This is a genomic window from Weizmannia sp. FSL K6-3076 (assembly GCF_038007245.1).
Taxonomy (GTDB): Bacteria; Bacillota; Bacilli; order Bacillales; family Bacillaceae_C; genus Weizmannia; species Weizmannia faecalis.
The window spans coordinates 3,510,598-3,568,268 of the sequence record NZ_JBBOWU010000001.1; the positions used below are offsets into that span (position 1 = coordinate 3,510,598).

A 57,671-nucleotide genomic window follows, 5' to 3' on the forward strand; every position below is an offset into this window, starting at 1 on the left:
GCCGTTCCAATAGCCGTAAAGAGACGAAAGAGAGCACGAGGGAAGAAAGTCAGGAAACGGCAACAGTGCCAGAAGCATTCCGGGAGCAGTACACGGCTGCGGTTGGCAGTTACAAGAAAATGTTTCAAAGCTGGCAGTCCGGTTCCAAAGTCAGTGTAGGGGAAGTGAGGGATTTTTTTATTCCGCTTTTTGAATTGATCGAACAGGATCCCGGGAAAATCCGCATTATTCATCAATATGCAACAAAAGAGGAATACATCTATCATCATGCCGTCTCGGTCGGACTGTTAAGCGGCGCAATCGCCCAAAAACTGCAACTCGGGAAGGGAACTTGCTATCAGGCTGCATTGGCGGGCTGCCTCGCAGATGCCGGCATGGCAAAAATCCCTGCGCCTTTGCTGAGAAAATCAGCCTCCTTAACAGAAGAAGAATACGAAGAAATCAGGAACCATCCTGTATACGGGCTAAAAATGGTCCAGCACTCGCCCCTTTTGAAATCCGAAACGAAACTCGCAATTTTACAGCATCATGAACGTCTTGACAAAAGCGGCTATCCATTTGGTGAAAAACCGGACAGAATTCCGATCCTGTCAAGAATTGTTGCCGTTGCGGATGTATACCATGCCATCGTATGCGACCATATTTATAAAAAGAAGAAAATCCCGTTTCAGGCCATTGAAGAGCTGCTGGAGGATCACTTCGGAGAGTTCGATATTGCTGTGATCCATGCATTAATTAGCCTTGTTGCCCATTTAACGATTGGATCAAAGGTCTTTTTATCCAACAATGAAGAAGCAGAAGTGCTTTACATGAAACCGTCCGCTCCCATTAAACCGCTTGTAAAAATTTTAAGCAGCAATGAAATGGTGGATTTGGAAAGCCGGCCTGATTTGTTTATTACAGAATTAATCCGGTGAGGTTTGAAAAGCAGAAACCGGCCAAAATAGAAGCCTTATTATATTTTGTTTGGATAACCCTTAGACACCGATGCCGTATTTATTGTCGTACCAGCGGAAGCCTTCAGGAGAGATAAATTTATTACTTTATGTATTGCCAGAAACAATATCTATCCGGAGCATAATTGATTTTACGTAAAAACCTTAAGTTCAATTTATTTAGATTTTGTGCATTGTATAGGATTTTGTTGCGCGAACCGAAAAAAGTACTTGCAATTTACTGCATAACGAGTATAATAGAAATTGTGCTTTTTATGGTTGCTTGTTGATTTGCTTTTTTTGTTGACACAAGCTGCCGGATATGTTATGATATAAAAGTCGTCACAAGATGTGATTGTTCCTTGAAAACTGGACAAAACGAAACGTCAAATTCTTTTTGAGCTTTTATCAAACATCTTTACTGAGAGTTTGATCCTGGCTCAGGACGAACGCTGGCGGCGTGCCTAATACATGCAAGTCGTGCGGACCTTTTAAAAGCTTGCTTTTAAAAGGTTAGCGGCGGACGGGTGAGTAACACGTGGGCAACCTGCCTGTAAGATCGGGATAACGCCGGGAAACCGGGGCTAATACCGGATAGTTTTTTCCTCCGCATGGAGGAAAAAGGAAAGACGGCTTTTGCTGTCACTTACAGATGGGCCCGCGGCGCATTAGCTAGTTGGTGGGGTAACGGCTCACCAAGGCAACGATGCGTAGCCGACCTGAGAGGGTGATCGGCCACATTGGGACTGAGACACGGCCCAAACTCCTACGGGAGGCAGCAGTAGGGAATCTTCCGCAATGGACGAAAGTCTGACGGAGCAACGCCGCGTGAGTGAAGAAGGCCTTCGGGTCGTAAAACTCTGTTGCCGGGGAAGAACAAGTGCCGTTCGAACAGGGCGGCGCCTTGACGGTACCCGGCCAGAAAGCCACGGCTAACTACGTGCCAGCAGCCGCGGTAATACGTAGGTGGCAAGCGTTGTCCGGAATTATTGGGCGTAAAGCGCGCGCAGGCGGCTTCTTAAGTCTGATGTGAAATCTTGCGGCTCAACCGCAAGCGGTCATTGGAAACTGGGAGGCTTGAGTGCAGAAGAGGAGAGTGGAATTCCACGTGTAGCGGTGAAATGCGTAGAGATGTGGAGGAACACCAGTGGCGAAGGCGGCTCTCTGGTCTGTAACTGACGCTGAGGCGCGAAAGCGTGGGGAGCAAACAGGATTAGATACCCTGGTAGTCCACGCCGTAAACGATGAGTGCTAAGTGTTAGAGGGTTTCCGCCCTTTAGTGCTGCAGCTAACGCATTAAGCACTCCGCCTGGGGAGTACGGCCGCAAGGCTGAAACTCAAAGGAATTGACGGGGGCCCGCACAAGCGGTGGAGCATGTGGTTTAATTCGAAGCAACGCGAAGAACCTTACCAGGTCTTGACATCCTCTGACCTCCCTGGAGACAGGGCCTTCCCCTTCGGGGGACAGAGTGACAGGTGGTGCATGGTTGTCGTCAGCTCGTGTCGTGAGATGTTGGGTTAAGTCCCGCAACGAGCGCAACCCTTGACCTTAGTTGCCAGCATTCAGTTGGGCACTCTAAGGTGACTGCCGGTGACAAACCGGAGGAAGGTGGGGATGACGTCAAATCATCATGCCCCTTATGACCTGGGCTACACACGTGCTACAATGGATGGTACAAAGGGCTGCGAGACCGCGAGGTTAAGCCAATCCCAGAAAACCATTCCCAGTTCGGATTGCAGGCTGCAACCCGCCTGCATGAAGCCGGAATCGCTAGTAATCGCGGATCAGCATGCCGCGGTGAATACGTTCCCGGGCCTTGTACACACCGCCCGTCACACCACGAGAGTTTGTAACACCCGAAGTCGGTGAGGTAACCTTTACGGAGCCAGCCGCCGAAGGTGGGACAGATGATTGGGGTGAAGTCGTAACAAGGTAGCCGTATCGGAAGGTGCGGCTGGATCACCTCCTTTCTAAGGAAATTAAGGAAAACTTCGTTTTCCAAAATTAAGTTTGATGTTTCCGTTTTGTTCAGTTTTGAAGGTTCAATCCTTCCTTATATTTCCTTTCATTAAGGGCCTGTAGCTCAGCTGGTTAGAGCGCACGCCTGATAAGCGTGAGGTCGATGGTTCAAGTCCATTCAGGCCCACCATTCCTTAATGATCGGGGCCTTAGCTCAGCTGGGAGAGCGCCTGCTTTGCACGCAGGAGGTCAGCGGTTCGATCCCGCTAGGCTCCACCTTTATAAATGTGTTCTTTGAAAACCGGATAGGAGAAACAAACCAAGTAAACCGAGAATCGCTTATTTTTGGATTTAAACCTTTTTATGGTTAAGTTAGAAAGGGCGCACGGTGAATGCCTTGGCACTAGGAGCCGATGAAGGACGGTACAAACACCGATATGCTCCGGGGAGCTGTACGTAAGCTTTGATCCGGAGATTTCCGAATGGGGAAACCCCCTGTCTTTAATCGGACAGGATTCCTGCCTGAATCCATAGGGCAGGAAGGGCACACCCGGGGAACTGAAACATCTCAGTACCCGGAGGAAGAGAAAGCAATTGCGATTTCCCAAGTAGCGGCGAGCGAACAGGAAACAGCCCAAACCGGAAGGCTTGCCTTCCGGGGTTGTAGGACACTCATATGGGAGTTACAAAAGAACAGGTTAAGTGAAGCGGCCTGGAAAGGCCTGCCGGAGAAGGTAAAAGCCCTGTAACTGACACTTCGTTCTCTCCCGAGTGGATCCTGAGTACGGCGGGACACGAGGAATCCCGCCGGAATCCGGGAGGACCATCTCCCAAGGCTAAATACTCCCTAGTGACCGATAGTGAACCAGTACCGTGAGGGAAAGGTGAAAAGCACCCCGGGAGGGGAGTGAAAGAGATCCTGAAACCGTGTGCCTACAAGTAGTCAGAGCCCGTTAACGGGTGATGGCGTGCCTTTTGTAGAATGAACCGGCGAGTTACGGTCTCATGCAAGGTTAAGCTGAAGAAGCGGAGCCGCAGCGAAAGCGAGTCTGAACAGGGCGAAAGAGTATGAGGCCGCAGACCCGAAACCAGGTGATCTACCCATGTCCAGGGTGAAGGCAAGGTAACACTTGCTGGAGGCCCGAACCCACGCACGTTGAAAAGTGCGGGGATGAGGTGTGGGTAGCGGAGAAATTCCAATCGAACTTGGAGATAGCTGGTTCTCTCCGAAATAGCTTTAGGGCTAGCCTCAAGCGAAGAGTTTTGGAGGTAGAGCACTGTTTGGACGAGGGGCCCTCATCGGGTTACCGAATTCAGACAAACTCCGAATGCCAAAAACTTATGCTTGGGAGTCAGACTGTGAGTGATAAGATCCATGGTCGAAAGGGAAACAGCCCAGACCGCCAGCTAAGGTCCCAAAGTATACGTTAAGTGGAAAAGGATGTGGCGTTGCTTAGACAACCAGGATGTTGGCTTAGAAGCAGCCATCATTTAAAGAGTGCGTAATAGCTCACTGGTCGAGTGACGCTGCGCCGAAAATGTACCGGGGCTAAACGTATCACCGAAGCTGCGGATGGACACCGTATGGTGTCCGTGGTAGGAGAGCGTTCTAAGGGCGTTGAAGCCGGACCGGAAGGACCGGTGGAGCGCTTAGAAGTGAGAATGCCGGTATGAGTAGCGAAAGAAGGGTGAGAATCCCTTCCACCGAATGCCTAAGGTTTCCTGAGGAAGGCTCGTCCGCTCAGGGTTAGTCGGGGCCTAAGCCGAGGCCGAAAGGCGTAGGCGATGGACAACAGGTTGATATTCCTGTACCGCCTCTTCACCGTTTGAACGATGGGGGGACGCAGGAGGATAGGGCAAGCGCGACACTGGTTGATCGCGTCCAAGCAGTTAGGCCGGTGCGGAGGCAAATCCTTCGCGCCAAGGCGGAGCTGTGATGGCGAGGGAAATTTTAGTACCGAAGTTCCTGATTCCACACTGCCAAGAAAAGCCTCTAGTGAGGTGAAAGGCGCCCGTACCGCAAACCGACACAGGTAGGCGAGGAGAGAATCCTAAGGTGAGCGAGAGAACTCTCGTTAAGGAACTCGGCAAAATGACCCCGTAACTTCGGGAGAAGGGGTGCTTTTTGGGGTGTATGCCCCGGGAAGCCGCAGTGAATAGGCCCAGGCGACTGTTTAGCAAAAACACAGGTCTCTGCGAAGCCGCAAGGCGAAGTATAGGGGCTGACACCTGCCCGGTGCTGGAAGGTTAAGGAGAGGGGTTAGCCGTAAGGCGAAGCTCTGAACTGAAGCCCCAGTAAACGGCGGCCGTAACTATAACGGTCCTAAGGTAGCGAAATTCCTTGTCAGGTAAGTTCTGACCCGCACGAAAGGTGTAACGATCTGGGCACTGTCTCAACGAGAGACTCGGTGAAATTATAGTACCTGTGAAGATGCAGGTTACCCGCGACAGGACGGAAAGACCCCATGGAGCTTTACTGCAGCCTGATATTGAATTTTGGTACAGCTTGTACAGGATAGGTAGGAGCCTTGGAAACCGGAGCGCCAGCTTCGGCGGAGGCATCGGTGGGATACTACCCTGGCTGTATTGAAATTCTAACCCGCACCCCTTACCGGGGTGGGAGACAGTGTCAGGCAGGCAGTTTGACTGGGGCGGTCGCCTCCTAAAAGGTAACGGAGGCGCCCAAAGGTTCCCTCAGAATGGTTGGAAATCATTCGCAGAGTGTAAAGGCATAAGGGAGCTTGACTGCGAGACTTACAAGTCGAGCAGGGACGAAAGTCGGGCTTAGTGATCCGGTGGTTCCGCATGGAAGGGCCATCGCTCAACGGATAAAAGCTACCCTGGGGATAACAGGCTGATCTCCCCCAAGAGTCCACATCGACGGGGAGGTTTGGCACCTCGATGTCGGCTCATCGCATCCTGGGGCTGTAGTCGGTCCCAAGGGTTGGGCTGTTCGCCCATTAAAGCGGTACGCGAGCTGGGTTCAGAACGTCGTGAGACAGTTCGGTCCCTATCCGTCGCGGGCGCAGGAAATTTGAGAGGAGCTGTCCTTAGTACGAGAGGACCGGGATGGACGCACCGCTGGTGTACCAGTTGTCTTGCCAAAGGCATCGCTGGGTAGCTATGTGCGGAAGGGATAAGTGCTGAAAGCATCTAAGCATGAAGCCCCCCTCAAGATGAGATTTCCCACAGTTTATACTGGTAAGATCCCTGAAAGATGATCAGGTTGATAGGTCCGGGGTGGAAGCGCGGCGACGCGTGGAGCTGACGGATACTAATCGATCGAGGACTTAACCAAATAGAAAAGCGAAGGGCGCCTTGAAAAAGGTGCACTGGAGCTAGACAATTCTCAAAGTTAGAAACGCGTTCTCCGTTTACAGTTTTTTCTCCCATCCGGTTTTCAGGGAACACATCCCAAAAATTATACAGGTCCGGTGATGATGGCGGAAAGGTCACACCCGTTCCCATCCCGAACACGGAAGTTAAGCTTTCCAGCGCCGATGGTAGTTGGGGGTTTCCCCCTGCGAGAGTAGGACGTTGCCGGGCCAAAAGAGAACCGCAGACAAATGGTCTGTGGTTTTTTTATTTCTTTTACCATCCTCGCTTCAATCGTATGAAGGACGTAGCCCAACGATAAGGGAAGATAAATGCCGAGTATATGTAAAATTTTACTCGGAGGGGCAGATAAGTGAAAAAATGGGAAGACACTCTATTATCTAAATGTACACCTTGAAATGAACATCTAGAGAGAGGTTTCCCATGGATATGATATTACGTACAGGAACGGGAATTTTTAGAGTAACGAAAGGAATTAAGAAAACATCTCAAAAAGTGCAAAAAGTAAATTGAACATAGAGCCCGTCTACGTTAAGGAAGCGTCGAAAAACGAAGGCCTTTCTTTACATAGAGCCCCTCTATGTTAAGGAAGCAAACAAAAACGAAGATCTTCCTTCACTTAGAGCGCATCTACGTTAAGGAAGCGCGGAAAAAAGGCGGTCTTTCTTTACATAGAGCGCGTCTACGTTAAGGAAGCAAGCAAAAACAAAGGTCTTCCTTAACATAGGGCGCATCTACATTAAGGAAGCGCGGAAAAAAGGCGGTCTTTCTTTACATAGAGCGCGTCTATGTTAAGGAATCAAACAAAAACAAAGGTCTTCCTTAACATAGGGCGCGTCTACGTTAAGGAAGCAAACAAAAACGAAGGTCTTCCTTCACTTAGAGCCCGTCTATGTTAAGGAAGCAAGCAAAAACAAAGGTCTTCCTTAACATAGGGCGCGTCTACGTTAAGGAAGCAAGCAAAAACGAAGGCCTTCCTTAACATAGGGCGCGTCTACGTTAAGGAAGCGCGGAAAATTGAGGGCCCTCCTTCACATAGAGCGCGTCTATGTTAAGAAAGCAAGCAAAAAAGACGGCCTTCCTTCACATATAGCCCGTCTACGTCAAGGAAGCAAACAAAAACGAAGGTCTTCCTTCACTTAGAGCCCGTCTATGGATTAAGTCCGTATAATTGTGTAAAAAGAAGGAGTCATTTTATCAACTCTTGGCAACACTGTTTTCAACGACGATAAACAATGAAAAGAGGAGATAAAATGACTCACTTACAGTTTAACCTAAATTTGGATGTTTTAAAAGAAGCCATCATGACTTCCGATCTTGACGCGGTAATTAAATCAGCGGTTGTCCTCGTGTTAAACGAGTTTATGGAAAAGGAAAGGGATGACTATTTAAAAACGAGCCCTTATGAACGCGCTGTTGAACGCCGGGATTACCGGAACGGTTACTATGAACGCGAGCTGTTGATGAGCATCGGCAATGTTACATTAAAAGTTCCCCGGACACGTAATGGCGAATTCTCAACTACCTTATTTGAAAAGTATGCCAGATGTGACCAAGCTTTCGTCCTTTCAATGTTGGAGATGGTCATCAATGGCGTCTCTACCCGTAAGGTCACAAATGTCGTAGAACAGCTTTGCGGTAAGAATGTATCCAAGTCGTTTGTCTCTTCCCTTACGCAAAAACTGGATCCCATTGTGAATGCTTGGGCCGAGAGACCGTTGAATACAACCTACTACCCTTATGTGTTTGTGGACGCCATGTATATAAAAGTACGGGAGCACCATAAGGTCATATCAAAGGCTGTTTATATTGCGACTGCCATTACAGAGAAGAATACACGTGAAATACTGGGTTTAAGCGTTGACCATGCAGAAAGTTTGGAGAGTTGGAGTTCATTTTTTAAACAACTTAAATCACGTGGACTCCAATCACCAAAACTCGTTATTTCCGATGCTCACATGGGCCTTCAGAAAGCAATACAACGGGAATTCATTGGCACTGCTTGGCAAAGGTGCAATGTTCATTTTAAACGCAATATCATTGAAAAACTGCCCAAAAAAGATACTGCAGAAATCCGGGTGATGATTAAGCGCGTGTTTGAGGCCGTTACGATTGAGGACATACGCAAGTTTAAAGATGAATTAATAAACAAATTTGGTACAGAAGCAAGATTTGAAAAAGCCCTGGCCATTTTAGATGAAGGTTTTGAAGATACTATCCAATACATGAACTTTCCTGAGAATATCCGTATGCACATACGGAGTACTAATTCCCTCGAGCGGCTTAACCAAGAGGTTCGTAGAAGGGAAAGGGTCATTCGCATTTTTCCTAATACCCAATCTGCTTTTCGTTTGGTTGGTGCCGTTTTAATGCAGTATCAAGATACAGAATACTCGAAGAGGAAGTCACTTATGGGAAAGAATAGTTAGCAGCATTTTCAGCTTAACTTCCATCATGGATGATTTCATCTCCGGGAAGGGATGTCAAATTGAAAGGCATTTGACATCCCTTCCCGGAGATGAAGAAAAAAATCCATGGAAGTTAAGCCGAAAAAATGAAGGGGTGGTTGAAAACATTTGCCCATAAATTTACACAATAACCTGGACTTGACTCGTCTATGTTAAGGAAGCAAGCAAAAACAAAGGTCTTCCTTAACATAGGGCGCGTCTACGTTAAGGAAGCAAACAAAAACGAAGGTCTTCCTTCACTTAGAGCCCGTCTATGTTAAGGAAGCAAGCAAAAACAAAGGTCTTCCTTAACATAGGGCGCGTCTACGTTAAGGAAGCGCGGAAAATTGAGGGCCCTCCTTCACATAGAGCGCGTCTATGTTAAGAAAGCAAGCAAAAAAGACGGCCTTCCTTCACATAAAGCCCGTCTACGTCAAGGAAGCAAACAAAAACGAGTCTCTTCCTTCACATAAAGCCCGTCTTCGTTAAGGTTTGCTGAACGAATCCGATTCTGAGTTTGTACCCAATTTGTCAGCAAGCTCTTTCTTATCGCGTTCTTTTGAGACATACACACACCTGAAAAACCGGCATACGATACCATACATCATTTCGCTTTCTCGTTGCAACATTTGAAAAAATCTCTTTGATTGTGAATAGTCCGCGGAAATGATGGCAATTATAATGAGCAGGGGGTGGAGCAGATGGATCGGAGTGCCCTGAGACATGAACCGGAAATGTGCATTGTTTGTGAGAAATTGAAACATAACGGCATCCATCTTTATACATCATTTATCTGCAGTGACTGCGAAAAGGAAATGGTCCGTACCGATACGGGAGATCCGCGTTATTCCTATTTTGTCCGACAGTTGAAAGCAGTTCAAAGCCCAAAATGTATACATGACCAAGCATATTAAAACAGGCTTGGTTATTTTTTTGTTCTGCCCGTGTAAATGCTACTCTATGAAAAGATACTCGGACAATCGGAAAAACTTCAATCACCCATTTCCTGCCCGCTTTTACCCGTTTATAGTAAAATAGAATAAGTAAACTCGGGGCCGGTTTTTACAGGCGGCTCCGTATGATAAGGGGTACGGAGATGGATCAAAATCGAATGCCATTATTTGAAGCGCTATGCCGCTATCAACATAAAAATCCCGTTTCGTTCCACGTGCCGGGGCATAAAAACGGCTTGTTGATTGAGCCGTTGTTAAAAGAAAGCGCGTCTTTTTTACAATATGATGCAACAGAATTGTCCGGGCTGGATGATTTGCACCATGCTGAAGGAGCCATTCAAGAAGCACAGGATTTGCTGGCTGCTTATTACGGCAGTGAAAAGAGCTATTTTCTCGTAAACGGAAGCACCGTTGGCAACCTCGCCATGATCCTTTCTGTATGCCGGCCGGGGGATCGTGTGCTTGTGGACCGGAACTGCCATCAATCGGTTTTGCATGCCCTCAGGCTTGCCAGGGCAAATCCGGTTTTTGTTTTTCCTGAAATCGATAAGGAACGCCAAATGCCGGCAGGATTTTCAGAAAGATTATTTGTACAGGCGTTCAGGAAATACCGGGACGTGAAAGCGTGTATTTTGACTTATCCGACTTATTATGGCATCACCTACGATTTGCGGGCTGTGGCTGACATCGCACATCAAAACGGCGCTTATGTGTTGGTGGATGAAGCCCATGGTGCGCATTTTCAGATTGGCTCCCCGTTTCCGGAGACGGCGCTTCACCAGGGGGCAGATGCCGCTGTCCAGTCTGCCCATAAGATGCTGCCGGCTATGACAATGGGGTCTTTTTTACATATCCGTGCGCCGCATTTTCCGTTTGAAAGACTTGGATTCTATTTATCGGCACTGCAATCGAGCAGCCCGTCGTATCCCATTATGATGTCGCTCGATTACGCAAGGTGGTATGCCGCCAATTTCAGCCGTGAAGATATCTGCTATACCCTGACACAAAGGGAGCAATTTTCCGCGCGGCTCAGCAAGATGTTAAAATGGGAGAAAAAGGAGGGGCAGGATCCGCTGAAATTGCTGGCGACATTTCCCGGCCTCTCCGGGTTCAAACTTCAGTCCGTGCTTGAAGGTGCCGGTGTGTACACAGAAATGGCGGATTTACAACGGGTTGTCTTTGTGCTGCCGCTTTTAAAAAACGGTATGCCTTTTCCGTATGAGGATGCTGCCGGGCGGATCGAAGCAGCACTGTCCGGAGTATCTCCACAAGCCGAGAATGAATCCCTGCTGAAACGGGTGGAGCAAAAACAGGCGTCCGGATATAGCCGGATGGAAACAGCAGGCTTGGACGTCCTGCATGGGTTAACGGAACTCCACCTTGCTTATGATGAAATGGAAGAAAAAGAGGTAGAATGGGTATCATTTGCAGAAGCGAAGGGGCGGATTGCGGCAAAAATGGTTACGCCGTATCCGCCCGGTGTGCCGCTTCTTGTGCCGGGTGAACAGGTTAGAGACGCCCATATTTACCAAATCCAACAACTGCGCGCTTGCGGGGCAAGGTTTCACGCGGATGCTCCGTTTTTTGAAAACAGGCTGGCAGTTTATAAATAGAGAGGGAGAGAACATGAAAGGAATTTTTATTACAGCAGAAGGACCTGAGGGTGCGGGGAAAACGACCATTACCGGGATGATTGCCGCACACTTAAAGGAAAACGGCTATCCCGTTGTGTTGACGCGGGAACCCGGGGGCATTAAAATTGCCGAGCAGATTCGGCACATCATTTTGAACCCGGAAAATACGGAAATGGATGCGCGGACGGAAGCTTTGCTGTATGCGGCAAGCCGTCGCCAGCATCTTGCAGAGAAGGTCTTGCCGGCACTAGAACAGGGGCGCATTGTCCTGTGTGACCGGTTTATTGACAGTTCGCTCGCGTACCAGGGCTATGCGCGAGGAATCGGGATAGAGGAAGTATACCGGATCAATCAGTTTGCAACGGGCGGGCTGCTGCCGGATTTGACGCTCTATTTTGATGTAGAAGCAGAGACAGGCCTCAGCCGGATTGCCAAAAATCACAACCGTGAAGTAAACCGCCTTGATCTGGAAGCCATCGACTTCCATAGAAAGGTAAGAGAAGGGTTCCAAATATTGTTAAAACGGTTTCCGGAGAGAATACATGCCATTGATGCCAATAAAGAGGTAGAATATATATATCATACCGCTTTGCAAAAAGTGCTGGACGCCATTTTCCGACATTACGGGAAAAATTTCCCCGGATAAAAGGAAATTCACATACAGGAGCAGAATTTCATATATAACGGTAAATGGAAGATGATATAATGAGGGATAAATATACGGTTGAAAATTCAGGAGGGGAAAAAATGAAACTGATCGTCGCAGTCGTACAGGACCAGGACAGCAACCGGTTGATGAAAGCCATGGTTGATCATAATTTTCGTGTGACAAAACTTGCATCAACAGGCGGGTTTTTAAAATCAGGCAATACGACTTTTCTGATTGGGACGGAAGAAATTCGTGTCAATAAAGCGCTGCAGGTCATTAAGGAAAATTGCAAATCGAGGGAACAGTTTATTACCCCGGTTTCACCGATGGGCGGAAATGCCGACAGCTACATCCCGTATCCGGTCGAAATCGAAGTGGGGGGCGCGACAGTATTTGTCCTGCCAGTAGATGAATTTCACCAGTTTTAACGGGGGAATAAGGGATTGAAAATACAACAGGATTTGCGTATTGGTTTGGACAAAACGGCCCGCGAAGCAAAAAGCATGGTAACGGGCACAACAAATTTTGCCGAAATGATGGACACAAGCAGGGAAAAGCTGCAAATGAATGAATTTCACCAGCTATTGTCGCAAATTGACGAAGCCGGCAGCCGACTTGCCCGTTCGCGCAATCTTAAAGATTTGTCCAAATTCAAGTCGCTTGTAAAACAATTTGTGAAGCAAACTGTCGAATACGGGATGAAAAATAAACAGTCACAAAGCTTCGACCGGTTCGGGGAAAGCCGCAAATTGAATATAGTGGAAACCATAGACAAAAAACTGGCGGATCTTACCGACGCCTGTCTCAGAAAAGAGCAGCCCGCTCTCGATATACTGGGGAAAATCGGCGAGGTAAAAGGTTTGCTGATTAATTTATATACTTAAGAGAGTGGAAGAAGCCATGACATGGGAAGCATTTGAAAGTATTCAGCCTGTTGCAGCAACTTTGCTGAAACACAGCATCAGGCGCAGCCGGATGGCGCATGCTTATTTATTTGAAGGCGGACGCGGCACAGGGAAAAAAGAAGCTGCACAGCTACTGGCGAAAACATTATTTTGCCTGCAGCCTGTGGATGATTTTTTCCCATGCGAAAGCTGTTCGAATTGCTTAAGAATCAGCCACGGCACCCATCCTGACGTTCATCTGGTTGAACCGGACGGCCTTTCGATCAAGAAGGAGCAGATTAAAGCGTTGCAGCAGGAGTTTTCCAAACGGGCAGTGGAGTCGAAACGGAAACTGTATATGATTGTAGACGCTGAAAAAATGTCAACAGGCGCCGCCAACAGCCTGCTGAAGTTTCTGGAAGAGCCGAATCCTGGTACGACGGCTGTGCTGATGACAACCCAGCTGCACCGGATCCTGCCGACCATTTTATCCCGCTGCCAGGTTGTTTCATTCAAGCCGGTCCCACCCGCCATACTGAAAAAACAGCTGATTGAAAACGGGGTCAGCCCCGATTTGGCCCCGCTTCTTTCCCATATGACAAGCCACTTGGAAGAAGCGCTTGATTTAAGCAAAGATGAGTGGTTTGCACAAGCCCGAAAAATCGTGTTAAAATTGTATACAACCCTTTCAAAATCACCTTCCCACGCAATGGTTTTTTTGCAGGAAGCGTGGTTTGGGCATTTTAAAGAAAAAAATCAACTGGATCTCGGGTTGGATCTGTTGATATGGATTTATAAAGATCTTCTTTCCATCCATCTGGGAAAACAGGAAGATGTCGTTTATCCCGATCAGCTAAACCGTCTTTCTGCAGATATTCTTTCCTGCTCCCCGCGTTCTCTGGCTGAAAAACTGGCAGCCATTCTTGATGCAAAAAAGAAATTGGGTGCCAATGTCAATCAACAGCTGCTCATGGAACAGCTTGTTTTAAATTTGCAGGGGGGAACGGCCTTTGTTTAACGTAGTAGGAATCCGGTTTAAAAAAGCCGGCAAAGTATATTATTTCGACCCAGGCGATTTTCCCGTTAAAAAAAATGATGCCGTCATCGTCGAAACTGCGCGCGGCATTGAGTATGGCTTTGTTGTGACAAATCCCAAAGTTGTCGGGGAACATGATGTCGTGTTGCCGCTGAAAAAAATCATCCGGATTGCCGACCAGAAAGATCATATGACAGTGGATGAAAATAAAGCGGCAGCAAAAGAAGCATATGGGATTTGCATGAAAAAAATTGCGGAACACCAGCTTGAGATGAAGCTGGTGGATGTGGAGTATACATTTGACCGGAATAAGATTATTTTTTATTTTACCGCTGACGGGCGTGTCGATTTCCGGGAGCTCGTAAAAGATTTGGCGTCCATTTTCCGGACAAGGATCGAACTCCGCCAAATCGGGGTGCGGGATGAAGCCAAAATGCTTGGCGGCATCGGTCCTTGCGGCAGGATGCTGTGCTGTTCCACGTTTTTGGGTGATTTTGAGCCGGTATCGATCAAAATGGCAAAAGACCAGAATTTGTCATTAAATCCGGCGAAAATTTCTGGGCTTTGCGGACGTCTCATGTGCTGCCTGAAATATGAGAATGATGAATATGAAGCGGTAAAAGAAGCGTTTCCGGATGTCGGGGAAATGGTGAAAACGCCTTACGGAACCGGAAAAGTGACCGGCCTGAACATTTTGGAACGCGTTTTGCAAATTGAATTACAAAGCCAGGGGCGTACGATTGAGTATACGATGGAAGAATTTTTAAGTGCGGATGTTGTGTCAATTCAATCCACGGATTAATGAGGTGGAGAACTGATGGATAGGAAAGAATTATTTGAGGCGATACAGCAAATGGAAGTGCAGATCGGGGCGCTCCAGGAAAAGTTGGGGGAACTGAAACGGGATTTGACGGAAGTCATTGAAGAAAACAGCATTTTGAAAATTCAGAATGACTATTTCAGGCGCCAGTTGCAGCCCGAATCCGGCGGGGAAGGCACAGATTCGCATGAGGAACCGGCCGAGATTGTCCGGAAAATCAAGGAAAAGGGCGTGCCGCAGACGCTTCTTGATATCGGCGAAGGGTACGACAATCTGGCCCGCCTTTATCAGGAAGGCTTCCATATTTGCAATGTCCATTTCGGCAGCCCACGCAACGGGGAAGATTGCCTGTTCTGCCTTTCCTTTTTGAACAAGAAGTAACGAACGGTCCAAGATGAAAAGCCTTCCTTTTACCGGGAAGGCTGTTTTATGCAGCCGTTGTTTTTGGAGGCTACAGGGTATGGTGACATTATCAGGAGACGAACGATTGGATTATTTGCTTGCGGAAAATTTAAGGATTGTGCAAAGCCCGTCCGTGTTTGCTTTTTCATTGGATGCGGTGCTTCTGGCAAAGTTTGCATGGCTGCCGATCCAAAAAGGGAAAGTGCTTGATTTGTGCACGGGGAACGGGGTAATCCCGCTTTTATTAAGCAACCGTACGAAAGCGGAGATTACCGGGGTCGAAATTCAGGAACGCCTCTCGGATATGGCAAAAAGAAGCGTCGCTTATAACGGGCTTGAGGACAGGATCCGGATCATTCACGGCGATTTGAAGGAGATGCCGGATGTGCTCGGCTGCAGCAAATTTGACGTGGTAACGTGCAATCCGCCTTATTTTCCTTCGCAGACGAAGAATATTCAAAATGAAAATGAGCATTTTGCGATTGCCCGCCATGAAATTTTTTGTACATTGGAAGATGTCGTAAAAGTCAGCAGCAGGATGCTCAAGCAGGGCGGCAAAGCGGCGTTTGTGCACCGCCCGGGACGTCTGGTCGACTTGATTACGTTGATGAAAAAACACCGTCTCGAACCAAAACGGCTCCGGTTTGTTTATCCGAAAGCAGGCAAAGAAGCGAATACGATTCTGGTGGAAGGCATAAAAGACGGAAAACCGGATTTAAAGATTCTCCCACCGTTGTTCGTGTACGGGCAGGATGGCGAATATACGGAAGAAGTGAAAGAATTGCTGTATGGAAACAAAAACTAAATCATATTTTTACGTGCTTCTATGCTGTGACGGCAGTTTTTACGGCGGGTATACCGTTGATTTAAAACGGCGCTTCCGCGAACACAGCGAGGGCCGGGGCGCCAAGTATACGCGAACGCGGACACCGGTCAAGCTTTTGTATTTTCAGGAATATGCGACAAAAAGCGAGGCCATGAAAGCGGAATATGCTTTTAAAAAGCTTTCACGCCGGGAAAAAGAGCGATTTTTGGAGAAGGCAGGTGTCGACCTTGCACAGGCAGCAAAGTTTCCAGGATGAAAAAAATAAAGGGATTCTCTATTTGGTCCCGACCCCGATTGGCAATCTGGAAGATATGACATTCCGGGCGGTGCGCATTTTAAAAGAAGCCGATTTGATTGCTGCTGAAGATACGCGAAACAGCAAAAAGTTGTGCAGCTACTTCGATATTCACACGCCGTTTGTAAGTCATCACGAACATAATAAAGAAGCGAGCACACGCGATTTAATCATGAGGCTTACGCGCGGCGAAAAGATTGCCCTTGTAAGCGACGCAGGCATGCCGTGCATTTCGGATCCGGGTTATGAGCTTGCCACTGCCTGCATTCGCGAAGGGATCCCTGTTGTGCCGCTTCCAGGCGCAAACGCGGCACTTACGGCGTTAATTGCTTCTGGGATTGCACCGCAGCCGTTTACGTTTTACGGTTTTCTGCCACGGGAAAAGCAGGAAAAGCGGGCGGCACTGGAACGGCTCGCAAAAATTCCGTCCACTTTCATTTTGTATGAAGCACCGCACCGGCTGAAACATACGCTGCAAATGATGGCGGAGGTGCTGGGTGAGCGACAAATTTCCATCAGCCGTGAGCTGACGAAAAAATTTGAGGAATTTTTGCGGGGGACGATTCAAGAAGCGGTGGAATGGGTCGAAAACAATGAAGTGCGCGGCGAGTTCTGCCTGGTTGTGGAAGGTAGCCCTGAAACAGGGGAAGAAGACGACGATTTCTGGTGGACGGCGCTATCCGTTAAGGAGCATGTGGAAGCCTATATGCAGCAAAAACAGCTGCCGGCAAAAGAAGCGATCAAGCTTGCGGCAAAAGACCGGAAACTGCCAAAAAGGGAAGTCTACCAAATCTATCACGAACTGTGAATTAAAAACCTAGGGAGGATATTTGGCAACAAAGATCTGTCCAAGGCTTAAAAAAACCCCGCGTTTCAGCGGGGTTCCGGTTCCGGCTCAGGTTTGGATGCGAATGGATCTGCTTCGTCTTTTGCCTGTTCATTTTCTTCAGCCGGTTGATCTTCCAAATGAAAATTTTCTTTAATTTCTTGCATCAGCAATTCTGCGCCTTCACGGCTTAAAACAATTTTTCCGCCTGCCAGCTGGAGATTGTCATCCGAGACTTCCCCGGTAACGAGACAGGTCATATTGGGCTTGTACTTTTTCAAAATGATCTTGTCATCATCGACATAAATCTCCAATGCATCTTTTTCAGCAATGCCAAGATTTCTCCGCAATTCAATTGGAATGACAACACGGCCGAGCTCGTCGACTTTCCGTACAATGCCTGTTGATTTCATTAACGCTTTCCTCCCTTAAAGTAAATGTGAACCTGTACAAAACCCTGATACCAAACCCGGTTGCACAAATGCTGACCTTCTATATCTATCGAAAACTGGCGAATACCCCTGAATCTTCAAAAACTATACAACCTATCTAATTGTATTATAGAAGATAAATTGGAATAAAAAAACAAATTTGTTTAAAATATTTTTCGACAAGGATAAAAGTCACGGCCCTTGCACCGGTTAAACCGGCGGAATGCCGTCTATAATGGATAATGTGCTGTACCGGGCGCCATAAAGATGCAATGCATCCTGTTGATGCGGTATACTGAATATATGGGCCTTTTTTTCAAAAATCCACGTTTTTGCTTATTTTCACGAAAAGTTTTATACTTATTGTTTAGAAGTTCTAAGCAGCGCGCGAAATGTGCAAAAGAAATGTCTAATGTTATCGAAAGGTGGAGGCTGGTTTGGAAGAGAAACGGAAAACTTTTTATATCACAACGCCGATCTATTATCCGAGCGGAAATTTACATATCGGCCATGCCTATACAACCGTTGCAGGCGATGCGATGGCCCGTTATAAAAGGCTGCGCGGGTTTGACGTCATGTTCCTGACCGGCACGGATGAGCACGGCCAGAAAATCCAACGCAAAGCAAAGGAAAAAGACGTGACACCGCAGCAATATGTCGACGAAATTGTCGCCGGCATCCAGGATCTATGGAAAAAACTCGAAATATCCAATGATGATTTTATTCGCACGACCCAGGACCGCCACAAAAAGGCAGTGGAAAAGATTTTCAAGAAGCTGCTTGACCAGGGCGATATTTATTTGGGAGAGTACGAAGGCTGGTACTGTACGCCTTGTGAATCCTTCTTCACGGAACGCCAGCTTGTGGACGGCAAATGCCCGGACTGCGGCAGACCAGTAGAAAAAGTAAAAGAGGAATCGTACTTTTTCAAAATGGGGAAATATGTCGACCGGCTTTTGCAATACTATGAGGAAAATCCGGATTTCATTCAACCGGAAAGCCGGAAAAATGAAATGATCAATAACTTCATCAAACCGGGGCTTGAGGATCTTGCTGTATCGCGGACAACGTTTGACTGGGGGATAAAAGTGCCCGGGGATCCGAAACATGTCATCTATGTCTGGATTGATGCCCTGACTAACTATATTACAGCACTCGGTTACGGTAGTGATGACGATTCGAACTACCGGAAATACTGGCCGGCTGACGTCCATCTTGTTGGCAAGGAAATCGTTCGTTTCCATACGATTTACTGGCCGATTATGCTGATGGCGCTTGGCCTTCCGCTGCCGAAAAAAGTATTTGCACACGGCTGGCTCCTTATGAAAGACGGAAAAATGTCGAAATCAAAAGGGAATGTCATTGACCCGGTTACTTTGATTGACCGGTACGGGCTCGACGCACTCCGCTATTACTTGCTGCGTGAAGTGCCGTTTGGGGCGGATGGCATTTTTACGCCGGAAGGGTTTGTGGAACGGATCAATTTTGACCTCGCCAATGATCTGGGCAATCTGCTGAACCGTACGATTGCGATGATGAACCAGTATTTTGACGGTGTCATTCCAACGTTTGCCGGTTCGCACAATCCGTATTCCATCCAGCTTGTGACCGCATATAAAGAGGCTGTGAAAAAATACGAAGATGCGATGGAAAACATGCAGTTCTCGGTTGCACTCGCTTCTTTATGGGAATTTGTCAGCCGTACAAACAAATATATTGATGAAACAACTCCGTGGACATTGGCAAAAGATGAAACCAAACGGGCGGATCTTGCCGAAGTGATGGTCCATTTGGCGGAGTCGCTGCGCCATATCGCCATCCTTTTACAGCCGTTTTTGACATCAACGCCAAAGAAAATTTTTGACCAGCTGAACATTACGGATGAGAGCTTGCATACATGGGAAAGCCTGTCCTTATTCGGCAGCATTCCGGAAGGCACAAAGGTTGTGAAAAAAGGCAAGCCGATTTTCCCGCGTCTCGATATGGAAAAAGAAATTCAGTTTATCAAATCGCAAATGCAAGGTGCGGCTCCGAAAAAAGAAGAAACGAAAGAAGAAAAAGCGAAAGCGGAAGACACAAAAGCCGGGATCACGATCGATGATTTCGCAAAAGTGGAATTACGTGTCGCAAAAGTAACCGCTTGTGAGCCGGTAAAAAAAGCCGACAAACTGTTGAAACTGCAGCTTGACCTTGGAGATGAACAGCGCCAGGTTGTTTCCGGCATTGCGGAATATTACAAACCGGAAGAACTGGTCGGGCGCAGAGTCATTGTCGTGGCCAATCTGAAACCTGTCAAATTGCGCGGTGAATGGTCACAAGGCATGATTCTCGCAGGCGAAAAAGACGGCATATTGTCATTGGCAACCATTGATGAAAGCCTGCCGCTCGGCGCGATTGTCAAATAAAGGGACCAGATGAGATGAAAAACATAGAGATGTTTCACGTGGAACAAATTTCGACGGATCTCTCTATGTTTTTCTTTTACTTTTCAGGAAAAATAGATGTTTTTCCCGATCATATGTGAAAACAAACGTGAAGAATTTGAGGTGAAAAAGATGTTATTTGATACCCATGTGCATATCAATGATGAAGCGTTCAAAGACGATTTAGAAGCCACCATCGCGCGAGCACGGGAAGCCGGTGTGGAAAAGATGACGGTCGTCGGGTTTGACAGGCCGACCATCCAAAAAGCGATGGCGCTGATTGACCAATACCCGTTTCTGTATGCAGCGATCGGCTGGCACCCGGTTGATGCGATTGACATGAAAGATGAAGACCTGGACTGGATTGAATCTCTTGCCCATCATCCGAAAGTGGTGGCGATCGGCGAAATCGGGCTGGACTATCATTGGGATAAATCGCCGAAAGAGGTACAGCAGGAAGTGTTCAGGCGGCAAATCCGGCTCGCCAAAAAGCTTGATTTGCCCATTATTATCCATAACCGGGAAGCGACAGAAGACTGTGTGCAAATTTTAAAAGAGGAAAATGCACAGGAAGCAGGCGGCATTATGCACTGTTTCAGCGGCAGCCCGGAAACGGCGAAAGAATGCATCAAAATGAATTTCTACATTTCACTTGGCGGCCCGGTGACGTTTAAAAATGCAAAAAAACCGAAAGAAGTAGCTGCCGAGGTCCCGCTTGAAAAGCTTTTGGTTGAGACGGACTGCCCTTATCTTGCCCCGCATCCGTACCGCGGGAAACGCAATGAGCCGGCATATGTGAAACTGGTCGCTGAGCAGATTGCGGAAATTAAAGGCATTCCTTTTGAAAAAGTTGCCGAACAGACGATGTTAAATGCAGAAAAATTGTTTAGAATAAAAGATCATGCATAGAAAGCGAGTTTTATCCGCATGGCAAAATTAAAAGAGGTTATTGTCGTGGAAGGCAAAGACGACACAGCGGCCATTAAGCGGGCGCTCGATGCCGACACGATTGAAACAAACGGGTCGGCCATTTCGGAAAGTACGATTGAAAAAATCCGCCTTGCCCAGGAAAAAAGGGGCGCCATCATTTTCACCGATCCTGATTTTCCCGGCGAAAAAATCCGCAAAACGATCGCGGAAAAAGTGCCCGGCTGCAAACACGCATTTTTGGCCAAACAGGAGGCACGGGCGCCCGAGGACCGGGGAATCGGGGTTGAACATGCCCACCCTGCGGCGATCCGGCAAGCGCTACGGGAGGCGCATCAAATGGAGGAAGCCGTGCCGGAAGTCATCACAAGGGATGATTTAATGGCTGCCGGTCTGATTGCCGGCCCGCTGGCGAAACAAAGAAGGGCAAGAATCGGGGAACTTTTAAAAATCGGATACACGAACGGCAAGCAGCTCCATAAGCGGCTGATGGTGTTCCAAATCGATAAAGAAACGTTCCGGGATGCTCTGATGAAAGTGTTACAGGAGGAATCAACTTGCAAAAAGACATTGCCACCCCCATCCGGACAAAAGCGATTTTAAACCGGTACGGATTTTCGTTTAAAAAAAGCCTGGGCCAAAATTTTTTAATTGACCCGAACATTCTGCGGAATATTACGGATACGGCGGATTTAACGGAAGAGTCCGGCGTTGTTGAAATCGGTCCCGGCATTGGTGCGCTCACGGAACATCTCGCCCGCCGCAGCAAAAAAGTCGTGGCCTTTGAAATCGACAAAAGGCTTGCCCCGATCCTGAAAGATACGCTGGCGCCGTACCCGAATGTAAACGTGATCTATGAAGACGTGTTAAAGGCCGATGTTGGAAAAGTGCTGGAAACGGAATTTGCCGGCATAAACGATATCATGGTTGTCGCCAATCTGCCGTATTACGTGACGACCCCGATCATATTAAAATTTGTCACCGGCCTGTATCCGATCCGCGGCATGGTCGTGATGCTGCAAAAAGAAGTGGCCGACCGGATTTCGGCGGTTCCCGGCACGAAAAACTACGGCACGCTTTCCATTGCCATCCAGTATTGTATGACGGCGGAAGTGGCGATGATTGTGCCGAAAACGGTTTTTATGCCGCAGCCGAATGTGGATTCCGCCGTGGTAAAGCTTGTGAAAAGGGACAAACCGAAAGTCGAGGTTAAAGATGAAGCGTTCTTTTTTCAGGTGGCAAAAGCTTCCTTTGCCCAGCGGCGGAAAACCTTGATCAATAATTTGACTGCTGGCCTTCCCGGCGGAAAAGACAAGAAAGAGACACTCCTTTCCGTACTCGAGCAGCTTAAAATTGAACCGTCAAGAAGGGGGGAAACGCTCAGCCTCGAGGAATTTGCCGCATTAAGCAATGCCTTGTTTCCCATTTTTCACACATCATCCTAAATGTCGCATCAGCCGGGGGAGCGCTTCCCCCGGCTTTTTCACCATTTCCGAAGGCAGTGCATATATAGTGTTATGCAGGCGAGAGATGGATACAAATGGAGTTGACGGCAATGGAAGCAAGGCTCAACGCAATTGTTGGAAGGAAGTCTTACAATTGTGATATTTTATTCCGGGTCATTGATATACAGGAGCAGAACGGGCGGAAAGTGGCTGTTTTGTACGGGGAGGACGTCCGGCTGATCGCGGATGCCCCGTTTGAAGACCTAGTCACCCTTGGCCCTGCGGAAAGATCGAAAATTACGCAGGCGTTTCGTTCTTTGGAAGAACAGTCATTTGAACTGTTTAAACAGGACATCGAACTGATGAAGGAAAAACGCGAGTACGAGGCCACCCACGGCTATAAAGAGGAACTGAGTTATTTCCAGCTACCGGGAAGAGTTTTGCATTTGGACGGCGATCCTCATTATTTAAAAAAATGCATGAACTTGTATGAAAAAATCGGCGTGACAGTTTACGGCGTCCATTGTTACGAAAAAGAAATGCCGGTTCGCATCCATGCGCTGCTTGACCAATACCGGCCGAATATTCTGGTGATTACCGGCCATGATGCCTATTCCAAATCAAAGGGGAAAAAAGCAGATTTAAATGCATACCGCCATTCAAAATCTTTTGTCAGAACCGTGATGGAAGCAAGGAAAAAGGTGCCGAATTTGGATCAGCTCGTCATTTTTGCAGGCGCATGCCAGTCCCATTTTGAATCGCTCATCCAGGCCGGCGCCAATTTTGCCAGTTCTCCGCTCCGGGTGAATATTCATGCGCTTGATCCGGTCTATATTGTGGCCAAGATCTGTTATACCTCGTTTATGGAACAAGTGAATGTTTGGGATGTGCTCCGCAATACACTGACAGGGCAAAAAGGACTGGGAGGCGTGGAAACAAAGGGCGTGCTGCGGACCGGGATGCCGTATAAGCCAATGGATGAGGACTGACGGGGTCCCATCCCGGTTCCTTAAAAATGGGCCGGGCTGCAGAATTTTACATAATTCGATTGCATTTGGCATATCCTATTGATAAGAATATGGGCCTGGATCAGTGGTACATTTCCCCAAGGCAGCCCCATACACTGAACATGCAAACCTTCACCTTGGAAAAACGGCAGGGAAGCAATGAAAAATGGTTGACAGACCGGCTTGATCACTGATAAAATATATGTTTTATTTGACCGGAAGCGCAAGCTGTGTTATAATTGAGACTAGTGAGGTGGAGCGAAATGCCAAAAACGTTAACAGACATTAAAAGATCCTTGGATTCAAACTTGGGAAAAAGATTAATGTTAAGAGCCAATGGTGGCAGGAGAAAGACGATTGAACGTTCCGGTGTTTTGGCAGAAACTTACCCAGCGGTTTTTGTCATCGAATTAGACCAGGAGGAAAATGCTTTTGAACGTGTTTCCTACAGCTATGCAGATGTCCTGACAGAAACAGTACAGCTTGTTTTTATGGATAAACAACAAGAGGTTTGATGAGCGGCAGCAGACATATGTTTGCTGTTTTCTATTTTATAGGCGGTAGCGGGAATGATCCTGCTGCTGCTTTTTTCATATTCTAACCTTGTTTCGTACATACTACAAAGAGGCGCATGCAGGGATATAACAACCAAATGAAAGGGAAGGCGGGGATTTTTTTGCCTTTCCCGTCAAAGGGGGAAATTTATCTAATGGGCCGAAGAAGAGGGATTATGTCTGAACGTTTTAAAGAAGAACTGGCGAAAGACCTCGGCTTTTATGATGTCGTCCAAGAAGAAGGTTGGGGCGGCATCAAAGCCCGGGATGCCGGGAATATGGTAAAGCGTGCCATTGAACTGGCTGAAGAGCACCTTGCTTCGGAAAAACAATCGGGCAACTCCTGACAATCTTTGCGACTGCTGCATGGCGCCGGGCCGGGGAATTTCCCCGGCTTTTTGCATATTCGAATGTTCGTCCTTTGAACAAGTTGGCGGCTTTACCACAATTTCCACAGCTTTTGCATATTTTGGATGATGCATGAGGCAATATTTCGATTTTTATTGTTCTACGAAATTTGCGTTTTGATGTAAATATTTGCTGGGCGTTATGTTAGAATAAGAAAAATGAAGCAGGAAATACGGCTGGATTGGATGTTGGAAGTAGGTGAAGGATTTGAAGTTGTTGGTCAAGGCACCGGCAAAAATTAATTTATCGCTCGATGTGCTTGGCAAACGGGAGGATGGCTATCATGAGGTGGAAATGGTCATGACAACCATTGACCTTGCAGATCATATCGAGCTCTCGGAGCGGCACGATCAGGAGATTAAAATTGTGTCGCAAAACCGGTTTGTGCCGGATGATGAGAGAAATTTGGCGTACCAGGCTGCAAGGCTTCTGAAAACGCGGTGCGGCGTCAGGCAGGGGGTCGAGATTGCGATTGACAAAGTCATTCCAGTGGCTGCCGGGCTGGCGGGGGGCAGCAGTGATGCGGCAGCTACTCTCCGCGGCCTGAATACGCTCTGGAATCTCGGCCTTTCCTTAGATGAACTTGCAACACTCGGCGCCGAAATCGGGTCGGATGTCTCGTTTTGCGTATACGGCGGCACTGCGCTCGCAAAAGGAAGGGGAGAAAATATTACAAAGCTGCCAGCACCGCCAAACTGCTGGGTCATTTTGGCGAAACCGTCCATCGGCGTGTCGACAGCAGAAATTTACCGCCAACTGGACTTAAATGAAGTGGTGCATCCAGATATTCCCGGCATGATCGCTGCCCTCTATACCCGTGATTATGCCGGCATATGCAAGCATGCGGGAAATGTGCTGGAAAGTGTCACATTAAAGGTGTACCCGCAAGTGGCGCAAATCAAAAAACAGATGCAGCGTTTCGGAGCGGATCTCGTTTTAATGAGCGGAAGCGGCCCGACAGTATTCGGGCTTGTGCGGCACGATTCGCGGCTGCAGCGGATTTATAACGGCCTCCGGGGATTTTGCGGCCAGGTATTTGCTGTCAGAATGATTGGAGAACGCGAACAATTTTAAATATAAAATAGTGATTGTACGGATTTTTGTTTTCAAAAAGAAAAAAATGCGGTATATTAATGTTATTGAATCCGTGTTTCCGGAGCCGCCGTGCGATTTGGTACGAAGAAGAGCGGGACCGGCATTTTTGACAGACCGGATTGTGACGGGGGTTTTTGACGTGAAATTTCGGCGAAGTGAACGTCTTGTAGATATGACACATTATTTGTTGGAAAAACCAAGGATTCTCGTTCCCCTCAGTTTTTTTGCCGATCGTTATCAGTCTGCAAAATCTTCCATCAGTGAAGATTTGACGATTATCAAAGAAACATTCGAGAAAAGGGGCATTGGGACTTTGCAGACGGTTCCCGGCGCGGCGGGTGGCGTTAAATTTATTTCGCGCACAGACAGGGCGGAAGCAAAAGAGGCCATCAGCGAACTTTGCACGCTGATGGAGAATCCGGACCGGCTTTTGCCGGGCGGTTATTTGTATATGACAGACCTGATCGGCAGCCCGCAGGTCGTCAGCAAAGTCGGGAAGCTTTTGGCAACCGCATTTGCGGACAGGGAGATTGACACGATTATGACGGTCGCGACAAAAGGAATCCCGATTGCAATGGCAACAGCGGCTTATTTAAATGTTCCGGTTGTGATTGTCCGCAATGACAGCAAGGTGACGGAAGGACCGACTGTCAGCATTAACTATGTTTCCGGATCGCAGAAACGGATCCAGACGATGGTCCTCTCGAAAAGGAGCCTGCGGGAAGGCGCAAACGTTTTAATTGTCGATGATTTTATGAAAGCAGGCGGAACGATTAACGGCATGATCAACTTGTTGAAAGAATTCGATGCTTCCGTTTCGGGCATCGGCGTTTTGGTTGAATCGGAAGACACGAAAGAACGGCTTGTCGATGATTATGTGTCGCTTGTGAAATTAAGGGATGTCGATGTCCGCAGTCAGCAGATCAAAGTAGTGGAAGGGAATTATTTTTCAAAAGTCAGCTTGTTCGGAGGGGATTAAAGGAATGAAAACCATCTCAACAAATCAGGCGCCTGCGGCAATCGGGCCGTATGCACAGGGCGTTGTAGCAGGAAATTTATTTTTCAGTTCGGGGCAGATTCCGCTAAGATCGGACGGCACGCTTGTGGAAGGCAGCATTGAAGCGCAGGCCCGCCAGGTAATGGAAAATTTAAAAGCGGTGCTTGAGGCAGCCGGGGCCTCTTTTGATACGGTTGTCAAAACGACAGTTTTTATTCAAAACATGGACGATTTTGCCAAAATAAACGATGTCTATGGCTCCTATTTTACGGACCATAAACCGGCGCGTTCCTGCGTTGAAGTGGCAAGGCTTCCGAAAAATGCCGGCGTCGAAATTGAAGTGATTGCGCTTATTCCGTGATCTTTATGCGCTTCCATTTTTTCACCTTATGAAAAATTTTAGAATTTTTTCCTGAAAAAGAAGGAAATTTTAAAAGGGTGTTGAATAATAAAGATGATCCTAAATCTTTTGAGGTGGTGAAAGAATGGAAGTGACGGATGTAAGGCTGCGCCGTGTCCATACGGAGGGCAGGATGAGGGCGATTGCATCAATTACCATGGACAACGAATTTGTCATTCACGATATCCGGGTGATTGATGGCAACAATGGCTTGTTTGTTGCAATGCCGAGCAAAAGGACGCCGGATGGCGAATTCAGAGACATTGCCCATCCCATTAATTCGGGTACGCGCAGTAAGATTCATGATGCAGTCTTGTCGGAATATCACCGTTTAGGGGAATTGGACCAAGTGGAATTTGAAGAAGCTGGCGCGTCCTGATAGATTTTTGCAACAAGAGCCTACTTCAACAGTAAGGCTCTTCTTTTTTGCCCTCGTTGACCTATTTGGCAGCCTTGGACGAATAGGATTTTTACATAACTGATTAAATATTTCCATATGTATGTTAATATGGTAGAAGGAGAGGCAGCCAAATGATAAATGAGCCTGTACGGGTTATTGTTCTGGTTGTGATGGACGGGTACTTGATAACATTACAATCAGACTCTAAGCGTACACTGGACGGAGCCAGTCTGCAACAAGCCCTTCCCCGCAGCCTAAAGATCAAGCGCAACAAAAGGATAGATGAATCAGCTCGTACAACTTCGGGTTCAACAATGAATAGTTGGTATTTATTGCTACGGAGGGGTAGTTTTGAAAACGGTTAAATTTACGATCAGCTTCTTTCTGCTATTTACAGGCATGATGATCATTAGTGAAAGTCACGTCTTTTATCTGAATGATTTTTACACCCCATTTGATCATACGACCCTGTATTTGCAGCCGAACACAACAGAGAAAGAAATGATACACGATATCATCGATTCCGCCAACCGTAATCATGTTGAAGTGTTTACTTACACCAGTTCCCCTCGTACTACTTTTCTTACTGAATTTGATATTTACGGAACAACCGGCGTCCAGCCATACATAAAACGTCATCTCAACATATCTGAAAAAAATACAAAAGCCTATTTCTTGAAGATATGGTGTTCCATTTTCGCCATCTGAAAAATATCAACGGAATTGATCGTTTCAATCCATTTTATCTCATTGGAAGCAAAAAAAATATTAAGTAGTTTAAAATCGATTTAATTGACAAATATGCCGGCAACTTTCCCCAAGATGGTTTTAAAAGCAACGAATTAAGGAATGAAGCCCTGCTCATATGGTTGCTCGTGATCAGTGTGATATTATTGCTAACTTTTTATGACTGCATGTTGCAGAAAAAAGAAAATATCATCCGGTTTACTTTGGGAGAAAAAATAAGCAGTATGGTTTGGAAAAATATCGTGATAGATACATGTTTCTATATATTATTATTTCTGTTAGTTTACTTTGTTCTCTCCAAACTTACATGTGTTTTCTTTATGTTTCGCCTTTCCCTGTTCATGTTTATGATTTTACTTATATTGAATGCCCTGATTTATTTCAATTTATATTTTTTCAATTTAAAGGAAGCTTTTTCTAACGCCATGGGTCCGTAAAATTATTATCCATGAATTATGTCTTAAAATTAGCAACTACGGTCATGACAATCATTATCATTTCCAGCAATATTGCTGTGGTGTATGACGCTTATCAATATTACAAACAAAAACCATTTTTTGAGCGTCATCGTGACTATTATTACACCCAACTGGATTATAAAATTACTGATAACAATAGTTCTTCCGATAATACGCTGGAAAAAAGTGCGAGTGTACAATATAAGTTCTACAAACAATTTTATGATAAATTCAACGCAACTTTATTGGCAGATATTTCAAACCTTTTACATTACCCGGGAATTTTAGCCAACAGCAATGCTTTTCACTATTTATCAAGTCAAATTACAGAATTAAGAGACAAACCATTGAAAAAAGAAATTTATTTTATTGTCCCTGTCAAAATGAAAGATAATCCTCATTTGATTGAACAATTAAAAGGCCATACACAATTTTATGAGGGGGAGGAACAAAAATATGACTACGGCGTCCTATATTATAACGAAAAGACAAGTCTGATCAGTATTGATGAAAATGCACTCTATGGCAGTCAACTGGTTCATAATCCCATTATTATTTACCATAATATTTCGCCAGAACAACTGAAAAAAGAGCAGGAAGCGAATGTCATTTCAAAATTAACTTATGTACACGATATTATGTACAAAATCTCGGACAAAGAATTTAATACTTTTGTGAAAAATAATCATCTGACCAATGGGATCGTATCAAAAACAAATGTCATGGAAAAATTCGAACATAATTGGAAATTAATCAAAAGAATTTTAATTATGAACTTTATTTTTAGTATTTTAGTACTTTTATTAGAAGGAATGATTATTCATACCATTATTAAATTGGAGTATGAAGTAAACGCTATTGAACACGCTCTGAAAAAAGTGTTTGGATATAGCTTATTTCAGAAAAACAGGAAAATGATTCTTATTACCTTTGTTACGTCACTATTAAGCATCATAACGGCAGCCACTTGTGCAATCGTTTTAAACCTTGGCAGCATTGGATATATGATTGTAGGTGGCATCATCATTCTCATTTTAGAATTGCTTTTAATTTCCTTCAACATACGAAGGGTGGAAAATGCAAAAATACAAACGATCCTAAAAGGTGGAAATATATGATTCAAATACGAAACTTAACAAAAAAATTCAATGAAAAAACCTTGTTTTCAAATTTCAATCTTGATATTGAAAGCGGCGATTTTGTCATCGTTTCCGGGCCGAGCGGATGCGGAAAGACAACTTTACTAAATATGATTGGGGCAATTGAAAAATTTGACGGCGGCACGATTATCGTTGACGGGATTGACATTAAAAATAAGAAGAATCACCTGCATTATTTTAGAACCAAGATTGGCTTCTTATTCCAAAATTTTGCATTGGTTGATCATAAAACCGTCAAAGATAATCTGAAACTGATTCGCAAAGATTGCAAAACGAACCTATCAATGGAAGAAGCTTTGGCGTTAGTCGGAATAAAAAATAAAATAAATCAAAAAGTCTTTACTTTATCTGGAGGAGAACAACAAAGGGTAGCTCTGGCACGATTAATGTTAAAAAAATGCGATATCATCCTTGCCGATGAGCCGACTGGTTCTCTTGATAAGAAAAATGCAGAAGCTGTATTAAACATTTTAAAGCAACTGAATAGACAGGGTAAAACCATTATACTTGTGACGCACGATGAAACATTAAAAAAACAAGGCAACAGGGTGGTGAATTTATGAAAAGGAAATTTCGATTAAAATATATTTTTATCATCGTCATTACATTGTTTGTATTATGGAATTTATGCTGGTTCACGATCACGACCATCCAATATCATAAATATGTTAAAGCCGTACCGAAAAATAAATGGGGGACGCACGCGATGCGGAAAGGCAACTATACGTACAGCGTGAAAAAGCCTAATTATTTAAGCTTCACTGGGAACCTGGCTGTTTCCCGTGAGGACCAAAAAGATAAAATGGAAGATTTGATCATTTGGCCAACCATGACAGGCGGTTATAAATACGGGGTTCGGTTGCAAGAAAATGGAGAAGCCTATGAAATTTATGTGAATGAAAAACTGGAACCTGTAGATAAAAGTGACGCGATAGCCAAGAAAGTCATTATGGAAAATAAGGAAGACTTGAAAACGTTATTTTCGAATGCAAACAAAGTATGGGATTTAAATGAATAGAAAGGGCTAACAATTCCCCCCCGTCCTTGCTCCAACATTCCCAATAATTGTAATTTGCTGCCTTTCCTTGAAATATGCCCTTATTTACGATATATTTTTTTATGGATAATAAGGTTTATTGGGGGATCATAAATGACAAACAGATTCGCTGTAATCTTGGCTGCCGGCCAGGGTACTCGCATGAAGTCGAAATTGTACAAAGTGCTGCATCCTGTTTGCGGGAAACCCATGGTTGAACATGTTGCAGACCAAGTTTTACAGCTTGAAACGGATAAGATTGTGACGGTTATCGGGCATGGTGCAGAACAGGTCCGCTCCTGCCTGGAAGGAAAAACTGCTTTTGTCCTGCAAGAAGAACAGCTGGGCACAGGGCATGCCGTCCTGCAGGCAGAACCGGTTCTCGGCAACAAGGACGGGACTACCTTGGTGGTTTGCGGGGATACGCCGCTCCTTCAGGCGGAAACCTTAAAGGCTCTGTTTGAGGAACACGAACGGAAACAGGCAAAAGTGACCATTTTAACAGCAACGGCCCCCGACCCTGCCGGATACGGACGGATCATCCGCAATGCGGCAGGCTTCGTGGAAAAAATTGTCGAACATAAAGACGCGAGCCCCGAAGAACAGCAGGTAAAGGAAATCAATACAGGCGTTTACTGCTTTGACAATCGGGCGCTTTTTGAAGCATTGAAACATGTTTCAAACGACAATGCTCAAGGCGAATATTATCTTCCTGATGTCGTAGGCATTTTAAAATCGCAAGGGGAAACAGTTGTGGCTTACAAGACAGAAAGTATCGAAGAAACGTTAGGTGTCAATGATCGGGTGCAACTTTCGGAAGCGGAAAGGATCATGAGAAAGCGCATCAACGAACGCCATATGCGAAACGGCGTGACCATCCTCGACCCTCGGCAAACTTACATTGAAGCGGATGTTGAAATCGGGCAGGATACGGTGATCTACCCGGGGACAAAGCTGTCCGGCAAAACGGTCATCGGGGAAGACTGCAAAATCGGCCCGAATTCCGACATTACAGATTGCGTGATCGGAAACGGAACAGAAGTCAGGCAGTCTGTTGCGGAAAATAGTGAAATTGGCGCTTCTGTCCATGTCGGCCCGTACGCCCATATCCGGCCGGACTCCTCGATTTCCGATGAAGCGAAGATCGGCAATTTTGTGGAAGTGAAGAAATCAACCGTCGGCAAGGGCAGCAAAGCATCCCATTTGACGTACATCGGCGATGCGGAAGTCGGGGCAGGTGTCAATATCGGCTGCGGCACGATCACAGTGAATTATGACGGGAAACATAAATTTAAAACGGTTATTGAAGACGGCGCGTTTGTCGGGTGCAACTCCAATCTGATTGCGCCGGTTACGGTCGGGGAAAATGCTTATATTGCAGCAGGCTCGACCATTACAGACGATGTACCGGGCGAAGCATTGTCGATTGCGCGCGCACGCCAGGTGAACAAGGAAAATTATGTCCAGAAGTTAAAACATAAACAACAATAATTGGAGGTCCATCATGTCTAACCAGTATTTAGATCCGAATTTAAAGATTTTCACCCTGAACTCCAACCCGAAACTTGCCAGGGAAATTGCCAACGTTGTCGGAGTTGAACTTGGAAAATGTTCCGTTTCACAATTCAGCGATGGGGAAATCCAGATCAATATTGAAGAAAGCATCCGCGGTTGCGATGTTTATGTGATACAGTCGACAAGCGATCCTGTCAATGAACATATGATGGAACTTCTAATTATGGTTGATGCTTTAAAACGGGCGTCGGCGCGGACCATTAATCTTGTGATCCCTTACTACGGATATGCACGGCAGGACAGAAAAGCGCGTGCACGTGAACCGATTACCGCAAAACTGGTGGCGAACCTTCTCGTAACAGCGGGTGCAACAAGGGTCATTACCCTCGATCTGCACGCCCCGCAAATCCAAGGGTTTTTTGACATTCCGATTGACCACCTGATGGGCGTTCCAATTATTGCAAAGTATTTTGAAGATAAAGGATTTCAGGCGGAAGATATCGTGGTCGTCTCCCCTGACCATGGCGGTGTCACCCGTGCGCGCAAACTGGCTGAACGTTTAAAAACGCCGATCGCCATTATCGACAAACGCCGCCCGCGCCCGAATGTGGCCGAAGTGATGAATATTGTTGGAAATGTGGACGGGAAAATTTGCATCATTATTGATGATATTATTGACACGGCAGGCACGATTACGCTTGCGGCAAAAGCGTTGATTGAAAGCGGCGCAAAAGAAGTGTACGCCAGCTGCACACATCCGGTTTTATCCGGGCCGGCAATTGAACGGATTAACAATTCCCCGATTAAAGAACTGGTGGCGACCAATTCCATTAACATTCCGGAAGAACGAAAAAGTGAAAAACTGGTTGAATTGTCTGTAGCTCCGCTTTTGGGTGAAGCGATTATCCGTGTGCATGAAGACCAGTCCGTAAGCCCGCTGTTCGATATTTGACAGCATTCCAGCGAAAATTATTTCAGAAAGCAGTCCAAGTTTTCACAAGAAGAGCACGCAATCCTGCAAATCGGGAAAAGCCTGCGTTATAGCGGTAATTTTAAGCTATTTTTTCAAAATAGGTTTATAATGGATAATGACAGGGTAAAGATATATTTGATGTTTGCTTAAACATTAGGAGGTCAACATTTATGGCAGAGGTACTTGAAGCAAAAAAAAGAGAGGATAAACACCATTCTTCCAGCCGCCGGTTAAGAAGAAACGGCTACATACCGGGCGTTGTTTACGGCTATCAGACGGAAAATACACCGGTTTATGTCAATGACACCGAGTTTGAAAAATTATTGCGTGAAAACGGAAGAAATGCGGTGCTTTCCTTGAATGTGAACGGGACACAGCGGAATGTAATGGTCCATGAAGTACAAACCGATCCTTTGAAAAATAAAATCATTCATGTCGATTTTCTTGCCGTAAATATGTCGGAAGATGTCGATGCTACTGTGCGCGTCGTCCTTACGGAAGAAAGTGCCGGCGTAAAAGACGGTGGCGTACTGCAGCAGGCACTGCATGAATTGTCGATTACGGCAAAACCGGATGAAATTCCTGATGCCATTACGGTGGATGTTTCCAATTTGCAAGTGAATGAAAACATTACGGTTGCGGACATCCGCGGACAGTATGGATTTACCATCAATCATGAAGATACGGAAACGATTTGCTCCGTTCTGCCGCCTCGTCAGGAAGAAGAAATCAGCACTGGCGAACAGCAGGAGTCAGGGACGCCTGAAAATCTTGAAGGACGGGAAACAAGCGAAGCATAACATCCGGGTTTATGAAAAAAGGCGTATGAGGATACGCCTTTTTTTGCCGTTATGCCAAATCCTTTGCTAAGAAAGCAATGCACCCGGCCTATTATGAGTGAATTTTTAAAAAAGTTTGCCATTCCCTTAGCACAGCGCAAGCTTGCCGGGGGAAATGATTGGGGCACAAAAATGCGCCACTTGTTCCGTTCCTTTATTTTCAAGGGCATGGAAGATCATGTCTTGCATTGTTCCCGTCATTCCGGGAAAAACTTGTCATATGCCCGTAGTCCGGCCTGCTTGCACTTTTATCTGTCTTCGTGGATAATTAAAATAGGGTTTTTACGTATAGAGAAACCGGCACGAAGAAAACGGGTGCGCTTATTTTTGCCCGAAACGAACTGCCTGTTTGCTAAAAAGGCATCACGGTATACATGATGCCTGGTCTTGCTGTCCCTTAAAAACGCTACAGACGGTTTTCCTCAACAGCTTATTTCATTTCAGCAAGGAATGAATCAATCGGGGTGTGAATATGAAATGTATTGTCGGGCTTGGAAATCCGGGAGCCCAATATGAACATACAAGGCATAATATCGGTTTTGAAGTGGTCAATCTGCTGGCAGAACGGCTGCAGGCCCCTTTTAAACAGTCGAAATTCAAAGGGCTGTGTGCAGAAACAACTGTAAACGGCGGGAAAGTGCTGCTTTTAAAACCGATGACCTATATGAATTTATCCGGTGAGTCGGTCAAAGCAGTCATGGATTATTACCGCCTTGGCACCGAAAATTTACTCGTCGTCTACGATGACCTTGATCTTCCGCCCGGCAAAATCCGCCTGCGGCAAAAAGGAAGCGCCGGCGGCCATAACGGAATCAAATCCATCATCCACCATCTTGGAACCCAGGAATTTAACCGGATTCGCATCGGTATCGGGCGGCCGGACAGAGATGCCTATATGCCGGATTATGTGCTCGGCCGTTTTTCAAAAGAGGACCGGGAGAAAATGCAGCTGGCGGTTGAAAAAAGCGCCGATGCTTGCGAAGCCTGGTTGAAAAAACCGTTCCCGGTCGTGATGAACCTTTATAATTGAGTCTTGAGTCGTATCGATGCGGAATATGGGGAATCTGCGCGAAATTCCGCGGCCATTTCTTCCGTTTTTATAAAAAAACGAATAACCCCTTCCCGTTGCGCCCATACTATATAAGGACGATATGAAAAAGGGGGCCGGAAGATGGCCGTTCATTACTATTGCCGGCACTGCGGCACAAAAATTGGCACCATCACGGACATCGAAGCAGACCGGATGGGACTTTTCTTTTTGACGGATGAGGAGCGGCAGGAAATGGTACTTCCTCAAGAAGACGGGAGCGTCCGCATCCAGTCAATTTGCGAAGAATGCCAGGATTCATTTGAACGCGAACCCGCATTTCATCAATACGGCTATTTAATCCAATAATCCGCTTTGGAAGGAGTCCAAAGCATTTTTCTGTTTTGCTGCAGGAACATTTATGCTTTCTGCAGCCCCTTCCTGTTTAAATTTTACAAAACAGTGTGAATAGTAGAGAAAGGGAAATCGGATCAAGAGAGGAGTTGGCCCTTTTTGGACGGAATACAAAAAATGATCCTTGAACACAAGGAAGCAGAATCGGTCATAAGCGGTACAACGGCCGGCCTGAAAGAGCAGCTTGTTTCCGGGTTGTCCGGTTCCGCCCGTAGCGCTTTTATTGCTTCGGTCTATCAAAAAACGGAACAGCCGGCCATTGTGTTAACTTATAATCTATTACAGGCGCAAAAGTTGTATGATGATCTCCTGCAATTTGTGGATGAAAGCGCCTTATTTCTGTATCCCGCAAATGAACTGATTGCGGCCGAATTGGGTGTGGCAAGCCCCGAGCTGATGGCCCAGCGGATAGAGGTGCTGAATGCGTTGCTATCGGGGAAAAATTGCCTGATCGTTGTCCCGATGGCCGGATTGCGGAAAATTTTGCCGCCGAAAACGGTTTGGGAAAAGTACCAGCTGCACGTCGAAACAGGAAAAGAAATTGAGCTTGATCACGTATTGGGAATGCTTGTGGAAATGGGTTACACCCGGTCGGATATGGTCGATTCACCGGGAGATTTTAGTGTGCGCGGCGGGATTCTTGATATATACCCGCTGACAGAAGAAGACCCCGTCCGGATCGAATTATTTGATACGGAAGTAGACTCCATCCGGACGTTTTCCGCTGACGACCAGCGTTCCCGGGATAAACTTTCTGCTGTCTCCATCGGACCGGCGACGGAATATCCGGCAGACCGTCTTTCGCTTATGAAAGCGGCTGAAACGGTAAAAGAAGGGCTCAGCAAAACACTTGCAAAAATTAAAGATGATCAGGTAAAACAACTGCTTGCCCAAAATATTAGTTTTGACATTGAAAAGCTGAAAAACGGGGAAAAACCCGATCAAATCTTTAAATATTTATCGATTCTATATGACCAGCCTGCCAGTCTCTTAGACTATGTGGAAACAGCCGGCATTTTATTTTTGGATGAGTTCGGCCGGATTCAGGAAATGCAGGAGCGCCTCGATAAAGAAGAAGCTGAGTGGTATACGGCGATGGTGGAAGAAGGCAAAATGATTTATGATTTGGCCGTTTCCCACGCCTTAGATACACTGCAGTCCGGAAAAAAATGGAAGAAAATCTATTTGTCACTGTTTTTGCGTCATATCCAAAATACAAATCCGCAAAACATTGTGAATATCGCTTGCAAGCCGATGCAGTCGTTCCACGGGCAGATGCATGTGCTGAAAGCGGAAATCGAACGTTGGAAGAAAGGCCGTTTTACGGTAGTTTTCCTTGGTGCGGACAAAAACCGGGCTGAAAAAATCCAAAGTGTGCTGGAAGATTATGAGATTGAAGCTGCTTACGTGGCGGAAGATCTTATCCCGGGGCATATCCAGGTGGCGGAAGGGAACCTGAACACCGGTTTTGAGCTGCCAATGTGCAAGCTTGCCGTTATTACGGAAGAAGAACTTTTTAATAAAAAGGCGAAGAAAAAAACGCGCCGGCAAAAGTTGTCCAATGCTGAGCGGATTAAAAACTATTCCGAGCTGAATGTTGGGGACTATGTGGTTCATGTCAACCACGGGATCGGGAAATATTTAGGGATTGTGACGCTTGAAATCAACGGCGTCCATAAAGACTATCTCCATATTAAGTACCAAGGTTCGGATAAGCTGTATGTGCCGGTTGACCAGATCGACCTTGTCCAAAAATACGTCGGTTCGGAAGGAAAAGAGCCGAAACTTTATAAGCTGGGCGGCAGCGAATGGAAACGGGTCAAACGGAAAGTCCAGTCATCCATCCAGGATATCGCGGACGACCTTGTCAAATTGTATGCGGAGAGGGAAGCATCAAAAGGGTTTGCCTTTTCTCCGGATGGGGATATGCAGCGTGAATTCGAGGCGGCTTTTCCATATAAAGAAACGGAAGACCAGCTCCGGTCGATCCAGGAAATCAAGCGGGACATGGAAAAAGAGAAGCCGATGGACCGTCTGTTGTGCGGGGATGTCGGCTACGGCAAGACAGAAGTGGCGATCCGCGCCGCTTTTAAAGCAATGATGGACGGCAAGCAAGTGGCCATGCTTGTACCGACCACCATCCTTGCCCAGCAGCATTTTGAAACGGTCACGGAAAGGTTCCATGGCTATCCGATAAAAGTCGGGCTGTTGAGCCGTTTCCGGACGCGTAAAGAGCAGAATGAAACAATAAAAGGCTTGCGCAACGGGACAATTGATATGGTGATCGGGACGCACCGGCTGCTTTCAAAAGATATCCAGTTCCATGATCTGGGCCTTTTGATCATTGACGAGGAGCAGCGGTTCGGTGTCAGCCATAAGGAAAAAATCAAGAAATTAAAGACGAATGTCGATGTGCTGACCTTGACCGCAACACCAATCCCAAGGACGCTGCATATGTCCATGGTCGGCGTACGCGATTTATCTGTAATTGAAACGCCGCCTGAGAACCGTTTCCCGGTACAAACTTACGTGCTGGAGTATAATGACCAGATGGTGCGGGAAGCGATCGAACGTGAACTGGCACGGGACGGGCAGGTTTACTTTTTGTATAACCGGATTGAAGATATTGAGCGGAAGGCGGAAGAAATTGCACGGCTTGTTCCCGATGCGCGCGTGGCGTATGCCCACGGCCGGATGACAGAATCTCAGCTCGAATCGGTCATTTTTGGTTTTCTTGAAGGCGAATACGATGTGCTTGTGACGACGACAATTATTGAGACGGGCGTGGACATCCCGAATGTCAACACCTTGATCGTCAATGATGCGGACCGGATGGGACTGTCGCAGTTATACCAGCTGCGCGGGCGTGTCGGGCGGTCCAACCGGGTGGCATATGCTTATTTTACGTACAGAAAAGACAAAGTGCTGGCGGAAGCGTCGGAAAAAAGGCTGCAGGCGATTAAAGAATTCACGGAACTCGGATCCGGCTTTAAAATTGCGATGCGCGATTTGTCCATCCGCGGCGCCGGCAACTTGCTGGGCGCACAACAGCACGGGTTCATCGATTCAGTCGGTTTCGATTTGTATTCGCAAATGTTGAAGGAAGCGATCGAAGCGCGGAAAGGGGCAGACGGCGAAGAGGAAAAACTGCCGCCATTTGAAGTCGAACTCGAAATTGATGCGTATATTCCGGATGCCTATATAAAAGACGGATACCAGAAAATTGAAATGTATAAACGTTTCAGGGGCATCGAGACGCTTGAAGATATCGAAGAATTAAAAGTAGAGATGATTGACCGTTTCGGCGATTATCCGCAGCAGGTAAGCGACCTGTTTACGATTGCGGAAATGAAAGTATACGCCAAAGAAGCAATGCTTTCATCGATTAAACAAAACAAACAACTGATCACGATTTTAATGTCCGAAAAAGGCTCGAAACAGGTAAACGGCCCGAAAGTCGTGGACATTGTGAGACAATACGGGCGTTCAGCCGGATTCGGCATGGAAGGCAATCAGCTGAAAATTACGCTGGATATTAAAAAAAGCAAGGGCCATGAGTGGCTTTACACCTGCACGGAAATGATCCGGGAACTGCGGGGCGCCTTTCTAAGGGCCGAAACGACGAGCGCTTCCCGGTAAGATGCAAGCAAAAAACTAAAGGGCTGGCGGTTTTTTGGTAAAGGCCCGTTTGTAAAAGCACGGAACAATGGTTTCTTTTGTTCCGTGCTTTTTACGGTTCTTTAGGTTTGCCAGGGAAAATTTTTGGGAAAAAGATAGAGAAGAATTGGAAATCAATCCAATCGATAGCAATTGTACAAAAAACGTTCATGATGTATAGAACTTGCCAGATGAAAGATACTAATGTCAACGCAGGTAAAGGATTCAAGAGCCATCTGAGGATGGAAAAAAATCATCTGATGAAAGTGAGGGCAACTTTAAATGAAAGCAACTGGTATTGTTCGTCGTATTGATGATTTAGGCAGAGTTGTCATCCCGAAAGAGATACGAAGGACGCTTCGTATCCGTGAAGGGGACCCGCTTGAAATTTTTGTGGACCGCGACGGGGAAGTCATTTTGAAAAAATATTCGCCGATCAGTGAATTAAGTGATTTTGCCAAGGAGTATGCCGAAGCGCTGTATGACAGTTTAACGAGCCCTGTCCTGATCTGTGACCGGGATGCCGTGATTGCAGTCAGCGGCGGTTCAAAAAAAGAATATTTAAATAAAAGAAACGGTGAAGTGATCGAAAAAGTCATGGAGGACAGAATGCCGGTTTTATCAAAAGAAAAAGGAAAAACGGCGCTGGTGGACGGTGTGGAGGAGGAACTGGCTTCTTATACGATTGCTCCAATTGTCGCAAGCGGCGATCCGATCGGTGCTGTCGCCATTTTTTCTAAAGACCGCACGCTCGGGGAAGTGGAACAGAAATCGGCGGAAACGGCTGCCGGATTCCTGGCCCGCCAGATGGAACAATAAGGCTTTTCTCCCGTTTTTTCCACGACTCTTTTGTCATCATTTATTTTCACGTACGCCAAAAAAACGCAGGCAAAGGGTCTGCGTTTTTTGATCTGTTTTTTTGCAGGTTGTCTGTAAGGCGCGTCTTGTATCCCTTTTTATGGTATAATACATTCGATTTTATTCTACGTACGGTGTGGCGGCCGTGTGAAAGGCAGAAAAGACGTGCAGCAGGATCATGAGTCAAAAAAGCTTTTTCAAGGCATTCTGATTTTAACCTTGTCATCCGTCATTACAAAAATCCTCAGTGCAGTTTACCGCGTGCCGTTCCAAAATATTGTCGGCGATGTCGGTTTTTATATTTATCAGCAAGTATATCCGATTTACGGGATTGTGATGGCACTCTCCTCTTCCGGTTTTCCGGTTGCCGTTTCCAAAATGGTGGCGGAACGGGAAGCAGCGGGCGAAAACAGCCACCGCACATTTTTAAACGCGGTGTTCCTCATCCTCGGTTTATTCGGTGCCGGATTGTTTCTTGCCGTTTTTTTCACTGCAGGGAAGCTGGCGGCATGGATGGGGGATCCCCGTCTTTCTCCGCTTATCCGGACGGTTTCCTGTTCCTTTTTGCTGATGCCGTTGATTTCCGCGATCAGGGGTGTTTATCAGGGACAGGGAAGGATGGTGCCGACTGCGCTCAGCCAGGTACTCGAACAGACGGTCCGGGTTGCGGCCATTCTTCTTCTTTCCTTTTGGCTGGTCCGCGGCGGTTTTTCGCTTTATGCAGCCGGACAAGGGGCCGTGTTCGGTTCCGTGCTGGGAGGTGCGGTGTCTGCGGCAGTGCTTGTATTTTATCTGGTAAAGGGCGGCAGACAGGAAAAGGCAGCCCAGCTCCTTGAATGGAACGACGTAAAGCAGGCGGCCCGCTCCCTGTTTTGCAGCGGGATTGCGGTCTGTATCAGCGGCCTTGTCCTCGTTTTGTTCCAATTTGTCGATTCCCTCCATCTTTACGCGTTGTTAAAAGACGCCGGCTGGGGGGCGGAAGCGGCAAAAAAACTGAAAGGCATCTACGACCGCGGACAGCCGTTTTTGCAGCTTGGAACAGTGGCAGCGTCCTCCTTTGCCCTGAACCTTGTCCCGGTAATTGCACTTGAATATAAGAAGGGCAGGCGAAAAAGCCTTGAAAAACAGGTACAGGCTGCTTTAAAAATCAGCACGGCGATCGGCGCGGGCGCTGCAGTTGGACTGATTGGGATCATGCCGTTTGCCAATACGATGCTGTTTGAAAACAGCGAGGGAACAGCTGTGCTGTCTGTTTTTTCGGTTTCCATCTTATTCAGCACCTGGATTTTAACCTTTTCAGGAATCCTGCAGGGACTGGGGAAGGTGTACACCCCTGCAGTTGCCATTGCAGCAGGCGTCCTGTTGAAATATGGGTTAAACGAGGTTTGGGTTCCCCGTTTCGGGACCATGGGCGCTTCCGCTGCCACCGTCGCCGCTTTAGGGTTTATTTCGCTTATATTGATGATAAAATTGGGTAAAGCATATGTTAAAATGCTGCCGGCTCTATTTTTCGGCAAGCTCGCTCTCTCCCTTTTTGCCATGTCCGCTTGTTTGCAGCTTTGGCTCCGCCTGTTTGCCTACGGGCTTTCGGGCAGGGCAGCAAGCGTCCCGGCTGCTTTGGGGGGAACAGCGATCGGTGCGGCTGTTTTTCTATTTTGTGCCGCCCGGCTGCGTTTGCTGACGGATGAAGAATGGGGGCTTGTGCCTTTTGGAACAAAATTAGCCGGCCTGAAAGGAAAGAATTGGATTGGAAAACAAAAAACATAGCATCACCGTTGCCGGTCTCGGGGCCGGGGATATGGGCCAGCTTCCGCTCGGTGTATACAGGCAGCTGAAAGCAAACCGGAAAATTTTTCTGCGGACAAAAGAACATCCGGCCGTGTCGGAACTTGAGCGGGAAGGGATGAAGTATACGGCTTTTGATGACGTATACGAGCGCCACGATCAATTTGAAGCGGTATACGAAGAAATTGTGGAGATCCTTTTCCGGGAAGCGGAACAGGAGGATATTCTTTATGCCGTACCCGGCCATCCGTTTGTGGCGGAACGGACAGTCCAGCTTCTGCTCGAACAAAGCGCGGCTAAACAGACGGAAATCAAAATCGCGGGCGGGCATAGTTTTATCGATGCGCTGTTTGCTTCTGTCAGGGTGGATCCGATTGAAGGCTTCCAGCTTGTGGATGGTATTGCTTTAAAACCGCACGACATCCGGACGAACCAGCATCTGGTAGTCGGGCAGGTGTATGATACTTTGACGGCTTCTGAAGTCAAGTTGGCCCTCATGGAAAAATATCCGGATGAACACCGGGTGGCAATCGTCCGCGCTGCCGGCAGTACGGATGAAGCTGTTAAATGGCTGAAGCTGTATGAACTGGACCGCGGATTTGAGCTCGATAATTTAACGAGCGTCTACGTTCCGCCGCTTAAAGAGCAGGATTTGCGGGATTTCGCCGAGCTGCGGCAAATCATTGCGGCTTTGCGTGCGCCGGATGGCTGTCCATGGAACCGGGCACAAACCCATCTTTCGCTGAAAAAATATTTGGTTGAAGAGTGCGGGGAAGTACTTTCAGCGATTGATAATGAAGATGAGGACAACCTCGTTGAAGAGCTTGGCGATGTGCTGCTCCAGGTTTTGCTGCATGCGCAAATTGGTGAAGAGGAAGGCATGTTTACGATAGAAGATGTGATAGAAGGGCTTGCTTCAAAAATGATCCGGCGCCATCCGCATGTGTTCGGCAATGTGAAAGCTGAAAGCGCTGAAGAAGTCGCGCAAAACTGGGAGCGGATAAAAGCTGCCGAAAAACAGGAAAAACGGGAGTGAGGGATGGATATGGAAAACACGACAATGCGTCTCGATAAATTTTTAAAAGTCTCACGGCTGATCAAACGGCGTACGCTTGCAAAAGAAGTTGCCGACCAGGGCAGAATCGAAATCAACGGCGTCCAGGCAAAAGCCAGTTCAAACGTGAAGACAGGGGATGAACTGACCATCCGTTTCGGCCAGAAAGTGGTCAAGGTGAAAGTGGAGAATTTAAGGGAGTCGACAAAAAAAGAAGACGCCGCTGGCATGTACACGATGATCAGTGAAACGCGGGTCAATGAATAAAAATGTTTCAGGGTGTCCGAAGCCATGAACCGGCTATGGACGCCTTTTTTATTTTTTTGGCAGAATGCGCGCCCTGGGGATGTGCGGGAGAGGATCACACCCGAAAAGTTCTAGAATGGAAGCTTTACGGGAAGGCGTTTCCGGAGGTCCGTGCGAATTCGTATGGCCGTGCTTTAGTTTCGTGTGCTGTTCCCTTTTGGTCTTTTTTTGTCCGGACGGGCATAGTATAGTACAAAGTTTGGACAAGGAAAGTGGGGATCAGGATGAGTGACTTTTATAATACACCGCAAGCAAGCAAACCGGTTCTCCAGGAACACGATGTGATAATGCGCGGCCGCAAGCTGCTGGATATTACCGGCGTGAAGCAGGTGGAAAGCTTTGACAATGAGGAGTTTTTGCTGGAAACGGTGATGGGCTTTCTCGCCATTCGCGGGCAGAATTTGCAAATGAAAAACCTGGATGTTGACAAAGGGGTCGTCTCGATAAAAGGAAAAGTGTTTGATCTTGTTTATTTGGATGACCATCACGGGGAGAAAGCTAAGGGACTCTTTAGCAAGCTGTTTAGATGAGCCTGAGCGTGCAATTTTATACGATGCTTGCCATGATCGCGATGGGAAGCTTTTTCGGCGGCACCCTTGATACGTATAACCGTTTTTTGCAAAGACGGAAAAGAAAGCGCTGGGTTGTCTTTGTCCATGATGTTCTTTTTTGGCTGTGCCAGAGCCTGCTGCTGTTTTATGTCCTGTTCCTGGTAAACGCCGGGGAAGTCCGGTTTTATATTTTTATCGCCCTCCTGTGCGGGTTTGCCGCTTACCAGGCATTATTCAAAAACGGGTACTTGAAGCTGTTGGAATGGTGCATCCAGGCAGCACGCCGCATCGGCCGGTTTACAGCCGGCATGTTCCGGCTTCTTGTTTTCCGCCCGGCCAAAGGATTTGTCCTTCTTTTGTTTGCCCTTTTTCTCGGCGCAGGGCGATTGCTTTATACGATTGTAAAAATGATGGCAAAAATGGTAATATGGATATTAAAGACCGGGCTTAAACCGTTTTCCGTACTGGGTGTTTTTTTATGGCGCATCAATCCGCTGCGCGCCTCTTTTGAACGTTTTTTTAAGAAAACGGCAGGATTATGGAAAACAATCCAGAATAAGTTTATCAAACTGAAAAACCGGATCGGCAGGTTTTTTAAAAGATAAGCCCGGTGGCTATACTTTCCGCTCTGCCTAGGGCTTTTTAGGAGGGAGTATGTTGGGACGCAATATTGCTTCAATGGACAATGCTTATATAAAACAGCAATCGGTCAAAGAAAAAGTACTGGCGAGAAGGCGTAAGCTGCTTTTCCGGCGATTGGCGCTTTTCGGTGTTATGGCAGTGCTTGTTTCCGCACTGCTCGTCTCTACCCTGGTCTCACGGAACGCACAGCTCGCTGCAAAAAAAGAACAAAAAGCAAAGCTGGAGCACCAGGTAAGGGACATTGACAAGCAGCAGGCGATGCTTAGAAGCGAGATTAAGAAACTGAAAGATGATAACTATATTGCAAAACTCGCCCGCAGCGAATATTTCCTTTCCAAAAAAGGGGAGATCATCTTTAATCTGCCTGATTCCAAAAAGAATGCCCAAGAAGAAGACGTGTCTTATTGACACTCTTTTTTCATGTTCGTTATAATATGTTAAAGGTTGATTTTTTTATCTTTTAAGGAGGAAAAATTTTTTTATGTCAATTGAAGCAGGCAGCAAGTTACAAGGTAAAGTAACAGGCATCACGCATTTCGGGGCTTTCGTCGAATTGCCGGAGGGCTCAACCGGGCTGGTTCATATCAGTGAAGTTGCTGATAACTATGTAAAAGATATTCATGACCATTTAAAAGTCGGCGATATCGTTGAAGTAAAGGTGCTGAATGTCGAAAAAGACGGGAAAATCGGTTTGTCGATCCGCAAGGCGAAAGACCAGGCGCAGCAATCCCAATCCCAGTCCCATTCCCATCGGCCGCAAAGGCATGGCCGGGGAAATAACCGCGGAAAAGAAGATTTTGAATCCAAAATGGCGCGCTTTTTGAAAGACAGTGAAGATCGCCTGTCTTCGCTCAAACGAAATACAGAATCGAAACGCGGCGGCCGCGGCGCGAGAAGAGGCTAACTTGCTGTCTAGTTGACTCATATATCCGTATCATTGCTTTTCATTGGAGGGCGGAACCGGTTCAAACAGAAATGTTTGTCGGATCCGCTTTTTCTTTTTGCTGTTTCGGACAAAAATCGCCGAATCACACGAAAAAAACCGGCCTTTAACGGGCCGGTTTTTTCAAAACGAATATAGCGGCGGAGGGGATCGAACCCCCGACCTCACGGGTATGAACCGTACGCTCTAGCCAGCTGAGCTACGCCGCCATGGCTTAAATGAAAAAGCACATTTTCTATAATAACGGCACTGCACCCATTTGTCAACTTCTCTTTTTGAAAAAAATTGTAAAATGCATCGCATATTTGTGGAAAAAGTCGAACTTTTCTTTGGCGTTGCATTGGAATTTTGACAAACTTTTAAAACTTGTCCTTTTATAATTGCTTGTATCAAAGTGATGAGGGGGAGTTTATGATGAATTTGGGGAAAGTTGAGCGGGGAATGATCGAGCAGGGGGGCCATGTGGATCTTGAGGAAACAAAAAAAGAGTTTGCGAAAGGGTGGAAGCAGCTCCGGGGGAAATTTGAATCGTTGTTTATCCAAAAAGGCATCAGCCTTTTGATCATCGGCTTTTTGCTGGGAAGGGCCCTTATTTTGTCCCATTTTACGCCGTTTGCATTGCCGTTTTTCGCAGCTGTCTATGTGATGAAACGGGATAAGGCGCCCATCACGCTGCTCGGCCTCACTGCGGGCGGATTAACATTATCCGTTGCGAACGGGATGTACACGCTGGCTTCGACCATCCTCTTTATTCTTGTATTCAGGTTGTTCGGCAAATACCATAAAGAGGAAACACGGGTGCTGCCCTTTTACATCTTTGCTGTCTCGCTCGTTTCAAAATGCGCTTATCTTTATCTTCAGCAGCAGTTCCAGCTCTCTTTTTATGACGGCCTGATGGCGGGTGTGGAATCGTGCTTAACCTTTATCCTTACCATGATATTTATGCAAAGCATTCCAATCTTATCACAAACAAGGCGAAAAAAAACATTAAAGACGGAGGAAGTCGTCAGCCTCATCATTGTGCTCGCGTCCGTTTTGACCGGGACAATCGGCTGGACGGTGAACGGGCTGTCCGTCGAGCATATTTTTTCGCGCTATCTTGTCCTGCTGTTTGCGTTTGTCGGCGGTGCGACGGTCGGTTCCACTGTCGGGGTTGTGACCGGCCTCATTTTCAGCCTCGCCAACGTGTCCAGCTTTTATCAAATGAGCCTGCTTGCGTTCGCAGGGCTCCTGTGCGGATTGTTAAAAGAAGGGAAGCGTGGGGGTGCTGCTGCCGGGATGCTTGTTGCCACCCTGCTGATTACGATGTACGGCGATGCCGGGGCGTCTTTAAGCGCTGCGCTGTATGAAACATGCGTGAGCATTGCCCTTTTCTTTTTAACGCCGTCCCCGTTTACGGCCAAAATGGCGCGGCATATCCCGGGGACAGCCGAATATATGAAGGAGCAGCAGCAATATTTAAGGAAAGTGCGCGATGTGACGGTTCACCGCGTGGAGCAGTTCTCGTCCGTTTTTCAGGCGCTGTCCAAAAGCTTTTCGCAGTATGACCATACGAAAGAAGAGGAGGACCGCGAACGGGATCTGGATTATTTTTTCAGCAATGTCACGGAACGGACATGCCAGACCTGCTTCAAAAAAGAGCAGTGCTGGGCGAAAAACTTTGATAAGACATATGATTTGATGAAAATGACGATGGAGGACCTGAGTGAAAGGGACGGAGCGGTTTCGAGGCGTGTCCATCGCGAATTGGAGAAACATTGTGTCAGGGCCCAAAAAGTGGAAGAGGCGATCAACCAGGAATTGACGTTTTACCAGGCCAATCAAAAGTTCAAAAAAATGATCAAAGAAAGCCGGAAAATCGTCGCAGAACAGCTGCAGGGCGTTTCGGAAGTCATGGGGGATTTTGCAAAGGAAATTCAGCGGGAGCGCGAGAACCATCAGCGGCAGGAAGAAATGATTCTTGAGTCATTACAGGACTTCGGGCTCGATATTGACCAGGTGGAAATTTACAGCCTGGAGTCGGGCAATATTGACATTGATATAACCTTGCCGCAGTACAGTGGCTATGGCGAATGCGAAAAGATCATCGCGCCAATGCTTTCCGATATATTAGGGGAAACAATTGTTGTCCAGAAAGAAGAGTTCGGTTCGCAGTCGGGCGGGCTTGGCTATGTGACATTCCGTTCGGCAAGGGCGTTTGTCGTCGACACTGGTGTGGCGCATGCCGCAAAAGGAGGCGGTTTTATATCCGGTGACAGTTATTCAATGATCGAGCTTGGCTCAAGAAAGTATGCCATTGCCATCAGTGACGGCATGGGAAACGGCGAGCGCGCCCATCACGAAAGCAATGAGACACTGAGGCTTTTGCGGCAGATTTTGGAATCGGGCATAGAAGAAAAAATTGCGATCAAATCGGTGAACTCCATTCTGGCGCTGAGGACGCAGGAAGAAGTGTTTTCCACGCTTGATCTGGCGATGATCGACCTGCAGGATGCAAGCAGCAAATTTTTAAAAATCGGATCGACGCCGAGTTTTATCAAACGCGGCGATAAAGTGATCAAAATTGAATCCGGGAATTTGCCGATGGGCATGATCCAGGAATTTGATGTGGATGTCGTTTCCCGGCAGCTGAAAGCCGGCGATATTTTAATCATGATGAGTGACGGGATTTTGGAAGGCCCGCGTTACATTGAAAACCCGGAATTATGGATTAAGCGGAAAATCCGGGAGCTGGAAACGGAAAATCCCCAGGAAATTGCCGACCTGCTCATAGAAGAAGTGATCCGTTCGCGATCCGGTTTAATTGAAGATGATATGACGGTCGTCGTTGCAAAAATCAAACACAATACGCCGAAATGGGCGGCCATCCCGGTCAGCAAAGGGAAAAAAATGATCTCTTAGATGCCGTGCCACACTGAATGCGATACGTGCTGAAACGGCCGGGCCGAAACGGCGGCTGCAAGCAGAAACAGCGCACGTGTCCACGATCAGCTAAAAATGCGGTACGGAAAGGATAAAATTGAATATTCAGGCGGGGCACCTATGCTAAAGAGTGCAGGGCGGGCAAAAGGGTGAACATCAGCCGCCGCACATTTTCAGGACAGAAGCCTGTGCCGCAATGAATGCGGCAACAGGAGAAAAGGAATGAACATCAACGGGCACCATTTTTCAGGATAGAAAAGGAGGCGGGCGGCCGGATAAGGGAATTTCGTTAGGATTGGAACGTTTGCTTGATAAAGCGCCCGAATTTCAGGCGGGCACTTTACAAGCGAAGATATGTCTGAAAAGCGGGAATTAAATAGAAGAAGCGGAAGGCAACGGTATATATTTTCTCCCGATTGTCGATGATGGTAAAAACGCAAGAAATGCCGTCAATGACAAGGAGGAGAAAAGATGAATGCAGGCACTTTAAAACAAATTTTGCTGATTACGGACGGATGTTCAAACCAAGGGGGTGATCCGGCTGCAGCTGCGGCACTGGCAAGGGAAGCAGGCATAACCATTAATGTAATTGGCGTCATGGAACGGGATATCATTGATGAAAAAGGGGCAGCGGAAATTCAAAATATCGCCATGTCAGGGGGCGGCGTCAGCCAGATCGTATATACGAAACAATTATCGCAAACTGTGCAAATGGTCACACGGAAAGCGATGACCCAGACGATTCAGGGAATCGTGAACAAGGAATTAAAACACATTTTGGGAAGTAACGGATCCATTGAAGCACTGCCGCCTGAAAAACGCGGCGATGTGTTGGAGGTGGTGGATGAGCTGGGGGAAACAGTGGATTTGGACATTCTTGTGCTCGTCGATACAAGCGCAAGCATGAAACCGAAGCTTGAGACGGTAAAAGAAGCTTTGCTTGATTTGTCTTTAAGCCTGAATGCGCGGATGGGAAATAACCAATTTTCAGTTTTTATATTTCCTGGGAAAAGGAAAGAGACGGAGAAACTGCTTGACTGGACACCGAAACTGGAATCGCTGGCGGCAATATTTCCGAAACTGCAGACAGGCGGGATTACGCCGACAGGGCCGGCCATTCATGAGGCGATCCGCCATTTTGACCGGAAAAGGAAGCTGAGGGGATATCATACGCATGATGACGGACAATACTTTGAAGAATCCATTTAATGATCCGCCGGGTACGGTTGTGACGGGGAAATGGCATAAAAACCGGTACAGATTGCTAAAGCGCCTTGGGGCCGGTGCAAATGGCGCTGTATATCTGGCGGAATCGGCGGCCGGTCCGGTTGCATTAAAAGCCGGTGTGAGCACTGCCCAGGTGGCCTCCGAGTCCAGCGTACTAAAAACCATATCCAAGGCCCGGGGGCAGTCCCTCGGGCCTTCCTTTTTGGAAGCGGATGACTGGGAACGCGGGCGGGAGGTCATTCCCTTTTATGTCATGGAATATATAGAAGGCCCGGACCTGCTTTCCTTTGTTTCCGGGAAAGGTTTTTCCTGGGCGGCAGTGCTTGTGATCCAGCTTCTTTCCGATTTGCAGCATTTGCATGAACAGGGATGGATTTTCGGGGATTTGAAGCCCGAAAACTTGCTGGTCGGGACGCCTGGAAACAGGATCCGCTGCATTGACCCGGGCGGGATGACAAAGATCGGGCGTTCTGTAAAAGAATTTACGGAGTTTTTTGACAGGGGTTACTGGGGGTTGGGATCGCGGAAAGCCGAGCCCTCCTATGATTTGTTTTCCGCCGCAATGGTGATGATCAATCTCGCTTATCCGAACCGGTTTTTAAAAAAACAGGCAAATGGCTTCCCGCAGCTGATGGCGGCGGTCAGGCAACATGCCGGGCTGTGCAAATTTGAGGCGGTGCTGCGGAAAGCGCTGGGGGGTGGATACCAGACAGCTTTTGAAATGAGGCAGGACATGCTTATGCTGCTGACTTCGCATAGAGAAAAGAAGAAAGCCAAAACAACGCACAGGCCGGAAAAATCAAAACTCGGACAGTCGCGGGCAAAAAGACGGAGGTTTAGAAAATTTAAAAAGTTCATGGCTGCCATGATGATCATCTTGATGATCTCTGTGTTATACTGGTATTATACTTACGGACAAATCAGCATCCCTTTTTAAATATCCACAAATTTATGCCGGAAAAATGCGGCGGCCTCCTAATCCGGGATTACAGCATGGCCGAAAATAAGTGCGCAGCGACAACGAGCGCAGCACTGGCAAGGATGGCAAGTCTATGCTTTTTTCAGGACGGGCGCCTTTTTATAAAGAAAGCATAAATTTCCGGCCGTTTGCCTTATGATGAAAATGCTATATAAAATGAACAAAATATTGCCGCTCTGTTGCCTGCCGCAAAAAGTAGTTCTCGTAGAAATCGATGGTCGGGCTTGATGGAAAAACTGAAGTTCCTTTTTATAGCGCAAATTTTACGCAAACGTCCATGCAAGCAAAAGGATGGAAATGAATATTCAGGATAAATACACCGGCACAAATTCTTTAAAGCAGAATATGTTTAGAAATTTGGAAATGCCCATGTTACAATGGAAATAACAAAACGGTACCGAAAAGGACAGGTTTTATGCTCGCATTTGAGGACAATGTATTCCATTTTATCAGGAAACACAGGCTGATTGAGGCGGGAGACCATTTGCTCGTAGCGGTTTCCGGCGGGCCGGATTCACTTGCGCTCCTCCACTTTCTCACTTCGCGAAGGGAGCGCTTCCGTGTAAAGATAACAGCCGCTCATGTTAACCATATGCTAAGGGGGGAAGCGTCCTGTAAAGACCTTTTGTTTGTCAAAAGCTTTTGCGAATCTCACCGTATCGGTTGTGAAACGGCAGAAATCCCGGTGCTGGAAAAAGCGAAGGAAGAAGGCCTTGGCATTGAAGAAGCAGCGAGAAAATACCGGTATGCTTTTCTCGCTGAAGCAATGGAGAAAACCGGCGCCAATAAAGTTGTATTAGGCCACCACGGCGATGACCAGATGGAAACGGTACTGATGCGGCTTACAAGGGGCGCAGGCGGAAAGGGAAGGGCAGGCATTCCGTTTCGCCGGCCGTTTGCAAAGGGAGAAATCATCCGTCCGCTATTGGGCACGGCCAAAAAAGAAATCATAGATTACTGCGCCCATTATCATCTCGAACCACGCACCGATGAAAGCAACGCATCCCCCGACTTTGCAAGAAACCGGTTTCGTGCGTCCGTCCTGCCTTTTCTAAAGAAAGAAAACCCGCGGGCCCATTTGCATTTTCAAAGATTCAGCGAAGAGCTTTTGGAAGATGAAATCTATCTTTACGGGCTGGCGCAGGAAAAATTAAAGCAGATGGCGGAAACAGGGTCCGGAACTTGCACGCTCGATCTCCGGAAGTTCAAAGGGATGCCTATGCCTTTACAAAGGCGGGTGATTCATCTAATATTAAAATATCTTTACAATGAAGACATAAAAGACGTCACAGCGATACATACAGATGCCGTTTTAAAACTGGCTTCAGGCTCCAATCCGTCCGGGAGCGCCGATCTCCCCGGCGGCTTAAAGGCTGTAAGGGACTACGGGCGCATGGCCTTTTCTTTTGGGCGCCGCCCCGCCCGTTCTGCATATCAATATGTCTTGGATGAAGGGATGAAGATTGATCTGCCGAACGGGTATACGATAAAGCTTGTAAAAAGCAAAATTTCATATTCATCCCTGCCAAAGAATATGCTATTATTACACATAAACGACACTTCTCTCCCCCTTATTGTCCGTACAAGGAAACCGGGGGACAGAATTGAAGCAAAAGGACTAAATGGTTCAAAAAAGGTAAAAGATATATTTATTGATGAGAAAATTTCAAAGCCGGAGCGGGATTTGTGGCCGGTTGTAACCGATTCAAAAGGGAACATCCTGTGGCTTCCGAATCTGAAAAAAGCAAAGTTTGAATCCGGGCTTATTTTACCTGATGAAACCTACTATGTCGTGCACTATTGTAAGCAAACAACTTCTAGGGGGCAATCGCAAGATGAATCAGGATATTGAAAAAATCCTCATTACAGAAGAGGAAGTCCAGCGAAAAGTAAAGGAATTGGGGGAGCAGCTGACGAAAGAGTATGATGGCAGATTTCCGCTTGCGATCGGGGTATTAAAAGGCGCCATGATGTTTATGGCCGATCTTGTCAAGCATATGGATACATATTTGGAAATGGATTTTATGGACGTATCGAGCTACGGGAATTCTACTGTTTCATCCGGAGAAGTCAAAATCTTAAAAGACTTGGATACCTCGGTGGAAGGGCGCGATGTCCTGATTATCGAAGACATTATTGACAGCGGGATGACGCTCAGTTACCTGGTTGAATTGTTCCGCTACCGGAAAGCAAAATCCATTAAAATCGTCACATTGCTCGACAAACCATCGGGTCGGAAAGCGGACATCCAGGCTGACTATGTCGGATTCATTGTCCCGGATGAATTCGTTGTCGGATACGGCCTTGACTATGCGGAAAAATACCGCAACCTTCCGTATATCGGCATCCTGAAGCCAGCTGTTTATACCCATGAGGGGGAGTAAGAATTCCGAAAAAAGAGGACTATCATTGTGAAATTCAGGCTATATGTATGGAAAAGCAAACGGTCTGTGAAAAAAAGATGAAAAACGGGTGCAAAATATTGTTAAATTAAAAACCACTATAGTACTATTGAATATAGTTTTTTAAGACCGTGGGAGGAGGTAAGGAATGAATCGGATCTTCAGAAATACAATTTTCTACGTATTATTATTTGTCGTCCTGATCGGGATCGTAAGTTTTTTTAACCGCAGCAGCGAAACGACGGAAACGATATCCTATGATCAATTTGTTTCTTATTTGGATAATGGCAGTGTAAAGAGTATAACAACGCAGCCTTCAAGGGGCGTTTATGAGATCCGGGGCCTGCTGAAAGACGGCAATAAACAGTTTATTACGTATGTTATGGATGACCAGGCCATGCTGAACCGGATCGATAAAGCGGCGCACGATCAAAAAGTGAAAGTCGATGTCCTCCAGGCAAAAGAAACGAATGGATGGGTTTCTTTCCTGACATCCATTATTCCGTTTGTGATTATTTTCATTCTGTTCTTCTTCCTGATGAACCAGGCACAGGGCGGGGGCGGCCGTGTCATGAATTTCGGGAAGAGCAAAGCAAGGCTTTACAATGACGACAAAAAGAAAGTCCGTTTCCGTGACGTTGCCGGCGCGGATGAAGAGAAACAGGAACTTGTCGAAGTCGTCGAATTCTTAAAAGATCCACGCAAGTTTTCCGAACTGGGTGCCCGTATCCCGAAAGGCGTACTGCTTGTCGGGCCTCCGGGAACCGGTAAAACATTGCTGGCAAGGGCAGTTGCAGGTGAAGCAGGCGTTCCTTTCTTCTCCATCAGCGGTTCTGATTTTGTCGAAATGTTTGTCGGTGTCGGTGCAAGCCGGGTTCGTGATTTATTTGAAAACGCGAAAAAGAACGCGCCTTGTATTATCTTTATTGATGAAATTGACGCAGTCGGGCGCCAGCGTGGTGCAGGGCTCGGCGGCGGCCATGATGAACGTGAACAGACGTTGAACCAGCTGCTCGTTGAAATGGACGGATTTAGCGCCAATGAAGGAATCATTATTATTGCGGCAACAAACCGCCCGGATATTCTTGATCCTGCGCTTCTGCGGCCGGGACGCTTTGACCGTCAGATTACGGTTGACCGACCGGATGTCCACGGGCGTGAAGCTGTGCTGCGTGTCCATGCGCGCAATAAGCCGCTTGACCCGTCCGTCGATTTAAAAGCGATTGCCCAACGGACACCAGGTTTTTCCGGAGCCGATCTGGAAAACCTGCTTAATGAAGCAGCGTTGATTGCGGCAAGGGCTTCCAAGAAAAAAATTGACATGCAGGATATTGATGAAGCGACAGACCGCGTCATTGCCGGACCGGCGAAAAAGAGCCGGGTCATTTCGGAAAAAGAACGCAATATTGTGGCCTTCCATGAATCCGGGCATACCGTTATCGGGCTTGTGCTCGATGAAGCGGAAATTGTCCAGAAAGTGACCATTGTGCCGCGCGGACAGGCCGGCGGGTACGCGATGATGGTACCGAAAGAAGACCGTTATTTCATGACAAAACCAGAATTGCTCGATAAGATTACGGGGCTTCTCGGCGGCCGTGTATCCGAAGAAATTACGTTCGGTGAAGTGTCAACGGGCGCATCCAACGACTTTGAACGCGCAACCGGCATTGCGAGAAGGATGGTAACTGAATTTGGGATGAGCGATAAGCTTGGCCCTCTCCAGTTCGGGTCTTCGCAAGGCCAGGTATTTTTGGGCAGAGATATTAACAATGACCAAAATTATTCCGATAAAATTGCCTACGAAATTGATACAGAGATTCAAAATATCATTAAAACCTGTTATGAACGGGCACGGCAGATCTTGCTTGAACACCGCGATAAGCTGGAACTGATCGCAAAAACGCTGCTTGAAGTGGAAACATTGGATGCAAAACAAATCAAGCATCTGTTTGAACATGGCACGTTGCCTGAACAGCCTGCGAAATCCCAGGATCCGGCTGAAATCGGTGGAACCGAGCCGCGCGTGAACCTGCAGTCGAAGCAGGGCGGCATCAAAGAAGTGGATCCGGGTGCCGGAAATAATTCGGATACCGGGATGCCAGATGAAAAACGGCCGGGGAAACTGGGACCATCAAGACCGGCAGATGATGATCAACTTTGATAGGTTGCAAATCATTTAAAAAAGCACCGTCTGAAAAAAAAGGCGGTGCTTTTTTATGGCTAGGGAACCAAATGAAAGCATTCTCTAAATCACGGAGATTATGGTATGATGGTTGCATAAAAACTAACAGAAAAACAAAGTGGTGAGCATAATGTTATTGGTGATCGATGTGGGGAATACAAACATTGTATTAGGTGTATACGATAAAGATGAACTAAAATATCATTGGCGCATTCAAACCGTCCGGGATAAAACGGAGGATGAATACGGCATGTCTATGAAAGCCTTGTTCCGCCATGTCGGCATTCACTTTAAAGATATTACCGGCATTATTATTTCTTCTGTGGTGCCCCCGATTATGTACGCACTGGAGCGGATGTGCAGCAAATATTTCCATGTTTCGCCGCTTATCGTCGGCCCAGGGGTGAAAACAGGGCTCGACATCAAATACGATAATCCGCGTGAGGTGGGGGCGGACCGGATTGTCAATGCGGTCGCCGGCATCCACGAATACGGCAGCCCGTTAATTATTGTCGACTTCGGGACAGCAACCACTTACTGTTATATTAACGAGGAAAAGCAGTATATGGGGGGAGCGATTGCACCGGGCATCAGCATCTCAGCGGAAGCCCTGTACTCGAGAGCAGCCAAACTGCCCCGGATAGAAATCGCGAGCCCGGATGATATTATTGGCCGGAACACCGTTAGTGCCATGCAGGCAGGCATTGTTTTCGGCTATGTCGGACAGGTTGAAGGTATCGTGTCCCGGATGAAAGCAAAAAGTAAAAAAGACCCGGTCGTCATTGCAACAGGCGGGCATGCACCCCTCATTGCAAAAGAATCAAAAAGCATTGATATCGTCGACCAATTTTTGACTTTAAAAGGGTTGCACTTGATTTATAACCGAAACTTACAGCATTAAAGGAGGATTTTTCTTTTGGCGGATTATTTAATTAAAGCATTAGCGTATGACGGGCAGGTCCGGGCATACGCTGCGGAAACAACGGAAACCGTTGGAGAAGCCCAACGGAGGCACTACACTTGGCCGACAGCTTCCGCCGCGCTGGGCAGAACGTTGACAGCGGGGGCGATGATGGGGGCCATGCTGAAGGGGGATGAAAAAATTACGATCAAAGTGGAAGGCGGCGGACCGATCGGTGTCATTCTGGTAGACGCGAATGCACACGGGGAAGTCCGGGGCTATGTTACCAATCCGCAAACCCATTTTGATTTAAACAAAAAAGGAAAGCTGGATGTCCGGCGTGCAGTCGGGACAGATGGGACGCTTACCGTTGTAAAAGATCTCGGGCTTCGTGAGAATTTTTCAGGCCAGGTTCCGCTTGTATCCGGCGAGCTCGGCGAAGATTTTACGTATTATTTTGCCGCTTCCGAACAAGTGCCATCTGCAGTCGGTGTCGGTGTGCTGGTTAATCCCGACAACACGATTCTGGCTTCCGGCGGGTTTATCATCCAGTTGATGCCGGGAACAGACGAGAAAGTCATCTCGGAAATTGAAAATAAAATTTCTGATACCGCCCCGATTTCCGACCTTATCCGCCAGGGGCTTTCGCCGGAAGAAATATTGGCAAATCTGCTCGGCGAAGAAAATGTGCAGATATTGGAGAAAATGGCAGTACGGTTTGAATGCACCTGCTCCAAAGAAAAATTTGCTTCTGCTATGATCGGCCTCGGCAAACAGGAGCTCAGGGACATGATCGAGGAAGACGGGCAAGCTGAAGCCGTCTGCCATTTCTGTCGTGAAAAATACCATTTTAGCCGTGAAGATCTGGAACAAATGCTGGAAGAAGCAAAGGGGTAAGGCGAAAGCCGTGAGGGCAGGATGATTTTCGGCAAAACGGCCTTCCTTTTCAGATGAATGCGGGCCCCTTGAGCGCGAATGGGCAACTTTTAACCAAGTTGTCTAATCGGGGCTGGCCTGTTTGATTGACGGAAGCTTGCCCCCGTCCCGTTGCAATAGCCGTCGCTTGATCAAGAAGCCCAGCGTCAGTGGCTAAAAAAGCGATATTGCCGGCATTGTTTCTTAGGCACTTTGTCATAGAATAGCAAGGCATTTTGGTTGACAATTGCGTAAAAAGATGTTAATTTTTAGATATTAAACCAATAAAAATACTCGGAATATGGGGTGGATGATTTTGGCAAAGTATGTGAACTCTGTTGCTGAATTGGTCGGCAACACACCGGTTGTAAAAGTAAACCGTCTGACAAATGAAAATGATGCAGAAGTGTATTTGAAGCTGGAATATTTCAATCCGGCCAGCAGTGTAAAAGACCGGATTGCCCTCGCGATGATTGAAGACGCTGAACAAAAAGGACGCTTAAAACCGGGCGACACCATTGTTGAACCGACAAGCGGCAACACGGGAATCGGGCTTGCCATGATTGCGGCTGCAAAAGGATACAAAGCTGTCATTGTCATGCCGGAAACAATGAGTATGGAACGTCGCAGCCTACTGCGTGCATACGGGGCAAAGCTTGTTTTAACCCCGGGCTCTGAAGGCATTAAAGGCGCAGTAAATAAAGCGGAACAACTCGTGAAAGAAAACGGCTATTTTATGCCACAGCAATTCAAAAACCCGGCCAACCCGGAAATCCACCGTTTGACAACCGGTAAAGAAATCATTGAACAAATGGGAGATCAGCTCGATGCTTTTGTTGCCGGCGTCGGCACCGGCGGAACGATTACAGGGGCTGGCCAGGCGCTGCGCGAAGCTTATCCAGGTATCAAAATTTATGCTGTTGAACCGGATGACTCCCCGCTGTTGTCTGAAGGCAAACCGGGCCCGCACAAAATTCAAGGTATCGGCACCAACTTTGTCCCTGAAACACTTGATAAAGAAATTTACGATGAAATTATCCGTGTCACAACGGATCAGGCTTTCAAAGCGGCAAAAGATACAGCGGCAA

51 protein-coding genes, 3 tRNA genes, 3 rRNA genes and 1 pseudogene (2 of these 58 only partly in view) are annotated in these 57,671 nt (G+C 47.0%); 56 read left to right on the forward strand and 2 right to left on the reverse strand.

Annotated features, from left to right (window positions below; translation table 11 throughout):
• From NSS95_RS16605 to rsmI, 18 genes are all read left to right on the forward strand, one after another.
• Positions 1 to 917: the 3' portion of an HD-GYP domain-containing protein gene (locus NSS95_RS16605; protein ID WP_061577293.1), read on the forward strand. It extends 154 nt beyond the left edge of the window; 917 of the gene's 1,071 nt are visible here — the last part of the coding sequence; its start codon lies off the left edge, out of view; it ends in the stop codon at positions 915 to 917.
• Between the two features lie 435 nt (positions 918 to 1,352).
• Positions 1,353 to 2,906 (forward strand): 16S ribosomal RNA (locus NSS95_RS16610).
• Between the two features lie 102 nt (positions 2,907 to 3,008).
• A tRNA-Ile gene (locus NSS95_RS16615) sits at positions 3,009 to 3,085 on the forward strand.
• A gap of 13 nt (positions 3,086 to 3,098) precedes the next feature.
• Positions 3,099 to 3,171 (forward strand) — tRNA-Ala (locus tag NSS95_RS16620).
• 89 nt (positions 3,172 to 3,260) lie between these two features.
• Positions 3,261 to 6,193: ribosomal RNA gene (locus NSS95_RS16625) — 23S ribosomal RNA — on the forward strand.
• A 132-nt stretch (positions 6,194 to 6,325) separates the two neighbouring features.
• A 5S ribosomal RNA gene (gene rrf / locus NSS95_RS16630) occupies positions 6,326 to 6,441 on the forward strand.
• The 16S, 23S and 5S rRNA genes sit together here with 2 tRNA genes alongside, the layout of an rRNA operon.
• 1,043 nt (positions 6,442 to 7,484) lie before the next feature.
• A complete protein-coding gene (locus NSS95_RS16635; protein WP_017551449.1) occupies positions 7,485 to 8,660 on the forward strand; it encodes an IS256 family transposase in 1,176 nt (391 codons plus the stop codon).
• A gap of 719 nt (positions 8,661 to 9,379) precedes the next feature.
• A complete protein-coding gene (locus NSS95_RS16640; protein ID WP_014096595.1) occupies positions 9,380 to 9,592 on the forward strand; it encodes a sigma factor G inhibitor Gin in 213 nt (70 codons plus the stop codon).
• Between the two features lie 182 nt (positions 9,593 to 9,774).
• Positions 9,775 to 11,244: an aminotransferase class I/II-fold pyridoxal phosphate-dependent enzyme gene (locus NSS95_RS16645; RefSeq protein ID WP_017550884.1), complete on the forward strand. Its 1,470-nt coding sequence runs from the start codon at positions 9,775 to 9,777 to the stop codon at positions 11,242 to 11,244.
• Between the two features lie 13 nt (positions 11,245 to 11,257).
• Complete coding sequence (gene tmk, locus NSS95_RS16650) at positions 11,258 to 11,911, forward strand: dTMP kinase (RefSeq protein WP_014096593.1); 654 nt, start codon at positions 11,258 to 11,260, stop codon at positions 11,909 to 11,911.
• A 101-nt stretch (positions 11,912 to 12,012) separates the two neighbouring features.
• The gene (locus NSS95_RS16655; RefSeq protein ID WP_013857978.1) at positions 12,013 to 12,342 is read left to right on the forward strand and encodes a cyclic-di-AMP receptor; all 330 of its coding nucleotides are present in this window, start codon (positions 12,013 to 12,015) and stop codon (positions 12,340 to 12,342) included.
• Positions 12,343 to 12,357: 15 nt separating this feature from the next.
• Positions 12,358 to 12,798 (forward strand): YaaR family protein, encoded by a 441-nt coding sequence (locus tag NSS95_RS16660; RefSeq protein ID WP_014096592.1) that lies wholly within the window; start codon positions 12,358 to 12,360, stop codon positions 12,796 to 12,798.
• Between the two features lie 16 nt (positions 12,799 to 12,814).
• Positions 12,815 to 13,816, forward strand: coding sequence for a DNA polymerase III subunit delta' (gene holB / locus NSS95_RS16665; RefSeq protein WP_014096591.1), 1,002 nt, complete (start codon positions 12,815 to 12,817; stop codon positions 13,814 to 13,816).
• Positions 13,809 to 14,636, forward strand: a complete 828-nt coding sequence (locus NSS95_RS16670; protein ID WP_013857981.1) for a PSP1 domain-containing protein — start codon at positions 13,809 to 13,811, stop codon at positions 14,634 to 14,636. Before holB ends, NSS95_RS16670 begins: the two co-directional genes overlap by 8 nt.
• A 15-nt stretch (positions 14,637 to 14,651) precedes the next feature.
• Positions 14,652 to 15,035, forward strand: coding sequence for a DNA replication initiation control protein YabA (gene yabA / locus NSS95_RS16675; RefSeq protein WP_014096590.1), 384 nt, complete (start codon positions 14,652 to 14,654; stop codon positions 15,033 to 15,035).
• A 79-nt stretch (positions 15,036 to 15,114) separates the two neighbouring features.
• Positions 15,115 to 15,861 carry a tRNA1(Val) (adenine(37)-N6)-methyltransferase gene (locus NSS95_RS16680; RefSeq protein ID WP_017550882.1) on the forward strand — a complete coding sequence of 249 codons (747 nt, stop codon included), beginning with the start codon at positions 15,115 to 15,117 and terminating at the stop codon, positions 15,859 to 15,861.
• The gene (locus NSS95_RS16685; RefSeq protein WP_014096588.1) at positions 15,845 to 16,138 is read left to right on the forward strand and encodes a GIY-YIG nuclease family protein; all 294 of its coding nucleotides are present in this window, start codon (positions 15,845 to 15,847) and stop codon (positions 16,136 to 16,138) included. The genes NSS95_RS16680 and NSS95_RS16685 overlap by 17 nt, the downstream gene beginning before the upstream one ends.
• Positions 16,101 to 16,985, forward strand: coding sequence for a 16S rRNA (cytidine(1402)-2'-O)-methyltransferase (gene rsmI / locus NSS95_RS16690; RefSeq protein WP_017550881.1), 885 nt, complete (start codon positions 16,101 to 16,103; stop codon positions 16,983 to 16,985). The genes NSS95_RS16685 and rsmI overlap by 38 nt, the downstream gene beginning before the upstream one ends.
• A 170-nt stretch (positions 16,986 to 17,155) precedes the next feature.
• On the opposite strand, the pseudogene NSS95_RS16695 reads toward rsmI, so the two are convergent.
• Positions 17,156 to 17,416: pseudogene (locus tag NSS95_RS16695) on the reverse strand (AbrB/MazE/SpoVT family DNA-binding domain-containing protein); the annotation flags it as partial.
• Positions 17,417 to 17,871: 455 nt separating this feature from the next.
• On the opposite strand from NSS95_RS16695, the gene metG reads away from it, so the two are divergent.
• The 29 genes from metG (at position 17,872) to NSS95_RS16840 (ending at position 45,016) form a co-directional block, all read left to right on the forward strand.
• Positions 17,872 to 19,839, forward strand: coding sequence for a methionine--tRNA ligase (metG, locus tag NSS95_RS16700; protein ID WP_260832189.1), 1,968 nt, complete (start codon positions 17,872 to 17,874; stop codon positions 19,837 to 19,839).
• A 150-nt stretch (positions 19,840 to 19,989) separates the two neighbouring features.
• Positions 19,990 to 20,766: a TatD family hydrolase gene (locus NSS95_RS16705; RefSeq protein ID WP_179234116.1), complete on the forward strand. Its 777-nt coding sequence runs from the start codon at positions 19,990 to 19,992 to the stop codon at positions 20,764 to 20,766.
• A gap of 18 nt (positions 20,767 to 20,784) precedes the next feature.
• Positions 20,785 to 21,387, forward strand: a complete 603-nt coding sequence (rnmV, locus tag NSS95_RS16710; RefSeq protein ID WP_014096583.1) for a ribonuclease M5 — start codon at positions 20,785 to 20,787, stop codon at positions 21,385 to 21,387.
• Entirely contained in the window at positions 21,342 to 22,229 is an 888-nt protein-coding gene (gene rsmA, locus NSS95_RS16715; RefSeq protein WP_340714034.1) for a 16S rRNA (adenine(1518)-N(6)/adenine(1519)-N(6))-dimethyltransferase RsmA, read from the forward strand. Before rnmV ends, rsmA begins: the two co-directional genes overlap by 46 nt.
• A 110-nt stretch (positions 22,230 to 22,339) precedes the next feature.
• Positions 22,340 to 23,218, forward strand: a complete 879-nt coding sequence (yabG, locus tag NSS95_RS16720; RefSeq protein ID WP_014096581.1) for a sporulation peptidase YabG — start codon at positions 22,340 to 22,342, stop codon at positions 23,216 to 23,218.
• Positions 23,219 to 23,499: 281 nt separating this feature from the next.
• Entirely contained in the window at positions 23,500 to 23,751 is a 252-nt protein-coding gene (gene veg, locus NSS95_RS16725) for a biofilm formation stimulator Veg (RefSeq protein ID WP_013857992.1), read from the forward strand.
• Between the two features lie 194 nt (positions 23,752 to 23,945).
• Entirely contained in the window at positions 23,946 to 24,137 is a 192-nt protein-coding gene (locus tag NSS95_RS16730) for a small, acid-soluble spore protein, alpha/beta type (RefSeq protein WP_026104557.1), read from the forward strand.
• Positions 24,138 to 24,405: 268 nt separating this feature from the next.
• Positions 24,406 to 25,272, forward strand: coding sequence for a 4-(cytidine 5'-diphospho)-2-C-methyl-D-erythritol kinase (ispE, locus tag NSS95_RS16735; protein WP_035190721.1), 867 nt, complete (start codon positions 24,406 to 24,408; stop codon positions 25,270 to 25,272).
• 160 nt (positions 25,273 to 25,432) lie between these two features.
• Positions 25,433 to 26,272, forward strand: a complete 840-nt coding sequence (purR, locus tag NSS95_RS16740) for a pur operon repressor (RefSeq protein WP_035183040.1) — start codon at positions 25,433 to 25,435, stop codon at positions 26,270 to 26,272.
• A 4-nt stretch (positions 26,273 to 26,276) separates the two neighbouring features.
• On the forward strand, positions 26,277 to 26,651 hold the full coding sequence (locus tag NSS95_RS16745) for a RidA family protein (protein ID WP_035190717.1): 375 nt from the start codon (positions 26,277 to 26,279) through the stop codon (positions 26,649 to 26,651).
• 124 nt (positions 26,652 to 26,775) lie between these two features.
• A complete protein-coding gene (gene spoVG / locus NSS95_RS16750; protein WP_014096576.1) occupies positions 26,776 to 27,069 on the forward strand; it encodes a septation regulator SpoVG in 294 nt (97 codons plus the stop codon).
• Between the two features lie 372 nt (positions 27,070 to 27,441).
• A complete protein-coding gene (locus tag NSS95_RS16755) occupies positions 27,442 to 27,798 on the forward strand; it encodes a hypothetical protein (protein ID WP_017550873.1) in 357 nt (118 codons plus the stop codon).
• 520 nt (positions 27,799 to 28,318) lie between these two features.
• Positions 28,319 to 29,413, forward strand: coding sequence for a DUF1430 domain-containing protein (locus NSS95_RS16760; RefSeq protein ID WP_061565044.1), 1,095 nt, complete (start codon positions 28,319 to 28,321; stop codon positions 29,411 to 29,413).
• On the forward strand, positions 29,410 to 30,018 hold the full coding sequence (locus tag NSS95_RS16765) for an ATP-binding cassette domain-containing protein (RefSeq protein ID WP_061565045.1): 609 nt from the start codon (positions 29,410 to 29,412) through the stop codon (positions 30,016 to 30,018). The genes NSS95_RS16760 and NSS95_RS16765 overlap by 4 nt, the downstream gene beginning before the upstream one ends.
• The gene (locus NSS95_RS16770; protein WP_014096572.1) at positions 30,015 to 30,473 is read left to right on the forward strand and encodes a hypothetical protein; all 459 of its coding nucleotides are present in this window, start codon (positions 30,015 to 30,017) and stop codon (positions 30,471 to 30,473) included. The genes NSS95_RS16765 and NSS95_RS16770 overlap by 4 nt, the downstream gene beginning before the upstream one ends.
• Positions 30,474 to 30,605: 132 nt before the next feature.
• Positions 30,606 to 31,982, forward strand: a complete 1,377-nt coding sequence (gene glmU / locus NSS95_RS16775; RefSeq protein WP_014096571.1) for a bifunctional UDP-N-acetylglucosamine diphosphorylase/glucosamine-1-phosphate N-acetyltransferase GlmU — start codon at positions 30,606 to 30,608, stop codon at positions 31,980 to 31,982.
• 13 nt (positions 31,983 to 31,995) lie between these two features.
• On the forward strand, positions 31,996 to 32,958 hold the full coding sequence (locus NSS95_RS16780) for a ribose-phosphate diphosphokinase (protein ID WP_026684016.1): 963 nt from the start codon (positions 31,996 to 31,998) through the stop codon (positions 32,956 to 32,958).
• A 191-nt stretch (positions 32,959 to 33,149) separates the two neighbouring features.
• Positions 33,150 to 33,779, forward strand: coding sequence for a 50S ribosomal protein L25/general stress protein Ctc (locus tag NSS95_RS16785; protein ID WP_017550871.1), 630 nt, complete (start codon positions 33,150 to 33,152; stop codon positions 33,777 to 33,779).
• A 511-nt stretch (positions 33,780 to 34,290) separates the two neighbouring features.
• The gene (gene pth, locus NSS95_RS16790; protein WP_017550869.1) at positions 34,291 to 34,848 is read left to right on the forward strand and encodes an aminoacyl-tRNA hydrolase; all 558 of its coding nucleotides are present in this window, start codon (positions 34,291 to 34,293) and stop codon (positions 34,846 to 34,848) included.
• A 141-nt stretch (positions 34,849 to 34,989) separates the two neighbouring features.
• The gene (locus NSS95_RS16795) at positions 34,990 to 35,214 is read left to right on the forward strand and encodes an anti-sigma-F factor Fin family protein (RefSeq protein WP_014096567.1); all 225 of its coding nucleotides are present in this window, start codon (positions 34,990 to 34,992) and stop codon (positions 35,212 to 35,214) included.
• Positions 35,215 to 35,358: 144 nt separating this feature from the next.
• Positions 35,359 to 38,898, forward strand: a complete 3,540-nt coding sequence (mfd, locus tag NSS95_RS16800; protein ID WP_061565046.1) for a transcription-repair coupling factor — start codon at positions 35,359 to 35,361, stop codon at positions 38,896 to 38,898.
• Between the two features lie 300 nt (positions 38,899 to 39,198).
• On the forward strand, positions 39,199 to 39,735 hold the full coding sequence (gene spoVT / locus NSS95_RS16805) for a stage V sporulation protein T (protein ID WP_014096565.1): 537 nt from the start codon (positions 39,199 to 39,201) through the stop codon (positions 39,733 to 39,735).
• 186 nt (positions 39,736 to 39,921) lie between these two features.
• The gene (locus tag NSS95_RS16810) at positions 39,922 to 41,541 is read left to right on the forward strand and encodes a putative polysaccharide biosynthesis protein (RefSeq protein WP_340714035.1); all 1,620 of its coding nucleotides are present in this window, start codon (positions 39,922 to 39,924) and stop codon (positions 41,539 to 41,541) included.
• Entirely contained in the window at positions 41,522 to 42,595 is a 1,074-nt protein-coding gene (locus NSS95_RS16815; protein WP_035183015.1) for a MazG family protein, read from the forward strand. Before NSS95_RS16810 ends, NSS95_RS16815 begins: the two co-directional genes overlap by 20 nt.
• 24 nt (positions 42,596 to 42,619) lie before the next feature.
• On the forward strand, positions 42,620 to 42,880 hold the full coding sequence (locus tag NSS95_RS16820) for an RNA-binding S4 domain-containing protein (RefSeq protein ID WP_282098237.1): 261 nt from the start codon (positions 42,620 to 42,622) through the stop codon (positions 42,878 to 42,880).
• Positions 42,881 to 43,143: 263 nt separating this feature from the next.
• Positions 43,144 to 43,449: a sporulation protein YabP gene (yabP, locus tag NSS95_RS16825; RefSeq protein ID WP_014096561.1), complete on the forward strand. Its 306-nt coding sequence runs from the start codon at positions 43,144 to 43,146 to the stop codon at positions 43,447 to 43,449.
• Positions 43,446 to 44,075 carry a spore cortex biosynthesis protein YabQ gene (yabQ, locus tag NSS95_RS16830; protein WP_014096560.1) on the forward strand — a complete coding sequence of 210 codons (630 nt, stop codon included), beginning with the start codon at positions 43,446 to 43,448 and terminating at the stop codon, positions 44,073 to 44,075. The genes yabP and yabQ overlap by 4 nt, the downstream gene beginning before the upstream one ends.
• Positions 44,076 to 44,124: 49 nt before the next feature.
• Positions 44,125 to 44,520: an FtsB family cell division protein gene (locus tag NSS95_RS16835; protein WP_340714036.1), complete on the forward strand. Its 396-nt coding sequence runs from the start codon at positions 44,125 to 44,127 to the stop codon at positions 44,518 to 44,520.
• A 73-nt stretch (positions 44,521 to 44,593) separates the two neighbouring features.
• Entirely contained in the window at positions 44,594 to 45,016 is a 423-nt protein-coding gene (locus tag NSS95_RS16840; protein WP_340714037.1) for a S1 domain-containing RNA-binding protein, read from the forward strand.
• 174 nt (positions 45,017 to 45,190) lie between these two features.
• Here the strand turns inward: NSS95_RS16840 and NSS95_RS16845 are convergent.
• Positions 45,191 to 45,264, reverse strand: a tRNA-Met gene (locus tag NSS95_RS16845).
• Positions 45,265 to 45,469: 205 nt separating this feature from the next.
• Between NSS95_RS16845 and spoIIE the strand changes: the two genes are divergently transcribed.
• The 9 genes from spoIIE to cysK all read left to right on the forward strand — a co-directional run.
• The gene (gene spoIIE, locus NSS95_RS16850; RefSeq protein WP_013858017.1) at positions 45,470 to 47,956 is read left to right on the forward strand and encodes a stage II sporulation protein E; all 2,487 of its coding nucleotides are present in this window, start codon (positions 45,470 to 45,472) and stop codon (positions 47,954 to 47,956) included.
• Positions 47,957 to 48,448: 492 nt separating this feature from the next.
• Positions 48,449 to 49,186 (forward strand): VWA domain-containing protein, encoded by a 738-nt coding sequence (locus NSS95_RS16855; RefSeq protein WP_013858018.1) that lies wholly within the window; start codon positions 48,449 to 48,451, stop codon positions 49,184 to 49,186.
• On the forward strand, positions 49,152 to 50,141 hold the full coding sequence (locus tag NSS95_RS16860; protein ID WP_340714038.1) for a serine/threonine protein kinase: 990 nt from the start codon (positions 49,152 to 49,154) through the stop codon (positions 50,139 to 50,141). The genes NSS95_RS16855 and NSS95_RS16860 overlap by 35 nt, the downstream gene beginning before the upstream one ends.
• A 457-nt stretch (positions 50,142 to 50,598) precedes the next feature.
• Positions 50,599 to 52,035: a tRNA lysidine(34) synthetase TilS gene (tilS, locus tag NSS95_RS16865; RefSeq protein WP_035183011.1), complete on the forward strand. Its 1,437-nt coding sequence runs from the start codon at positions 50,599 to 50,601 to the stop codon at positions 52,033 to 52,035.
• Positions 52,019 to 52,567 (forward strand): hypoxanthine phosphoribosyltransferase, encoded by a 549-nt coding sequence (gene hpt / locus NSS95_RS16870; protein ID WP_014096553.1) that lies wholly within the window; start codon positions 52,019 to 52,021, stop codon positions 52,565 to 52,567. Before tilS ends, hpt begins: the two co-directional genes overlap by 17 nt.
• A 166-nt stretch (positions 52,568 to 52,733) precedes the next feature.
• Complete coding sequence (ftsH, locus tag NSS95_RS16875) at positions 52,734 to 54,746, forward strand: ATP-dependent zinc metalloprotease FtsH (protein WP_014096552.1); 2,013 nt, start codon at positions 52,734 to 52,736, stop codon at positions 54,744 to 54,746.
• Positions 54,747 to 54,897: 151 nt separating this feature from the next.
• Complete coding sequence (locus tag NSS95_RS16880; protein WP_017553409.1) at positions 54,898 to 55,668, forward strand: type III pantothenate kinase; 771 nt, start codon at positions 54,898 to 54,900, stop codon at positions 55,666 to 55,668.
• A gap of 15 nt (positions 55,669 to 55,683) precedes the next feature.
• Positions 55,684 to 56,565, forward strand: coding sequence for an Hsp33 family molecular chaperone HslO (gene hslO / locus NSS95_RS16885; protein WP_017550859.1), 882 nt, complete (start codon positions 55,684 to 55,686; stop codon positions 56,563 to 56,565).
• 334 nt (positions 56,566 to 56,899) lie between these two features.
• A protein-coding gene (gene cysK, locus NSS95_RS16890) for a cysteine synthase A (RefSeq protein WP_014096549.1) crosses the window boundary here: on the forward strand, positions 56,900 to 57,671 show its 5' portion. Its footprint extends 155 nt past the window's final position; 772 of the gene's 927 nt are visible here — the first part of the coding sequence; the start codon lies at positions 56,900 to 56,902; its stop codon lies beyond the right edge, outside the window.

What these genes read in the sequence shown, in the direction of transcription:
- NSS95_RS16635 (WP_017551449.1), top strand. Translation starts at nt 7,485, where the DNA reads ATGACTCACTTACAGTTTAACCTAAATTTGGATGTTTTAAAAGAAGCC.
- NSS95_RS16640 (WP_014096595.1), top strand. Translation starts at nt 9,380, where the DNA reads ATGGATCGGAGTGCCCTGAGACATGAACCGGAAATGTGCATTGTTTGT.
- NSS95_RS16645 (WP_017550884.1), top strand. Translation starts at nt 9,775, where the DNA reads ATGGATCAAAATCGAATGCCATTATTTGAAGCGCTATGCCGCTATCAA.
- tmk (WP_014096593.1), top strand. Translation starts at nt 11,258, where the DNA reads ATGAAAGGAATTTTTATTACAGCAGAAGGACCTGAGGGTGCGGGGAAA.
- NSS95_RS16655 (WP_013857978.1), top strand. Translation starts at nt 12,013, where the DNA reads ATGAAACTGATCGTCGCAGTCGTACAGGACCAGGACAGCAACCGGTTG.
- holB (WP_014096591.1), top strand. Translation starts at nt 12,815, where the DNA reads ATGACATGGGAAGCATTTGAAAGTATTCAGCCTGTTGCAGCAACTTTG.
- yabA (WP_014096590.1), top strand. Translation starts at nt 14,652, where the DNA reads ATGGATAGGAAAGAATTATTTGAGGCGATACAGCAAATGGAAGTGCAG.
- NSS95_RS16680 (WP_017550882.1), top strand. Translation starts at nt 15,115, where the DNA reads ATGGTGACATTATCAGGAGACGAACGATTGGATTATTTGCTTGCGGAA.
- NSS95_RS16685 (WP_014096588.1), top strand. Translation starts at nt 15,845, where the DNA reads ATGGAAACAAAAACTAAATCATATTTTTACGTGCTTCTATGCTGTGAC.
- NSS95_RS16705 (WP_179234116.1), top strand. Translation starts at nt 19,990, where the DNA reads ATGTTATTTGATACCCATGTGCATATCAATGATGAAGCGTTCAAAGAC.
- rnmV (WP_014096583.1), top strand. Translation starts at nt 20,785, where the DNA reads ATGGCAAAATTAAAAGAGGTTATTGTCGTGGAAGGCAAAGACGACACA.
- yabG (WP_014096581.1), top strand. Translation starts at nt 22,340, where the DNA reads ATGGAAGCAAGGCTCAACGCAATTGTTGGAAGGAAGTCTTACAATTGT.
- veg (WP_013857992.1), top strand. Translation starts at nt 23,500, where the DNA reads ATGCCAAAAACGTTAACAGACATTAAAAGATCCTTGGATTCAAACTTG.
- NSS95_RS16730 (WP_026104557.1), top strand. Translation starts at nt 23,946, where the DNA reads ATGGGCCGAAGAAGAGGGATTATGTCTGAACGTTTTAAAGAAGAACTG.
- NSS95_RS16745 (WP_035190717.1), top strand. Translation starts at nt 26,277, where the DNA reads ATGAAAACCATCTCAACAAATCAGGCGCCTGCGGCAATCGGGCCGTAT.
- spoVG (WP_014096576.1), top strand. Translation starts at nt 26,776, where the DNA reads ATGGAAGTGACGGATGTAAGGCTGCGCCGTGTCCATACGGAGGGCAGG.
- NSS95_RS16760 (WP_061565044.1), top strand. Translation starts at nt 28,319, where the DNA reads ATGACAATCATTATCATTTCCAGCAATATTGCTGTGGTGTATGACGCT.
- NSS95_RS16765 (WP_061565045.1), top strand. Translation starts at nt 29,410, where the DNA reads ATGATTCAAATACGAAACTTAACAAAAAAATTCAATGAAAAAACCTTG.
- NSS95_RS16770 (WP_014096572.1), top strand. Translation starts at nt 30,015, where the DNA reads ATGAAAAGGAAATTTCGATTAAAATATATTTTTATCATCGTCATTACA.
- glmU (WP_014096571.1), top strand. Translation starts at nt 30,606, where the DNA reads ATGACAAACAGATTCGCTGTAATCTTGGCTGCCGGCCAGGGTACTCGC.
- NSS95_RS16780 (WP_026684016.1), top strand. Translation starts at nt 31,996, where the DNA reads ATGTCTAACCAGTATTTAGATCCGAATTTAAAGATTTTCACCCTGAAC.
- NSS95_RS16785 (WP_017550871.1), top strand. Translation starts at nt 33,150, where the DNA reads ATGGCAGAGGTACTTGAAGCAAAAAAAAGAGAGGATAAACACCATTCT.
- pth (WP_017550869.1), top strand. Translation starts at nt 34,291, where the DNA reads ATGAAATGTATTGTCGGGCTTGGAAATCCGGGAGCCCAATATGAACAT.
- NSS95_RS16795 (WP_014096567.1), top strand. Translation starts at nt 34,990, where the DNA reads ATGGCCGTTCATTACTATTGCCGGCACTGCGGCACAAAAATTGGCACC.
- spoVT (WP_014096565.1), top strand. Translation starts at nt 39,199, where the DNA reads ATGAAAGCAACTGGTATTGTTCGTCGTATTGATGATTTAGGCAGAGTT.
- NSS95_RS16820 (WP_282098237.1), top strand. Translation starts at nt 42,620, where the DNA reads ATGCGTCTCGATAAATTTTTAAAAGTCTCACGGCTGATCAAACGGCGT.
- yabP (WP_014096561.1), top strand. Translation starts at nt 43,144, where the DNA reads ATGAGTGACTTTTATAATACACCGCAAGCAAGCAAACCGGTTCTCCAG.
- yabQ (WP_014096560.1), top strand. Translation starts at nt 43,446, where the DNA reads ATGAGCCTGAGCGTGCAATTTTATACGATGCTTGCCATGATCGCGATG.
- NSS95_RS16835 (WP_340714036.1), top strand. Translation starts at nt 44,125, where the DNA reads ATGTTGGGACGCAATATTGCTTCAATGGACAATGCTTATATAAAACAG.
- NSS95_RS16840 (WP_340714037.1), top strand. Translation starts at nt 44,594, where the DNA reads ATGTCAATTGAAGCAGGCAGCAAGTTACAAGGTAAAGTAACAGGCATC.
- spoIIE (WP_013858017.1), top strand. Translation starts at nt 45,470, where the DNA reads ATGAATTTGGGGAAAGTTGAGCGGGGAATGATCGAGCAGGGGGGCCAT.
- NSS95_RS16855 (WP_013858018.1), top strand. Translation starts at nt 48,449, where the DNA reads ATGAATGCAGGCACTTTAAAACAAATTTTGCTGATTACGGACGGATGT.
- NSS95_RS16860 (WP_340714038.1), top strand. Translation starts at nt 49,152, where the DNA reads ATGATGACGGACAATACTTTGAAGAATCCATTTAATGATCCGCCGGGT.
- tilS (WP_035183011.1), top strand. Translation starts at nt 50,599, where the DNA reads ATGCTCGCATTTGAGGACAATGTATTCCATTTTATCAGGAAACACAGG.
- hpt (WP_014096553.1), top strand. Translation starts at nt 52,019, where the DNA reads ATGAATCAGGATATTGAAAAAATCCTCATTACAGAAGAGGAAGTCCAG.
- ftsH (WP_014096552.1), top strand. Translation starts at nt 52,734, where the DNA reads ATGAATCGGATCTTCAGAAATACAATTTTCTACGTATTATTATTTGTC.
- NSS95_RS16880 (WP_017553409.1), top strand. Translation starts at nt 54,898, where the DNA reads ATGTTATTGGTGATCGATGTGGGGAATACAAACATTGTATTAGGTGTA.